This window comes from Vibrio penaeicida, from assembly GCF_002933855.1.
GTDB classification, from domain to species: domain Bacteria; phylum Pseudomonadota; class Gammaproteobacteria; order Enterobacterales; family Vibrionaceae; genus Vibrio; species Vibrio penaeicida_A.
This window is the reverse complement of record NZ_BFAQ01000053.1, coordinates 24,332-76,857: the sequence shown is the minus strand read 5'-3', so window position 1 is coordinate 76,857 and position 52,526 is coordinate 24,332. Positions and strand designations below refer to the sequence as shown.

Here is a 52,526-nt window from a genome sequence, read left to right as displayed (position 1 = left end):
CCTTAGTAAACAAATTTGCCTTACCAATTACGCTAATAAATTTTCCAATCTCGCGCAACAACTAATTAACAAATAAATCACAAAATCAAAATATAACCTTTAATTACAGCATTATATCTTCATTCTCATTATTGAAATTGATAGTAAATGTCATTCTAGTAGATAATAAAACCCTCAAAGTTGCCTTACCAAAGAGGATTTATGATTGAACTACGTGAATACAAAATCATTGAGGGTAATAAAGAAAAATGGTTGAAATTTATGAACGACGTGGTGTTACCACACCAAATAAAGTGCGGAATGAAGATCTTATTCCAAAGCATTCATGAAGACGAAGATAAGAACCTTTGGTTTGTTTGGGCTCGGCAATACGATTCTGAAAAACACAAAATCAAGGCGAATGAAGCGACTTATAATGAGTGGTGGATAACCGAAGTGAGACCTAAAGTTTTTACTATGATCGATAAAGACGCAGTGCGCGTCCGTTGGTTGGAAGAATTAGGTTAGCGCTAAAATACCTAAGTAAATCAGTAAAGTTACTCTTACAAGCAGGGGGCATTTTCAAGACACCAGTGCCATAAGGTTCTTCAACATGACGACGAATATCTCGCTAGCAAATAACTAGCGAGAACTGGTGGTTAATCTCATCAGTCAGTTTTATTGGATGATTGCCCCAAGTCGCCAGCATTTTCCAGCGAAGCTAATCTGTTCAATACAGTAAGCTTATGTGTAGGCTGTTGTGTATACCCACCCAGTCGACTTGTCTTTAATCCCATTTTTACAATGCTTTCGCACATTGACACTGCACAGGAAACACCATCTAACACAGGTAAACCAAACTTCTTAGACAATTCTGCTGCTAGGTCTGTCATTCCTGCACACCCTAGAACGATAGCTTCAGCTTTATCTTCAGAAATGGCTCGCTCGATTTCATTCCCCAGAATCTTAACCGGTTTTACACTATCATTTTCCAGTTCCAGAACTGGGATTTCAGAAGCGCGTACTCTCACACAACGCCTTTCCATTCCATACCGCAAAATATTGTACTCCAATGCAGGCACAGACCGCGCCAACGTAGTAACAACACTAAACTTATTGGATAGGACTGACGCAATGTGATACCCCGCTTCACCAATACCTATTACAGGTTTATCCGTAAGACATCTCGCTGCATCCAACCCGGTATCGTCAAAACAGGCGATAATCACTGCATCAAAATCATCTGCTGCCTGTATGGTTGCCAGCATTCCAGGTATTGCCATTGCTTCATCAAAAAAACCTTCAATGGATGCTGGCCCCTCAAGTGAAGATACTGCAGTTATTTCGGTATCGAGAGAGGCCGCTTTCCGTGCGGAGACACGAATTTTTTCTGTCATGCTCGCGGTAGTATTGGGGTTTACAATCAGGATTTTCATGTTGAATTATAAATCCCCGCCTAAGTATGCTGCCTTGATACGGTCATCATGGATCAGGCTCTTTGAAGGGCCTTCTAAGACGATAGAGCCTGTAGACAAAGCATAAGTCCGGTCGGATATTGACATTGCCATGCGGCTATTCTGCTCAACCAGCAACACACTGACATTCTGATCTTTTGAGATCGACACTATTGAGCGAGCAATGTCTTGCACTAGTTTCGGTGCAATCCCAAGACTGGGCTCATCAAGAAGGAGTAGATCAGGTTTTGCCATTAACGCCCGACCTATCACCATCATCTGCTGTTCACCTCCTGACAAGGTCCCTGCGTGTTGGGAAAAACGCTCTCGAAGCCTAGGAAACCGTTCAAGTACATTTTCCAGTGACTCTGCAATTTCCGATTTGTCTGAACGTGTGAATGCTCCCATAAGAAGGTTGTCTTTCACCGACATGTATGGAAAAACTCTTCGTCCCTCGGGAACCATCGCAATCCCCAGCTTTACAATCTCTGCTGCTGGTGTCCCATCTAAACGTTTATTGTTGTAATAAATCGATCCTGATTTGATTTTTGCCAAACCAGTTATGGCTCGTAAGATTGAGGACTTTCCTGCGCCGTTGGCTCCAATTAACGCAACGATCTCGCCTTTATTAAGATCAAGTGAAACACCTTTCAATGCATAAATGTGGTCGTAATAAAGCTCAACATTTTCAAATTTAAGTATTTCAGTCATTGGCTACATTCCCACCGCATCATCTTCCGAGCCCAGATAGGCCTCAATGACTTTTGGGTTGTTTTGAATTTCAAGAGGTGTTCCTTCCGCGATTTTTTCACCAAAGTTAATGACGACAACACGGTCTGAAATTTTCATTACAGCAGGCATATCGTGTTCCACCAGCAATATGGTTACTTCTCGCTCGTCACGAAGGCGCTTAACCAGCGTGACCATCCGCATGGTTTCATCATGATTCATCCCGGCAAAGGGTTCATCCAGAAGAATTATCGACGGATCTGTCGCCAAACCTATCGCCATCCCCAATGTTCTGAGGTGCCCCTGAGGTAAGTTTGATGCCATTTCATCCGCGATGGATTCAATTCCAAGAAACTCTATTAGTTTGTCCGATGATTCTTCGAATCTTGCTTCATCTTTTTTGGCGAGTTTAGTCCCGACAAAGAAACCCAACAGAGAGGACTTTGAACGCAAGTGATGAGCAACGATAATATTTTCCCTCACGGTCATTGAGCGAAAGATTGTGGTCTCCTGAAAGGTTCGTACAACACCTAACTGGGCAACGTTGTGGGGGGCTTGATTACTGATTCTCTGTCCCCGAAAAAAGACCTCTCCACTGCTTGTCTTTAGGAACGAAGAGATAAGTTTAAACAGCGTAGACTTGCCCGCCCCATTTGGTCCGATAACGGACAGAATCTCTCCTTTTCTAACCGAGAAACTCACGTTGTTTACCGCAGTGAGACCACCAAAACGTTTGGTTACCCCTCTTAGTTCTAATAATGGCAACATTAGCGTTCCCCCTTTTTATCTAAAAGGCTTAAGATGCCATTTGGCAAAACCAACATCACAACGATTAAGAGCCCTGAATAAACAAGCATCTGATACTTGCCTATGCTGAACAGCAGATCCCATCCGAAGTACAGCATCAGAGTCCCGAGCATAGGTCCGAACACATATCCAAGCCCGCCGAGAAAGCAATTGAGCATAAAGTTGATACTGTCTGCAATTTGGAAAGAAGAGGGGTAAACAGACTGAGTAATAGCGATAAAACTTGCGCCAGCAATCCCGCCAAAGAAAGACGAAATTGAATAGGTCAATACACGCAGATAAGTCGTATTCACACCAATTGAGGAAGCCAGTTCCTCATTCTGCTGGAGCGAGCGGCATAGGTGCCCAAGACGAGAGTTGACTATTCGCCACAGAACAAAAAAGGCCAAAACCATTAAAGTCACAGCCATCACGTAAAACGCAACCTTGGGTCTCTCGAAGGTATCGAACCCTGGAATCAAGGTAAAGTTAAACACTTTCAACGCTTGAGGCAGCGGAATCGAGGTAATGCCTTTTGCACCTTGCGTGATTGGTAATGCCATTGCGGTTAGTCGCATAACTTCGGTAAGAACCAGGGTCACCATCGCGAAATACACTCCGCGAAGACGCAATATAGGCAACCCTATGAATACTGATAACACGGCGCAAAACACACCTGCCAATGGCAGTGCCAGCCAAAAATTCACCTCCGCCTGAGTCACTAGGATAGCGGCAACGTAGCCACCAGCTAAAGAGTAGGCTCCCTGACCAATATTAATCCGCCCTATGTAAAAGGTTAGCCAGACACCAGCAGATGAAATTGAAAGTAGCGCAACAGACGTCAACGTGTAGTAAAAATCTGTGCGACCTGTTATCTCGATAATGAAGGGAATCACCAGATAGGTAGATACCAGAAAGGCTGCAACCCAACTTATTGTTTTCTTATTCATTTTATTACCCCCATGGTTTTCCCATCAGCCCGTGAGGGCGAATGACCAAAAAGAGCATCAAAGAGGCAAATATAACCAGATACGTGATATCGCCATATTGGGATAAAACAGACAAACCGACACTCTCCATCATACCCAAAATAAAACCGCCGACTATGGCTCCCGGAATGACCCCGGCTCCACCAATCATGATCATAATGAATGCTTTGGTTGAGGTGGGTCCTCCCATACCTAGATTGATGCCAGTTATGGTCACAAGTAGCCCCCCTACAACACCCGCAAGCATCGCTCCTAACGCAAAACCAATCATCTGATAGCGGTCTACATCTACCCCCATCAAAGTTGCAGCTACCTTATCTTGAGCCAGTGCTCTCATTGCTCGTCCAGACTTTGAATGCTGCATAACGAGAATGAAGACTACGATCATTGCGATAGCCAATAATCCGATGAATATACGGTCGTAAGGCATGATGATGCGAAAATCCCAATTGAAAACACCATCGATGATTTTCGGAACACCGCGTTGCTTCTCGCCAAACACCAACAAGATAACGGCATCCAGAAAGAAGCCAATTGCTGCCGCCAATAGCATGGTACTTTCATCTCTTTTGGTTTTTTTGATTACCGGACGAAAAAGAAACCGTTCCACCGCAGCACCCACAACAGCCAAGACGATGGCTGAAACCAGTAGTGCAATAATGAAAGGAAAGCCAAATTGAGAGACGAAAGTGTAGGTAACGAATCCGCCCAACACATACATCTGTCCATGGGCAAAATTAAGAACATTCATCAATGAAAAGATGAGAGTCAGACCCAACGCAATCAGTGCGTATTGCGCGCCAAGGTACAGCCCGTTGGCGATAATTTGTTCCATAAGTAATCCCTAACTAAAGAACAGTGGCCCCATGGCGACACACTTTGTGCGTCGCCATGGGGTGGTGAGTGCGGCTTCTAGTCAACCTTTGCAACGAACAAGGTCTTAAACTCGCTATCCTGATACACATTCACAACCAGTGGCACCGATATTTGACGCTTCTGACCGAAAGATGTTTTACCAACGTAACTAAGCTTAGATTCGCCTTTGATATAAGGATTAGACGCTTCAAACGAATCCATTGTCTGCTTGAACTCGTCCACGTTTGTGATAGCCGAAGGGTTGGACTTCAGCGTCTCTAGGATGTATTCCAATGCGTACACTTTCGTATTTGACTCGTCGTTGTACTCACCGTATTTGCTGGTATAACGCTTAACAAATTCACGCATAGCGTCTGAAGCAAGCTCTGGTGTTGATGCTCCCCCGACAGAAATAAATCCGTTAGCTAATTCGCCAGCCCCTTCCCTAAGTACGCTTGCATCCTGTGCAGTTTCAGTAGATATCAATCCACTGTAGCCCAGCTCACGAGCAGAACGAATTAGCTGAGGTGCGCTAGCCGGGGATACCCCTGATAAAACAAGCAGATCAGGTTTAGACTTAATAACCGGAAGTAGAACAGGAGTGAAGTCCGTGGTATCTACCTGATAAGTAACATTACCCGATACCACCTTCAGACCAAGTGCTTCAGCCGCAACGATACCGCTGTCTCTTTGGCTCAAAGGATCCGACTCGTTAGCCGCAACAAAAGCAACATTTTTAATACCTTTGTTTTCGATGAGATACTTGTAGATAGCAGGACCAGATTGGTAGTTTGCAACCATTCCCAATACCGCATTAGAAGCTGGAGCTTGATAGAGGCTCTTCGGGAACGCATAAGGGAAATACATGATACCTTTTTGCTCAGCCACTGGTCTTACTGCAGCAGCACCGTCGTCTACATTAGGACCTACCACATAATGAATGCCCTCTTGCGCCATCTTTTCCATACCAGCGACAGCGCGCTTAGGGTCTTTTCGGTCGTCAAAAGCAACAATTTCAATGTCGTATGTTATGTCTCCGATGGTGTAACCACCAGTTTCGTTGATCCACTCTGCACGCGTTTCCATTGATCGTTGATTAGAGATACCCCAAGCGGCTGCAGGGCCAGAAGTCACACCTACAAAACCGATTTTCAGCACTGGGTTTGCAGCATAAGTCGCTGTCGATATCACAGCACTCATTGCACTAGCAATTATGCCGGCTTTAAGAAAACCACATGTTTTCATTTCAATTACTCCTTTTCTTTTATGTGCAACTGAATTTGGTCTCCAACCAAAAATTAACAATCTGTACCAGTGCACGATTATTGTTAACAATGAAAAGTCACATTGTTAACAATCCTGTTATCAATAAAGCAAATTAAGTACCACTTTTTCACCTCATAAAAAGCCCAACCAATACAATAAGATAAAAAAGAAACCTATATTTTTTATTCTGTTGCATATAAATTGATTGGTCTAAATGTGTGCAAAAACCATTGAAAACTGCACTTGTTTGGACATACTGTTTAGAAATTGAGTGGGACTTTTAAACGGAGTAACTTCTTTAATATGAAAGCGACAACCGCTAAAGATATGGCTGAAGAAGAAGCAATCGTCGATCAGATATATGAAGCAATCATTGACCAACGCTTAACCCCAGGAACCAAACTCTCTGAGTCTGAATTGGGTAAAGCATTTAAAGTAAGTCGGATGCGTGCCAGACGCGCAATTTTTATGTTGGCTGACAGAGGTCTTATCAACCGCCAGCCCAATAAAGGCGCCTTTGTTGCTAGTCCGTCCGAAAAACAAGCTCGTGATATCTTTGACATGAGGCTCCTGATAGAGCCGTCTATTGCACGACTCGCCTCGGAAAGAGCGAAGCCCAAAGATTTACGGCTACTGGAAAAACATTTAAAAAAGGAATCCGCCGCACGTGCGGCTGATAACCGTCGTGATTCGATAAAACTTTCAGGGCAATTCCATACCCTTTTAGCTCAAGTTGTCGACAACGAAGTGATGTTACAGGTTGTCAGAGACCTGATTACACAATCATCTTTAATTATCGGTATCTTTGATTCGGTTGGGGCAAGCGCGTGCAGAGAGGAAGAGCATGCAGAGTTGGTAGAGGCGATACGCACAAAGAATGGCGAGCTTGCTCATAACCTGATGTTAGAACACATCCATCACATAAGGGACAATATTGATTTCGATAGTAAAGCAAAACAAAGTACAGATATCGTGAGCTTGTTTTCTTAGTTAGCCGGAACAAATTCCCGATAAAGTGTTCCGGCTATTTGATTTGCTTAAATTAGTAGTACTCACCGTGGCGGAAGTCCCACGATTGGAAGCTGTCTGACAAATTAATCAGAATTTGTTCCGTATCCAAGCCTTTTCGAATCAGTATTGGTGCAGGCGTAATGGATCTTTCGTCGCCTTGCTCAGGGATCAGGATGCCGTCGCTGTCGACCATAGCAACCATCACGCCCTGCTCGTAACGGGTTTCGACAGTCTTATCTGATTGAATAGAATTGACATAATCATTGGCTTCAATGATCAAATCGGCAGCTTCTTCGATGCGTTCACCTATGTATTCAACTTGACCACGGTTCCCTTTACCAGACGGATTTGCTGAACTTGCAAAGGTTAGAATGCGTTTTTCCCAGTTGTGGGCAACGATCTGCTCGGAAGGTGTGCCAAACTTCACGACGAAACAACTTGTATTTCGGTGGTCTGTTACCAGTTTTCTGACTTCTGGATCGAGTTTCTCAATCGCTTCCTTTTTCCATGGAACAATACAGCCCATCAAAACATCTTGATCCCAGTGAAGTTGATAGAAAGACTCGACTTCTTTGTTAAGCTCCGCTAATTCCTTTAGTTGCTCCATCGAACCACAAAGTACAACAGCGGGTTTGTTTAATTTGCGTTGCTTAGCGTCGAATTTTCTTTTCAGCCCCTCTTCATTTGCAGCCATAATGATGTAACCAACTTTTGTTGGGCTAACTATCATCTTACCTTCTTCTAAAGACTTAGCCGCACCTTCAATAAGGCTTCCATCCCATTTCACTCTTTCAGTCATAGTTTCATCCAATAACAATATCCATATAAACTTAAATGATAATAATTATCATTACCAATACGTCACAAACTAATGGAATGCATTGACTAAATCAACACTTGTTTTCTTTATGTTCAAAAAGAACAAAACGCCAACCCTGTACAGAGTTGGCGCTTCTTTGATAGCGCTACTTATCATCGGTGTTGTTCATTTGGTGTAAACCGAAGAACTTCCTTAAATTTAGGAAGAGATTACTGGGCGTTTACCCAAGACCGAATCTTGAGCCTGCAGTATCGAGTAAAACCACCTGTTATTGAGCTGAACTCAATTCATATTTATTGGCTTTTACTACCAGAAAGCATCGCCACCCCCAACCAAGAAAACCACACTATTTGAGTGATGCCGAAAATGGCTGTGAGCACTTCAGCGGGATAAATCGTCAGAATACCAACAATGCCAACGAAAAAGCCCAAGTAGTTAAAAGCTTTAGAAAATTCATTGCATCTATAGGCAGCGATGCTTAACAATAAAACCCATAAGCCTCCAACAACCTCGTTTCCACCACCGATACCTTCAACTATGGTGGAGATAATAGACCAAACTAAAATCGCTTGTTCTGAATTCGTTGTTGATAACTCAAGGGCAGCAGCTAAACCTATATTTGAAATCATTCCGCTGGCAATGACCAAACCCACCCATATCACCCCATAAATGGAAGCCACTTTCGATAGATTTGGAGCATTGATTTTCAAACGCTCGTGAACTGCCAGTACGAGCACAGCCAAAAGAATACCAAACAGCACATACATAACGAGGTTTACAACGGAAAAAACGGTTTGATTTTCAGAGAGAAAAGCCAATTTTCTCATTGAGTTGGCATCTACAGGAAAATCCCAATAAACGCCAAAAAATACGAAGGCTGATACATAAATAACAGCCTCAGATAATGCCGCAATTCCACCTATCTTTTGTAAGTGACTCATTATTTTATCCTTTATCGGGATCAGTGTGATTAGGATAAAATAGTAGCTGATAGTCGATTAATTACACGCTAAAAGGGAATGAATGACATTAGTTCAATACCCAGAGGCGGTGCATACGTGAGATAAAGAAAGCGCCAAATATTAACTATTAACGCCATATTCGTTTGTTACGCACTTTTACATGCCGCCCACGAACCATACAGACCAGACCTAAAAGGCATAAGAATTTTTTCGAAACCTGCATGTTGGATAAACCCAGTAATCACTTCTTCATTGCGCAGGCATATTTCTGTTTTAATTTTTAAAAGCATACCATCAGCCATTTCTGAATCGATACCTGACATGACTAAGTTGTTGTACCATAAGTCCATTAATGCATCTCGATCCTGCCCTGTTCCAATATGGAGATCTGCACTATAGAGCAAGCCTCCAGGTTTAAGGAAAGCTGCAATATCCTGAAAAAACCTCTGCACTTTAAAGTCTAGGCTAAGGTGTTGAGACACTAAGATAGCTGTTGCGGCATCAAACTTGAGTGGCGACGAAAATTCGTCAAGCGTTGAATTGTATAGTTTAATGCGTCCAGACAACCCTTCGTCTACTAACCGCTTCCTACAAAGTTCGAGCATTGGCTCAGCGGGGTCAATTGCCACAAACGAAGCCAAAGGCAAAGCTTTCGCTAATGTAATCAACTCTTCACCGGTACCACAACCGATGACAAGTATTTTTGCGCCGTTAGTCAGATTTCTAAAGTACGCGGTACACAAGCGATAAAGCCCTTCGCGTCCAGCGATTGAAATTGTTGCTAACCGATTGTAATTTTCAGCCCATTGTTCGTCGTAAATTTCCATAAAACCCCTATCGCTGTTTAACGCTTCACTAAATGGCGTTGAAGACCAACTTTACCAAACGAGCACTATTCCAAACCAAAAGTCCCGAAGAGTGATATTCAATCGAATCGTACATAAAGACAGTATTAATACCCCCTAAAAGACCAAAATATCTGCACAATAAAAAACAAAAAAACGCCAACCTTTTAAAAGGTTGGCGTTTCCTAATTAATCCGCTTTTTTACGCGAATTGATTCATGGTGTTGTTTTCACCAGAGGCTTTCAGCGCTTGCTCTCCAGAGAAGTACTCTTTGTGATCGTCCCCGATGTTAGAACCCGACATGTCTTGGTGTTTAACCGATGCCAACCCTTGACGGATTTCTTTACGCTGTACTTCTTTCACGTAAGCCAACATCCCTTTCTCACCAAAGTAGTCCTTCGCTAGGTTGTCGGTAGACAATGCCGCTGTGTGGTAAGTCGGCAACGTAATCAAGTGGTGGAAAATACCCGCTTCTCTTGCAGCGTCTCGTTGGAAGCTTTGGATTTTTTCATCCGCAGATACTGCGAGTTCTGAGTCGTCGTATACACTGCTCATCAATTTTTCACGTTCGTAGCTAGACACGTCTTTACCTTCTGCTGCCCACGCATCAAATACTTGCTGGCGGAAGTTCAATGTCCAGTTGAATGATGGGCTGTTGTTGTATACCAACTTCGCATTTGGAATCACTTCACGGATGCGATTTACCATACCCGCAATTTGCTGAACGTGTGGTTTCTCGGTTTCAATCCAAAGCAGGTCAGCACCATTTTGAAGAGAGGTAATGCAATCCAATACCACACGGTCTTCACCCGTATTGGGTTTGAAACGAACCAAACCATTTGGTAGACGAGTCGGCTTAATGTACTTATCGCCCTGCTTCAATACCATGTCGCCACTGTCTAAATCAGTGAGTGAGCTGATTTCTTCCCCATCGATGAACTCATTGTATTGGTCCGCCAAATCGCCCGTGGTTTGCGATACTGGGATTTTCTGAGTAAGACCAGCACCTAATGAATCCGTACGCGCCACAATCACGCCGTCGTCGACACCCAGCTCCAAGAATGCGTAGCGAACAGCATTGATCTTCGCTAGGAAGTCTTCATGCGGAACCGTTACTTTGCCATCTTGGTGACCACACTGCTTCGCATCCGATACTTGGTTTTCAATTTGGATACAGCACGCACCTGCCTCAATCATTTTTTTCGCCAGTAAGTACGTTGCTTCTTCGTTACCAAAGCCGGCATCGATGTCAGCTACGATTGGTACGATGTGGGTTTCAAAATTATCGATTTGATTTTGAACCGCTTGCGCTTTCACTGTATCACCGGAGTTACGCGTACCATCTAATTCTTTGTATAGGTGGTTAAGCTCGCGAGCATCCGCTTGTTTTAAGAAGGTGTACAGCTCTTCAATTAGCATCGGGACTGTGGTTTTTTCGTGCATCGACTGATCGGGTAGAGGTCCGAACTCAGAACGAAGCGCTGCGACCATCCAGCCAGAAAGGTATAGGTAACGACCACGAGTGGTTTCAAAATGCTTTTTAATGGAAATCATTTTCTGCTGGCCGACAAACCCGTGCCAACAACCGAGAGACTGCGTGTAATTCTCGCTATTGTTATCATACGCTTCCATATCTTCACGCATGATTTTTGCTGTATAGCGAGCAATGTCTAAACCGGATTGAAATCGGTTTTGAAGACGCATACGTGCCACATATTCAGGGTTAATTGCCGCCCAAGTTTGTCCTTGCTGCTGGATAAGTTCGTCTGCCTTTTGGGTTTCCGTTCTGTAATTTTCCATGGTATCTCTCTTTTAATATTTTATTGTGTTCACGTTATTGGATGTTTCTAATCATTTTCTTGAATATACAACTGCTTAATTCATTGGTACTTTGCTTGCTTTCGGTATTCATGAAGTAGCGGTTCTGTGTAGCCACTCGGCTGCGCTGCTCCTTTAAATATCAATGCTCTGGCAGCTTGATACGCGGTGCTCGATTCAATGTCTGGCGTCATTGGTTTGTAGCCACTTTCGCCCACGTTTTGGTCGTCCACCACTTTTGCCATTCGCGCTAAGATGCTCTCAACCTGTTCTTTTTTGCACACTTTATGTGCTAGCCAGTTCGCAATGTGTTGGCTGGAAATACGTAGTGTTGCTCTGTCTTCCATCAAGCCTACATTGTTGATGTCTGGCACTTTCGAACACCCCACTCCCATTTCTACCCAACGAACCACGTAACCAAGGATCCCTTGAATGTTGTTTTCCAACTCTTGTTCAATATCCTTTGCAGTTAGGTTGGTTTCTTGCGGCATTAAGGCAATTTTCAGCATGTTGTTTTTGAGTGAACCTGCGTCTATTTCTAATGCTTTTTGGCATTCAAAAACGTTCACTCGGTGATAATGCAATGCATGCAAAGTGGCCGCTGTTGGTGACGGCACCCAAGCTGTGGTTGCCCCTGATAATGGGTGGGCCACTTTTTGTTTCATCATCTCTGCCATTTCATCTGGCATTGCCCACATTCCCTTACCAATTTGAGCTTTTCCAGAGAAACCGCAGGCAAGACCAACCGCGACATTGTTTTGCTCATAAGCAGCAATCCATGGCTGATTTTTGATCTCACCTTTTGGAAGAAAGGGACCGGCTTCCATACTGGTATGAATTTCGTCACCAGTTCGGTCCAAAAATCCCGTGTTGATGAACACCACTCTGTTTTTCGCTTGGCGAATGCACTCTTTAAGGTTTAATGAAGTGCGGCGTTCTTCGTCCATAATCCCGATTTTTAAAGTATTGGGAGCGAGACCTAACATGGACTCAACACGGCTAAACAGTTCACAGGAAAACGCAACCTCTTCAGGTCCGTGCATCTTGGGCTTCACTATGTAGATACTTCCTGTTCTGCTGTTCGAGACGCGACATGCGCTTGAATTCTTGATGGCAATACTGCCAATGAGAGACGTCACGATGGCATCCATGATGCCTTCCGGCACCTCGTTTCCTTCTTGGTCTGTCATTAAGTCGATACCCATAAGGTGACCAACGTTTCGAATCATAAGAAGCGAACGACCATGTAGGGTGTAGTCGTCGCCATTTCGTCCGGTGTACACTTTATCGTCACTTAACTTACGCGTTAGAGTTTTGCCATTTTTGGTAAACTCAGACTTAAGTGACCCCGTAACCAAGCCTAACCAATTGGTGTAAGCTTCTACTTTGTCGTCGCCGTCGACAGCGGCTATGGAATCTTCAAAGTCCATAATGGTCGACATTGCCGATTCAATTTGAATGTCATCAATGCCTGCTAAGTCTTGGCTACCGATGGTTCCGCAGCTGTTGATGATCATTTCGATATAGAGGCCGTTGTTTCTTAAAATGATTGATGTGGGTTCTCGATCGAGATCGCTTGCTGCGACAAATTGACCTGGGTGCTTCAAACCTGCCTGAGTACCATCAGGGAAAAAGGCCAGCAGGTTTTTGAAGTAAACGGTGTAACTTTCGACGTCGTGGTGCGAACCTTCGTTAAGAGGGAAAACTTCGTCCAAAAAGTCTTTCGCAAACGCAATCACTTTTTTGCCACGTGCTTGATTGTATTTTTTACCTACGTTCATACCCGCACCGTTTTGGCTAATCACATCGGTGCCATAAAGCGCATCGTACAAACTTCCCCATCTCGCGTTAGCAGCATTCAAAGCAAATCGAGCGTTACGAATCGGAACAACCAGTTGTGGTCCTGCAATTGAAGCGATTTCTTCATCTACATTTCGTGTTTCAATTTGAAAGTCCGGTCCCTCTTCCTCTAAGTAGCCAATTTCTTCTAAAAACGATTGATATTGGTTTTGAGAGAAGGAGCGATTTTCACGGTGAAATTGGTCAATCTGAGTTTGCAATTTATGTCTCTTCGCCAGTAAAGCTTGATTACGAGGCGTAAGATCGCTGACTAAACGTGCCACGTTTTCCCAAAACTCGTTGGGTTCCAAATCGGTTAATGGCAGTACTTCCTGATTGATGAACTCATAGAAGCCTTGATGAAAATGACATTCCTTTGTTTTCGGTAGACTCATCGCTTCATTCCTCGTGAAATTCTTGGTCTGTATATTCATTTATTCCCTTAGGGAAAGTGTTGATTAAGTGAGCAGCTTCTCCTTTTGAATCATTTCTGCTCGCTTATTGTTCGCTACACATTCACTTTAACTAAATATTTACTAAAATTTCACAAAGAAAATTTCACAATGTAAATTTTACAACTATGAAAAATACAAAAAGTCTATTTAGACAATCCCATTTTTTGGGCACAAAAATCCGTAACCTACGGAAAAGAAACAATTTAACGCTGGAAGATCTGTCGTCACGCTGTGTAAAACTGGACCCTGAATCCGCCCCTTCTGTCTCGTATTTGTCGATGATAGAGCGAGGAAAACGGGTGCCGAGTGAAGATATGCTGGAAGTAATTGCGTCAGTTTTTCAGAAAAATGTGCAATGGTTTCTGGATGATGCGCACGATCAGAAAGAGATCGTGCCAGAGAAAGGAAGCCGTGGTGGTATTCGGGGAATGGCGCTGGAGCCCAGTTTTCTTTTCTCGAATGAGATTCTACAAATCGCTATTCCTGAAATGCTCTCTCAGACCGGAACAACAGGTCGGCAGTTTGCGCATCTGCTCATACGTGCTCACCAAGAGCATCACCAAAACCACTTCCCTGATCTGGAACGTGCAGCAGAAGAAATCGGTAAAAAGCGAATGCCACTGAGTGTGGAAGATTTGCTCGAAATCTGTGAAAACGTCGGTTTGAAGATCAAATGGTTTGAAAAATCCACGCAAAGCAGTGTGAGCTCTAATGGCATAGAAGTTCATCGTGTTCTTCGCTCTTACTTTGAAGCGCCAGCTACCTTACATTTGAATAAGTCTTTGAAAAAAGATTCTATTCGCCTTAAATACGATTTAGCGGTCAACATAGGGCATATGGTTCTGCATGATGGAGATGGTGAGAAAAGTATGGTCGTTGCCGACAGCAACCCAAGCTATGAGGTTCGTGATGAATCTAAGTCTGGCGGATCGGTTGAGTTGGATTCCACCAAGATCCTCCATGCTTGGCGAGATTTCGAGTGCTCTTTCTTTGCTGGTGCTCTACTCTGCCCACGGGTTCCTTTCCGTCAGTTACTCGATAGAAACGGCTATGAGATCGACGTTTGTAAACAAGCTGGCGTGTCTGAGTCAATAGCAATGCGGCGTATGACAGCGGTTTCTCCCTACCCACACTGGCATTACTTCGATGCGTATAATCCCGGTAAACTCAAAGCGGTCTATCGCGGGAATGGCATTCCCCTGCCATGGGGAAATATGCGGATGGTGGAAGATCCCTGTCAGCACTGGTCGGTATTTCGAATGGTGTCGAATGATGACAAGCTGAATGACAATAAAACCGTTGCGCAAATTTCCATTCTTTACCAGAACGACGTCCCACACATTTACTGCTGTGAGTCGAAGAAAGTCATGGATTTAGCGGGGAATCCACACGTTTTGTGTACGGGTGTGGATCTCAACCCTGCAATTGATGCACAAGGGCATGATTCTGTTGCCGTCGCTAACCTCTTAAAAGACGCATGCGTTCAAAATGGTGGTACGGCGATCATTCCGCTTAAAGTTCGAAAATTGCTAATGACTGTGGCAAGGATCCTTAACATCAACTGGGTAGAACGTGGAATAGATAATCGAGCTCGCTTGATTTGTTCACGCGGTGCTGTATGCCCACGTGTTCCAAAGTGCTATTCCGATTTGGAGCCAGTTTCAGGAGCCTAAGCTAATCATTTCAAAAGGCTCAATGTTTCAGAAGCTCTATGTTTCATGAAGCTAGAAACGAAAAAAAGCGCCATTCAACTTGGCGCTTTTCTTTTATCTCAAAGACCAAATACAGTCTTATAAACTTTTATGTTTGTTGGGCTCTGACAACCGCAAGCTTTGTAAATACTAGGCTTTGTTAACGCTAGGCTTAGGCTTGCGTCTGCGCTGAGGTTTTCTTGCTGGCTTCTCAGATGTGCCTTTGTTCTCATTCGAATTGCGATTACTTCTTCCTTGCCTAGGCTTTTGTTCGTCAGAATTAAAACGTCTTTTCTGATTACCTTGCTTCTGGTTCTTGTTGGAAGAATTAGAGTTGGATTTACCTTCTTCATTCTGCCCACCAAAGCTTTTGTTTTTCTTTGGCTTCTTCGGCTTGATCGGGCGAGTATCCAGTTTAGAAGCAGGAAGTGGATGAACAGGTACATAGCCTTCTAGCGTTTCTCGCGGGATCAGCTTTTGGATTAAGCGTTCAATGGCAAACAGCTCTTTGGCTTCATCGGCACAAACCAGTGAATACGCTTTACCCGACTCACCTGCACGACCAGTACGGCCAATTCGGTGTACGTAATCTTCAGGAACATGAGGTAAATCGAAATTTACAACTTGTGGCAGTTGAGGAATATCCAAGCCACGTGCAGCAATATCCGTTGCGACAAGTACTTTTATCTGACCTGTTTTGAAATGCTCCAAAGCTTTGATACGAGCACCTTGGCTTTTATTACCATGAATAGCCGAGGAAGAGATTTTCTCTGCTTCTAGAAAACGACTGAGCCTATTCGCACCGTGTTTTGTTTTCGAAAACACAAGTACCTGCTTCCAATCGTTATCTTTAATCAACTGAGCAAGAACTGATGGCTTCTTCTTTTTGTCTACGGAGTACAGGTACTGTTCTACCGTCTTGGCTGTCGCATTAGGAGGGCTGACAGAAATTTGTTCAGGGTTCTTGACTAAACCTTTTGCTAACTGACGAATGTCGTCAGAAAACGTCGCCGAAAACAGTAAGTTCTGGCGCTGAGTAGGCAGGAAGGACAAGATTTTTTTGATGTCTCGAATAAAGCCCATATCCAGCATACGGTCGGCTTCATCTAAAACCAACACTTCCAACTGAGAGAACTTAACCGCATTTTGTTGATAAAGATCCAACAACCTTCCCGGTGTTGCCACCAAAACATCGGAACCTTTACGCAACTTCATCATTTGAGGATTAATTTTCACACCACCAAAAACAACATTGGAGGTTAAAGGCAGGTATTTACCGTATTTTACGACGCTACCATTTACCTGCGCAGCCAACTCACGAGTCGGAGTCAACACAAGTGCACGTACATTGTTTGCTTTAACTTTAGGTCCTTTTGCAAGGCGCTCTAGGATTGGAAGTGTGAAACCAGCAGTTTTTCCCGTTCCCGTTTGGGCAGCAGCCATAACATCTTTTCCTTTGATGACTGCTGGTATCGCTTTAGCTTGAATTGGTGAGGGAGTTTCGTACCCCTGCTCTTCAATCGCTTTCATGATTTCAGCAGATAAACCCAAAGAGGAAAAACTCATATTAAACATCTCATTTTATGAAGTAGCGCACAGGCGCTAAAAAGGGCGCCATTCTCCTTGTTTTCAACGGGTAAAGCAACTAACGATTGTATGAATCATACATTCATCTTCTATTCATAGACCTTTCCTTAATATGAACTTACTCATTAAAGAAGATAAGGAACACCATGAAACGAATTTTACTATCAATCACATCAGTTATTGTTGGGCTTGTTACGTTGTTTACTGGTCTTTTCATGGCGGTATTCATCGGCATTGCAGCATTAATTATGGGAAAAAGATTAGAGCGTAAAATGAACAAAGAAGGCTTTCATACATACGATTCAGGTACTCGCCGCAGCGCCACTATAGAAGGAGATTACGATGACATTACAAGTAAGTAAAAGAGAGCGCATTAAGCAAGCTTTAAGAAAGCGTAGCGTGTTTGCTTTTTATTTGGCAGCGTTTGCGACAGCTTTGGTATTAACTTACCCTGAAGCAGATCACAAAAAACAAGATCCTAATATGGCAACACAGCAACAAATCCAGCTTCAACCCGTAAATTTTGAGTTCGACGAATTCATTGCCCGCAATGAAGGTCAGATTTTCTCCATCTAAGGCGGCAAGGCGTAATTGCCGCTAATTAGATCACACTTTTCTATGTAATTAACACCAAAATATCTCACCTTCCGTGATGCCAAACGTTTACGTCGCGAATTAAGCGAATCATAAGTAAACAAATTGTTTCAAAATCCACTCATAGCATTTGTCTTTTTAGGTGTTTTAAACCATTAAGTATCAATTATAACGTGCTTAGCACCACCATTAATTTTACTAGCAGAATAAGCATCTCAACTTTACAATCCTCACGCATAAATATAACAAACACCCTACATAAAAATATTATCCCTAACCCAGCTTATGATTGAGCCGTGAGGCTGTATCTAAGCTATAAAACGTGAAAAGGTCTAAAGTAAAGATGAGTCCAGAAAAACACCTTCTAGACTGGCAAACAAGCCAAACCAATGCTGAATCCATATTCCCTATTCTTGGTCAGCTTTACCGACAAAAAGGCGTAGAAGTTTTGCTTTTTGGTCGTCCTCTCGTTAACGCATCGACTATTGATATTGTTAAAGCACACCGACTCGCTCGACGTTACGTCGGTAACGACCTTTCTCCATCGCAAACTCTACCTGTTTTGCAGCGTCTAAACGAAATGTCACTATCACCTTGCCGTATTGACGTTGGGCAACTTGCCCATGGTTACTGGCAAAACAATGAAGATGAAACGAATCTACGTGATTACTTATCTACAGCTCTCGTCGAGCCATTAAATGGCGAACCAATGACTGAGCCTCGCGATGTCGTACTTTATGGCTTTGGTCGTATTGGTCGACTACTTACGCGACTTCTGGTTGAGAAAAGTGGTCCTGGATACCCTTTGCGGCTTCGTGCTGTTGTTGTACGTGGTGGTAAAAAAGGTGATCTTGAGAAGCGTGCTAGCTTGCTTCGCCGTGATTCAGTTCACGGTCAGTTTAATGGCAGCATCATTATTGATGAAGAGCGCAAAGCCATCATCGCCAATGGTAATTATATCCAGTTCATCTATGCAAACAGCCCCGCAGAAGTAGATTACAGTAAATATGGCATTCAAGATTCTTTGGTTGTTGATAACACTGGCGTTTGGCGTGATACCGAAGGGCTTGGTCAACACGCGTCATGCAACGGTGCATCAAAAGTACTGCTGACTGCGCCTGGTAAAGGCGATATTAAGAACATCGTGTTTGGTGTTAACGAAAACATGATCTTGCCAGAAGACACCATTGTTTCTGCGGCAAGTTGCACGACTAACGCCATTACACCAGTTTTAAAAGCCATTAACGACAAATATGGTGTCCACTCTGGTCATATTGAAACTGTCCATTCTTATACGAATGATCAAAACCTCATTGATAATTTCCACAACGGTGAACGTCGCGGTCGAAGTGCTTCACTGAATATGGTTCTTACGTCAACTGGCGCTGCAAGTGCTGTGGCAAAAGCACTCCCTGAGCTAGCCGGGAAACTTTCAGGTAACTCTATTCGAGTCCCAACGCCAAACGTTTCAATGGCCGTTGCTAATTTGAACTTGGAATCGGAAGTCGACAAAGAATCGCTGAACCAATACCTCCGTGATATGGCACTGAATTCCGCTCTGGCTGGACAGATTGATTACACGGAGTCAACCGAAGTGGTGTCTACCGATATTGTAGGGTCGCGTCACCCAAGTGTTGTTGATGGTGCAGCAACGATCGCTCAAGATAACCGCTGCGTACTTTACATTTGGTACGACAACGAATTTGGCTATAGTTGCCAAGTTGTTCACTGTATGGAACAAATGATGGGTGTGCATTACAAAACCTACCCGAGTATTTCGTAACTTTTGGAATCTGCCTGCATAGCGCTGGTCTGTATAGAGTAGCGCTTTGATTATAGAGTTGCGCTGTGTTTGGCTAATCATATTATTTCAATAATAGTAGTCCCATTTTTCCGCCCACGCTCCACTGGGCGGTTTTTTGGCTCCAAATCACTGGCTTCAAGATCATGCTCAAACTCACCGGAAAATTAGGTGTGGCTCCCCTTCTAATTCGACTCGTCTAATCTTCGTTTTGTACACTTTTTCCAGCAGTTCAGGATTCATGATTTCCTGCACATCTCCGAACCCTTTAGACGTGCCATTTTCAAGCAACAGCACTTTATCTGCATATTGCAGGGTTCTATTCAAATCATGATTTGCCATTACAACCGTAATGCCGAGCTTTGAAATTTGTTCGATCAATTCATACAGCAGAGACTCTTGCCCTATATCTAATGGAGCTGCGGGCTCATCTAGAATCAATAACTTTCCGTAAGGGTTCCATTGAGGCATCACTTGAATACACATTGCTGCTAATCTCACGCGCTGCCATTCCCCTCCGGATAAAGTAGTGGTATCTCGCACCAGTTTGTCGTTAATCTGTAGCTGAGAGCACAGTGATTCCAGTGGCTCACCCAAATCGGCTAGCGTGTGACTATTGGGCACGGAAAGAGACAAGAATTGAAGCACTGTCATGGTAAAGGCTGGACGTTCTTGTTGCACAAGGTATGCTCGAACGGTGGCTAGTTCTTCAAGTGAAAGCTGCTCAATGTTTCGGTCACCATAATAAATCTCGCCTTTATACCCAAGTAAACCTGATAAGGCAGAAAGCAATGTGCTTTTCCCGCTACCATTCGGACCAATCACATGAAGCACTTCCCCTTTTTCCACTTTAAATGAAAGAGGCAGAAGTCGATTTCCTACAGACAAAGCATCAACGCAAATCATGGTTTCTTAATAGCATCCAAATGAAAAAAGGCGCACCAATCGTTGTGGTGACAACACCAAGGGGTAATTCTGCTGAATCGAGAGAAATTCGAGCCAGAATGTCTGCAAAAACCAGCAGACCAGCACCAGCGATGGTCGACATAGGTAAAAGGTATTTGTTTTCTGTTCCAAAGGCTAAACGCAGTAAATGTGGAATCACTAAACCAACGAAACTGATGATTCCTCCCAAAGCAACGGACATTCCGACCAACAACGATACGGCGAGAATCAAGCGCCAGCGCAATTGATCTACATCGACTCCAAGCTGTTTAGCGTGTGTTTCGCCCACCATGAGTTTGTCGAGTTTTCTGCCTTGTAAACACAACCACACGACAACGGGAACCATAAGCAATGTGAGTGTATGTTGATGCCAGCTGGTGCCACCAATACTGCCCATCAACCAATACATGAGTACGCGCATACTCATATCGTCACTGAAATAGAATGCCCAAGTCACCACTGCACCCGATAAAATACCGAGCGCAACACCGACCAATAATAACCTTGGTGTGCTTAACTTTAGGCTTCTTGCCATACCTACAATTAAAAGCGTAAAGAGTAATGATCCGGTAATTGCGGCAAGCATCGACACTTCAGGGCTTGGCATCACTGGGAGAAGAAACAATACGGCAACCATTGCTAAACTTGCACCACCAGAAATGCCAAGCACGCCTGGCTCTGCAAGCGAGTTACCTAATAGCACCTGAAGGCTTGCGCCTGAAATCGCCAATGCCGACCCTATCGCTAAAGCCGCAAGCAACCTAGGCAGTCTTAGCTCCATAAGCAGCATTTGATTGAGTGGTTCGGAATAGTTAAAGGGTGAAATAAACACTTCACCAATAGAAAGGTAGCTAAAACAGAGAACGAGCAGCAAGATCGAACTTGCAATGAAGCAATTTTTCCATCTGCGCTGCTTGTTTTGAATAAGTTGGTTAAAGTTCATATCGGTATGGTTCGTCAGCATCTCACTACCATACCGATAAAAAACCATATTAAGCAAGTATCAATCGATACTAACCGTTACTAACTGGTCGTTTTCAAAGCAAGTTTCAGATTCAACGACCATCACAACGGCCCGTTGACCCAACGCTACTTTTGGGTTTGGAAACACGATAGCTTCACCTTGTTTCTCAGCGTAGAGTAATGTATCGCCATCGAACCCCAAGAGCTCCCCTTTATCAAAACGCGTAAAGTTTGCTACGTCGTTAGAAAACGTAAAACTAAAATCTAGGTGATTCTTAATGATAGTGCGGCTTACGGCGTACACTTTTAAAGCGTCTTTCTTTGCAGGCATCGAATCGTTTGAAAGTAATGCGCGAAGTGAAAGGTCAAATGCAGAAATTAAACTCAGGTCATTACTGCCAAGCTTTGAAACTCTACCAAGCTCCATTGTTAATGCTTGAGCACCATAAAAGTGTGCTGAGTGCCAACTAAAGGTACTGGTCGGGGAATTCGAAAGCAACAGCGCCTCTATTTGCCCGGCCTCTAGAAACTCAACGACGTCTTTAGAACGAACAGGTTGATCGACGTGAGGGCTGACCGCAAAGGTAAAGTGCTCTGATGCACGGATCGCGCAATGCAAATCTAGATGCCAGCGAGTAGCTTGCTCGGTACCTTCAAAAAACGATTTGACGTGTGCTTTTAGCTTTCCCGCTATTTCTGTTTCGATGGTTTCTGGTCGTTCGCTTTCATCAAACAATCGATTTAAGTTTTCGGTCACAAACCGCGTGTGTTGGTTTGTTGCTTGAGGGTGCCCAAAAATGAGTAAACACCTTGAAGTAGGTTCAAAGCTGCCATCCACGATATCGTTCACCAATTGGTCAACTAACTCCATTGGCGCGGTTTCGTCGCCATGGATACCAGCAGAAACGATGACATTCTTACTGTCTTGAGAAAGTTGCTTGGGCTCCCAAAGAAGGACACCACGATCAACCCAATTTAGAAGACCTGACGTTAATGAAAAGGATTGAGGGGAAAAGCCTCCATCAAGATCCAATGTATCGTAAAGAAAAGACTGTTTGAAAAGTGAACCCTGCATTGTACAACTCCCTGTCCGGCTCAACATCTGTTGCAACAATGTTACATCTGAGTAAAGTGGAAGTACATACGATATAGAATATATTTAGACTTAATAACCAAGTAATTAAAATGAAAGCGTCATAAGCTCTAGCAATATTTAAAATACCAAAATGACTTACTATTCATACTGAAGGAATATTTATTTTTTGAAATATACAACCTGAGAGTAATATTTGACACAATGAGAGTTTAACTAAAAAAACCGAAGCGCATTATTCAATGGCACTTCAGTAATTTAGCAATCAATTTCTGTGATGTAAAAAGGCGAACTAGGTTTGAATCAGTCGGATATTTTATTCTCTACTTTTACAATCGAGTCTGCGGTTAGCTCGTAGTAATAAGCATCTTTGTCGATGTCGTGCCCAATTCCCTTTTCATCAAGCCAGTAATGAGGACCAGTAAAACTAATTTTTACTCTTTCACCCAAGTCTGTGAACTGGATAATATCCACTACGTCTGTTGAGTCGTACGTATAATCGTCGCCTGGATATATGTCGAGTGTGCCTAGATACTGGACATTCCCATTATTCAGATTATATATGCGTACGCCCCATGGTAAATCAGCGCCAATCTCAGCAACCAGCAAGTCGTAATTGCGCGTCTTAACGAAGTACGGATAGTAGAAATCAGCATCCCCAAAACGTGACTCTGCTAATAACACTTTTCCATTACGCTCAAACGTAGTAGTCATTCCCCAGCCAGCACAAACAGAAAGCTTAATTGCCGAACCAGGAGGGATGTACATGCTTTTACATTTTGGCTTTTCAGATGACCAGGGTCCCTTCTGTTCTAGTACGTTTTGAAGGGAGACTATTGGAACCAAGTCTTTAGATTTAGAATACCCGGTAAAGCTAAGGCAAATAAAGACCAAACATATTATGTATTTCATACTAAATTAACTACCGTCAAAAATTTTGCTGAAGTTTACATTCGCATCCACTTTGCATTGAGGAAGCGCAGAAGACTGAATATGGGGAGCTCTTAAAGGGCATTTTTTGTATACGTTAAATGGGGATATTCGCCCTGCTAAGCCTCGACCACTATAGGCTGATGTTCTAATCTCAAAATGTAGGTGCTCATCTCTAACATCGTCACACTTAGCATTGCCACTATCACCTGTATAACCAATATGTTGGCCGGCGAAGACTATGTCACCTTTAAATACGTTAGCACTCTTAAGATGGGCATAAAATGCATAATGAATCTTCTCGTTAAAAGAAAAGGATACACACAGTTGCTTTCCATATAACCCATGATCGCGAAAATACTCAACTTTACCCGTTGCTATGGAATAGATTGGTGTACCTACCCTAGCCTCAAAATCCCAACCTTGGTGTGCTCGAACACTCCCGTCATCATTCCGTCTTACATTTCCAAAAGTATGGTTGACCAATCCTCTTCTAATTTTATTTTTCTTTAGTGGCCATATGATTGAGAAAGGGACTACTTTAATTGAAGGGAGGCTTGAGCTTATGCTTTTGGTTTTATCAAGGGCCTTTGATAGCGTTTTGTGCGAACGTCCGTTTACATCAATTCGCCCATCAGGATTCGACAACCCAACTAAAACCGATTGAAAAGACTTTATCGCTCCAACTGTTTTTGATTTAGCTGGATTTGAACCTAAAGTACCGTCCTCTGCCAGAGGTTCTTTAAGATTGATTAAACTCGACAGTTTATTAAGAGAAATTTGTACTCGCTTTATATCCGTGTATACGTTTTTCCCTTTAAGACCAACCGAGCCACTTAATGTAATTCTTGTCATTTTTATCCCTAACCAACCTATGCAACTTATTACTTCGACAAACTAATTGAATCGATGTAACAAACCAATACCATATTGCATACTTAGGGGTACGTGAATAATTTTTTGCGAAGGACATCGCACTAGGATGGAGATAACCCCAAAGTGTTTTCTTTGGGGTTAACAAGGAGTTAACTATTAATCTTCGCCAACAATGCTTCAAATTCAGAGATTTTCTGCTCGACTTGATCAATGCTCTGTTGCCAGAACGCTTTTTCTTCTAAGTTCATACCGAGGTGTTTTTCTACGACTTCTTCTGCTTTCATTCGGCCTGTATCACGAAGCAACTCTACATAATCTGGGTAGAAGCTTTCACCTTTAGACTCACGTTGCGCATAGACGCCTTTACTGAATAGGTAGCCAAACAGGTATGGGTAGTTGTAAAAATTGACTTCAGGAATACTGAAATGAAGCTTGCTTGCCCAGTAGTATGTATCTGATTCTGGCATAACGCTGCCATACCATTCTTTCCAAGTGCTATCCATCAACGTGCACAATTCTTCTGACGACAGCTCCGCGTTTTTACGTTTTTCGTAAAACTCACGTTCAAACTCGAAACGCACTGGAATGTTGAGCATAAAAGCAACGCAAGCAAACAATTCTTCCCACAGCATTTCCAGTTTATCTAGATCGCTTTCTGCTTGCTCTAACAAGGCATCACGAACAATATTCTCAGCAAAGACAGATGCCGTTTCAGCAAGCGTCATTGGGTACGATGTTTCCGCGAGAGGCATATCCGTCATCACCCAATTGTGGAATGCGTGGCCAAGTTCGTGAGCGAGGGTAATCAAGTCTTTTTGACTGCCGCTCCACGTCATAAAGACAAGTGGAGTACGTGTACTTGCAAGCTTAGTACAGTAAGCACCTTGCCTCTTATTAGGCTGAGGTGCAGCATCGATCCAGCCATTTTCCACCATAAGATCGACAAAATCGGCCATTTCCTGAGAAACGGAAGCAAACGCGTTCTTAATGATCTCAATCGCTTCATCAAATTCGTAAACCTTGGTTACCCCGTCAGTTAACGACGGCATTGCCGCGTGCATATTCCAAGGCGTAAGGGACTCAGACCCTCTTACAATCGCCATTAAACGCGCCGCCTTTCGTGAAATGTCTTTATTGTCTCGTGCACTGCCAATCAATGCTTCTAACGTTTTTTCTGATATGCGGCTGTCGTACAAACTAGGCTCTAGGAAATTGGAAATTCCCCGCTTCTGCGCTTCCGTGTGTCTCCAACCTGCTAGCGCGTTGACGATGGCTGCGAAGGTTTCTTGGTGCGTTCCCATGGCTGCTTGAATGCCGCGCCATGTAGGTTCATGCTTATCAACGTTACCGCTAAATAGCTCACTCGCGGCTTGTGACAAAGCCATTGTTTCTGATGAGCCATCTTTATAGGAAACATCAACTTTCAGTGTGCCTGTTAGGTTGTCGTACAACCGCCCCCAAGCCGTTTTTCCATCCACTTGCAGTGCGGATAATAATTGCTCTTGCTCAACAGATAATCGTTGAGACGCTTTTTCTCGGAGGCAGCGAATAGCAAAACGCTGCGCTTTAACGTCATCGCACTCATGGTTGAGTACTTTTTCAACAATACTTTCTTCTACCGTTGCTAGCTTATCTTGATATGGGCTGTATGCTTGTTGAAGGTTAGCACCTAGTTTGGTCGTCCGACCCACCAATTGTTTGGCTTTACTCAGAGTTGAATCCACCGAGGCGTAGCAATTGGCGAAATTGGAAATGGTGCGAAGGGTTTTTAACACATTTGAGTAGGTAACAATGCCTTTTTGAATCTGAGCAATGAGTTGTTCACCCTCGGAAAAGCCTTGTTTTACGTGGTAGTTGAGCTGGTCGATACCTTGCTCAATGGTGTGGATGTCCTTTTCTATTCTGGTGTCATTTAGATTTTGATATGCGACACTGAGATCCCAGCTAGGAGCTGTCATTTTTATTTCCTTATAGTAACGCCAACGCTCCTCACTTTTATGAAAACCTGCTCTGCTTTGCAAAGCTCAATATGCGTAACAGAGGCATTAGCGATTGATAATGTAGAGTAAAGTGCAGGGTTGCGCCAATCTAAACCCAAAACGCTGGCTAGTATAATTCTGATTACACCGCCATGTGTTACAACAAGCGTATCTCGCTGACATGTTTGAGTTAGGGATCGCCATTCAGTTTCAACTCGATTATGAAACTCTTCTAATGTTTCTGCATTGGGTAGAGGGTGACCTGCGGGATCACGCCAAAAATCATCGAGAAGATGCCAATGAGATTCTATTGTGTTGAATGGTTTACCATCCAAGTCGCCAAACAACATTTCTTTGAAGGCATCTGAAACTTCAACACTCTTAGATGATTGGGCACTATCTGTGGCAGTCGAGTCTTTCCCTGACGATATAAGTTTAGCTAAATTCAAACAACGAGATAATGGTGATGAAATGATAGAATCAAAAGTACCGATTTCCGATACCAAATCTTGAGCAATTTGAGACTGTGTTGTTTCCGGTACTTTTGCGTCTGTCCAACCATTTAGAGCAGGTTCACCGGTCACTTTTCCGTGTCTCACTAAATAGATGTTGTAATTGGCGGGGGTTTTCATTTCTTATCAGCCTTTAAGATTTCAAAGGCAAGGGCAAACCGGCAGCAACAAACGTTACATTACTGCATACAGTTGCGATCTTCTGGTTCATCCAACCAGCATGGTCAACAAACAAACGGCTCACTTTACCAAGCGGGACAATCCCCATTCCAACTTCGTTAGACACGACAACAAGACGACATCGCGAAGTCGCAATGGCACGAACAAGTTCTTCCACTTTTTCGTGTACTTGACTATCCACCGCATCGTCCCCTAACTCAAATAAAACATTATTGAGCCACAACGTTAGGCAATCGAGTAAGACGACACAGCCTTCATCTAATGATTGGATGACTTCGGCAAGATTTAGTGGTTCTTCAATGAGATTCCAGCTCTCCCCTCTTCTTTGCTGATGTATATCGATCCGCTGTGACATTTCTCCGTCAAAAGATATCGCGGTCGCGATGTAGATTTTCTTTAAGGTGGAGCTACTTGCTATTTCTTGTACACACCCTTCAGCGTAAGTCGATTTCCCACTTCGTGCGCCACCTAAAATCAAATGATGATTTTTCACATGCTTACTCCCACAGCCCCTAATACAACCAAATAGAAAAGGATCTCGACAAGTTGTTGAGCAGCACCTAAGCAATCACCAGTAAAACCCCCAAGCCGAGCCATCAACCAACGCTTAAATGTCATGCGAAAGATCATACCCATTACAACGACTATAACGGCGGTGATAAAAGGCATCCAAAATATTGAAGCCATACCACACACTAGTATAAAAAGAAGTTCAGAAAGAGATTGTTTTTGTGCAAGAGGCTTACTTTTACTGGTATCAGAGTCCGATACGTAGGGGGTATCGAAGATAAAGCTGGCTGCAATTGCGCGGCTAAACGTATACCCCGCAACCCAAATGAGAAAGATATTTTCATGGTTTGCTAATTCTGAAAGCAATAAGAATTTTCCCAATATCGCCATGATTAGTGCACTGGCACCGTAGGTTCCTATCCGGCTATCTTTCATAATCGACAGCCGACGCTCTCGAGTCATTCCACCGCCCATCCCATCAGCCATGTCGGTAAGACCGTCTTCATGGAAAGCGCCCGTCAACATAAGGCTAAATACCATGGCGATAAAGACTGAAATCTGTGGTGAGAATATGAGATTTGACGCCTCGTAAACCGAGGCGCTTAGCAGACCGAATAATGCGCCTACAAAAGCAAAATACCGACCAGCCCTATTCATACGTTCGTCTGAATAGGGAGTAGAAGCCGGTACTGGAATTCTAGAGAAGAAACTCAGCGCAAGGTAGAACAATTCTAGCTGAGTTTTCAGCCAACTCACACAGTCACTCCTGCGCTATCAAAGCTTGCCATGTCGTTGTAAAAAGCAGCGGCGGCTAGTACAAGTGGATACGCTAATGCAGCGCCTGTTCCTTCGCCGAGCCTTAATCCAAGATCGATCATGGGTTTTGCTCTTAAGGCTTCGAGAACAAGCCTATGAGCATGTTCTTCTGAACAATGGGCGAACAACATGTAGTCACGCACTTCCGGTTGAATTCGCGTAGCAACAAATCCAGCGACAGATACAATGAACCCATCAACCAACACCGGAATTCTCTTGTCACAAGCCTCTAAGAAGGCTCCGACCATCTGAACGATTTCATAACCACCAACTTCGCTCAGCATCACCAAAGGATCTAACCCCAAATGTGATTTATTGCTGCGTTCTATTGCTTGCTGAACAAGCTCTACTTTGCGAGAAAGCTGTTCTTGATTAATTCCAGTTCCAGCACCAACTGACTCTTCAGCTTCAATGCCAAGCGCCAGGCTTAATAAAGCCGACGCACTGCTTGTGTTCCCGATGCCCATTTCGCCAAACATAAGAATATCGGCACCTTGCTGGCTAAGATCTGAAATCAAAGTTCGCCCAAGCGATATACCTTGATTGACTTGATCTAAAGACATAGCCGAGCTTTTGGCAAAATTTTTCGTTCCGGTGCCAAGACGCTGCACAAAATAGTTACTCTGACTCGACTCCACTGGCTGCAAGATGCCAGCATCTACGATCGACAAATCAATGTTATTGAGTGTACAAAAACAGTTTATTGCTGCCCCACCAGCAAGAAAGTTTTGAACCATTTGTTGAGTGACCGCACTCGGCGCAATACTCACGCCCTCTTCAGCAATTCCGTGATCGCCAGCAAATACGATCATCTTAGGCTTATTCAATATGATTTTGTTGATAGCATTTGATTTGTTTTGGCTTTGAATCAAAGCCAGTTGATGTGCAGTATCTTCCAACAAACCTAGTGCACCTAGTGGCTTAGTTTTTTGATTGATGACATCTTGAATGTAACTGGAATGTGTTTGGTCTAGCATTTTTCTTCTTATTTTTACTACTTATGAAATTCAGTCTACCTGCTCAAGCCACCGCAGGCTATGCTGAATATCAAAATATTCGCACACCTCATACCAGAGCATTTAGTGAACACATCGCTCACGATAGTTAATTAATTCACTCAGTTAGCGACACATTCGCGTTATTTACTGAATTATCGGTAAAAGACTTATTTAAAGCACTGAATTAATTATAGTGTTGGCAGTCACAAAATTTATGAACACTCAATTGTGGCGCTTTATACCTATGTTAGTTCAGAAGGTTGGTTACCAAGCGAGGTATCATTTGGTGGTAAATTTCTGATTCATGAATTGTGAATCAGTTTGAACGTATGCCTGTGCAACAATCATTCAGATCATTACTCTTCTTGAAGCCCATATTTAACCAATATTGCCCAATAAGTGCCGTTTTTCTTGATTTCTCTTAATCCAACATTGAAATCATGGATCAGTTGGCTTGCGTTAGGATGGTTCTTACTCGTTGTAATGTGTAGCGCATTTACTGAAAGTGAGTTTTCTGAAACCTCAAATAAATCAGGATCCAATCCGTTTTCGGTCATTAGAAATGATGCAACAATGGGTTCTTCTAGCGTTAGATCGATTCTGCCTGCCTTGAGCTTTTTGAGGTTGCTCAATGTATCTGATACTGGGTCACGCTGGAATAGAAAGGAGCTCGAAAATTCATCTCCGTATCCATAACTTCTTACTATACCTACATTGAGTCCTCGTAAACTTTCCATTCCAAAATATTCAAATGGATCGTCTTTGAGCTTAATGAATTTCACTTTATTGTAGAAATACGGGTCGCTGTACTCTAGGTATGTTGCCCTTTCTTCGGTATACCAAGTAGCAACCAACACATCCACGCGGCTTTTCTTAACTTCGTGTACCGCTCTTGCAAACGGCATAAGTTTAAAATTAAGGTCATAGCCTTGAGCTTTAAAAGCTGCTGTCACAATATCGACGGCAATGCCTTTTTCTTCACCCTGCATAGAAAACGGTGCCCAGCTGTCTTGTACACCTGTGATGTCCTCTGCAGACAAAGCCCTTGCATTGATAAGGTTAACAGCCATTACAACAAGGAAGAGAACAAGCGCTTTGCAAACCATAGTCCACCTCAAGTTATGATGACATCATCCAATTTAAGGTGCATTTTCCAGCTCTGCACCTGCTCAAAAATCACTCACACCTATACATTAGTAACACGTTAATCACGTATCAACATACCAACAATACAACTTCGGTAATTATCACTTCTAAGACATTGCTTCAGTCCTATTAGCTCGGTTTGAGAGCCTACAACACAGCTAACTGTCTCAATTTTCAAATAATCTCATTTTGAGAATTCGCACAAGTGCAACCTGTATCCTATTGTCAATTTGAAAGAAGCTACGCATTTCAAATTGCGAAACCTTCATTAAATATCATTAAGTTATTGTAATTTAAAAAATTATTTGTTGGCACATATTGTGCTAATTCTATAAGCGTAACGTTTCCAACAACAGGAGATACTTATGGAAATGCAAAGATCAGAACAAAGCCCTCAACTACTTACTTTGTCCGTTTTAGGCGATATGGATGCAATGGGATGTAAGTCGCTGCAACCTCAAATTGATAAAGTCATTTTTGAAGATACACATAAAGAAGTCGAAATCGACTTATCTCAAGTTTCATTTTTAGATTCCTCTGGCGTTGGTGCCATTGTTTATCTCTACAAACGCTTAATCGAGAAAAAACGAGTAATGCGAATTGAAAATGCGCATGGGCAACCTCTTGAACTTATTACTTTGCTCAGAATTAGTAATGCCATTCCTGTTAACAATAACAGTCATTAGTGACTTCATTTTAAGTCGAAATCTTTAACGTGGATTTTAAGTTAGAAATGTTCGGAGGTTGGGTATGAGATTCATCTTTTTACTGTCATTGTTTGCTTCAATATCTGGCTGCACCAGCTTTGCACCTGAAGGCAATGGCGGGCTTGCAGAGCATTATCCTCAAGCAAGTTTCTCAGCCGTAATGCCTGACGAGCCTCTCGGCCCTGAGCACGGGCTTAGATTCGAATGGGAACTGGCTGCTAGGCACTTAGATGTGCTGATTTTGGAACAAGCTGAATGGTGTTTCCCTGCTACCGTTTATCATGCAAAAAATAATGAAGCAAGAATCGCACGCGAGCTTGAGGGCGGTTTACAGTACGACGCAGCTAACGACTTAATCATCCAAAGAAAGCTTCTCAGAAGGCTTGAAAACCAGTTGGATTATGTCCTCTCAAAAGAAGATTGTGTGCCCCCAGGAAGTAATCAGAAAAGCAAAAAAGAAGTGGGGTTAGCCACACGCCTATACGACTTGCTTAATGCAGATAACCAATTCGCTTTTAATAGCTATGAACTGAACCCTAAATATGTCGGACGTCTTGCGGAAGCCTCTCAGCTATTGAAACAAAACCCCGAATTCAAACTACTCGTTACTGGGCATGCTGATTCTGTCGGTAAAGAGAGTTACAACACCGACTTGGCGATGGAGCGAGCTAAACAGGTGAAAAGATACTTGAGCATTTTTGGTTTAGACCCTCAGCGTATTCATGTCGATTCGGTGGGAGCGGCAGACCCACTATTTGAAGGCAACGAACCGCATGTTCGGCTAACAAATCGTCGTGTCACCATTGAATTGCTTCAAGCAGAACAAATATTGCCAGCGGAGATGAGCAATGAATAGATTCTATCGTGTCATACTTTGCCTTGTGGTGGGTTTACTGCCTTTAAATGCAAATGCCAAACAAGAAACGGTTAACGTAGGCGATTTAGTCAGTGTTATGTTGCCGGGGGAAACAACGTTAAATAAGGATTTCCAAGTAGACAAACGTGGCAGGCTCATTCTTCCGGAAGTTGGCCCAATTCATGTTGCAGGTAAAACGGAAGATCAAATGATCGCAACGATTACGATCAGTTTGAAAACCGTGCTTCAAGATCTCTCCAACCTAAAAGTTTTCATCAGTAAAAAACAGTTACTCATTAGTATCCAAGGTTATGTTGAAAACCCAGGCGAGTACACTCTTCAAAAAGGCGATAGTGTTCAATTAGCTCTCCATGCGGCGGGTGGATTGCGCTCTGGGGCACAGCTTGACCAAATACAGCTTCGTCGTGGAGATGATGTCCAAACGTTCAATTACAAAGCGTTTTTAGATACAGGCAACAAGAACCTACTGCCCGATATGAAATCTTTAGACACGTTGTTCATTCCTGCTTCCCCTATGGTTGGCAATATCGAGCAAGAATTCGACCCAGCCAAATTGGCGGATGCAGGTGATGCCGCCGATGGACGAAACGCCATCAAAGTGTTTGGGGAAGTCAACGCTCCGGGAACCTTTTCTTTCAAGCAAGACAATACGCTTGTCGATCTTTTAATGCGTGCGGGTGGCGTGACTCGCTACGCAGCAGTAGACCAGATCCGTGTCATTGCACACAACGAACCTACCCTTTTCAGCCTTAAGAAATATCTCGATACAGGCAATAGCAACCTTTTACCTGAACTTGTCGCTGGCGCAACCATATTCGTCCCGAAACAAGAAGACGAAATCAAATCCGGTTCCAACACGGTGTATGTCATGGGTGAAGTGGCTAAACCGGGAGCATTTGAAGGGAAAGAAGGCGCAACCTTCATGGACATTCTCGCGAACGCAGGCGGTCCTACTCGCTTTGCTGAATCTCGCCAAATTCGCGTCATCAAAAGTAATGGTCGAGTCATCAATTTTGACTTGTCGGGTTATACAGAAGGCACGCAACGCATGACACCGCCAGAAATCAGTCCCGGCGACGCCATCTTTGTCCCTGAAAAGACCGATATGAATGAGAAGTCATGGTTAAAAATCGCGCCTAGCCGAGCGGTACGTGTAATTGGAGAAGTAAAACGACCAGGGCGTATTGAATGGTCTGACGAAATGAATTTGATGGATTTGTTGGCTCATGTCGGAGGCCCCATTGGCAGAGCAGATACAAGCCGAATTGAGGTCGTCACTCCCACTGAGCAAGGAATTCCAGAAATGACCGTGTTCGATTTGGATAGCTTTATAAAGAACGGGACGAGCGATGCCGAACTGCCGTTAATTCGAGCAGGTAGCACCGTTAGGGTACACGACCTACCTCAAGATCCTTCCGACAACAAAGCACAGTGGGTTCGCCAAGCTTCCGACGTTTCCATCTATGTATTTGGTCAACTTTCTGCCCCCGGAAGATATCGATTTACCGAAGACATGCATTTCCTCGACATTCTAGCTGCTGCTGATGGTCCTACCCAAAGTGCTGATATCCATAATATTCGCGTCACTCACCGCAATGGGAAATATGCCCGAGTCAGCAAGCTTAACTTGTCGCTTTATTTCGAAACAGGTGATGAATCGTTACTTCCTAAGGTAAAACCTGGCGACACCATATACATCCCAGAGAAAGACAAAAATTGGTTAGATGAAAGCAAAGAATCAACGATTCGCGTATTAGGAGCAGTCAACAACCCCGGCAGATATCGATTCAACGATACCATGACAATTTTGGATCTTTTGGCAGAAGCAGGCGGCCCCAGTAACAATGCGTACCTAGAAAAAATTAGTGTTGTGAACATGTCTTGCTGTAGCGGTCAAGCTCGCACATTTGACCTTATTGAGTTCAGCCGTACCGCCAACTTTAGAATCCTTCCAGTACTTAGAGCAGGTGACACTGTTTATGTTCCAAGAATGGATGAAAGCATGTTGGAAAAAGTTCGAACGGGTTTGGACGATGTGTTTCGTGTCTTGGCTACCGTCGCATTGATAGGAGCACTGTAATGTCTATTCCTGCTTGTAACATGGAAATTGAACAAATTTTTCTTCAGCTAGAAAAACACCACTGCCGTTCATTTTGTATTACCTCGACAAATTGCGGCGAAGGCAGCAGTTCCATTGCATTGGCTCTTACCGAACGGCACCTGCTTGCTGGGTACAGAACTTTGTTTGTCGACTTAAACTTAAAGCACCCAAGCCTAAAGTCGATTGATTTACCCAGTATGCTACCCGAAGCGTCAGAATCCACTGATTTCACGGGTGATATACGCACAACTAATGACATAGACGTTATTGAAGATATAGAAGCCATTGAGAACATCGAGACATTTGAAAACACAGAAGCATTTGAACAAAGAGAAAAAATTGGCGAAAAAGCCACGATAGTCAGCAACCAATATAAGCCCAAGCCCGAACCATCTGGCTGCCAGCACCTCGCGATAGTAGAAGGGACACACGAAGTAATCTCTGGTGTTAACGCACCATCTGAAAAAGCTGAAATTATGGGCTTTCGCCAACCTCACATGCTCAAACAAAAGATCGAACTTTGGCTCAGGGACTACGACAGAGTCATCATAGATACCAGCCCAATCTCGCAGTTAAACGCCAACAATATTCCGGCAGAAACGATAGCAGGATGCTGCGATGGTACCGTTCTTATGCTGATGGCAGGGAAAACAAATCACGCTGAGTTATCGTCTGCCATGCATCATTTGAGCGACAATAATGCCAACCTACTGGGTACCGTAATCAACGATTTACATCACCCTAGCCTTTCAGATGAACTGTGCCGCCAACTCAACCGCCTAACATTTCTTCCTAAATCTTTAGTGTCTAAGCTGTCAATGTCGATTCGACGAGCAAGGTTTCTTCAGGTGACCATATGATTGGAGATCAAGTGAGTCATCATCACAGCACGCTATTATTTGCACATCGTCGCAAAGCCAATTTAGAGTCGGTAACAATGCTGCGTCAGTGCTTATCCAAAGCGCTGGATACCACCATTAAAATTACCGCTCAGAAAAACAACGTCTTGCTGTGCTTTTCCGAATGGGCAACCAATCTTATTCAACATGCTTCACCGATGACCGAAGAAATTGATATATCGATTGAGAAGCAAGCTGACATTCTCATTCTAAAAGTCATGGACACAGGACAAAGCTGGAACCCGACATTAGCTGATGAAAAATCCATTATTGCTCGGTTTAGTGATTCGGAAGAAGGACGAGGTATCGCGCTAATACAAACGTACTGCAATGATTTACATTATGAAACGGTCGATGGCGTCAATCACCTCACGATGCGCTGGAAAATCGTTAAAACAGCCAGTAAATCTCGAGTACTCATTGTCGATGATGACCCACTACTGCTTAAAGTGTATGACGCGTATCTAAATAAAGATCTAGATATTACCTGCGCGCAAAACGGCGACCAGGCTTTGGAGCTTATCGGCAATAACAAATTCGACCTGATCATTTCAGATATTCAAATGCCAAATATGGGTGGAATGGAGCTTCGAAAAGCCATCCAAGAGGCGCATGATGGTCGAAGCATTCCATTCATATTTCTTACTGCTCTATCGGAAGAAAATGTTCAAGCAAACGCCAATCACTTAGGGATAGATGACTACCTTATTAAACCCGTCGATAAGAAATCATTACTGTTTTCTGCTCAGCGCGTGTTAGCTAGATCAAATCAGGTATACAACCAACTGTCTCACCGGCTCGATGAAAAAATCACGAATAGCTTACTCCCCAAAATTAGTAAACCTAAGTCGGGCTGGAATATTGAGATTCGGCAAAGGACGACAGGATGTGGCGGCGGGGATTTCTTACTTTCAAAATGTTTTGAAAAAGAAAATTTATATGTACTAGCAGATGTTATGGGACACGATGTTAGCGCCAAATTCTTCGCTTACGCCTACGCTGGCTATTTACGAGGGCTGTTACATTCCACAACAACAGCAAGCCCAATAGATACGTTAAACAACTTATCTGACAGCGCGTTTGAAGATCAGCTTTTATCACAAATCACGTTAACCAGCTGCGCTTTTTCATTGCTCGATGATTGCCAAATAGAGATGGCATCAGCGGGTCACCCCTGCCCATTATTGATAACAGATAAAGGGATAGAAAGCGTGCCTGTACAAGGGATGCTGCCCGGATTACTTCATCACAGTAACTACTCTTCTACCCACATTCAATTAGGTAAAGGAAAACGCATTGCTGTATTTACGGATGGATTATTTGAATCTGGTGACAGTGTCACCGAGAGAGAGCAACTGACGATAGAAATTGAGAAAACACTCGTAGAAACATTACACAAGCCAATCGGCGTTGCTATTGACGAAGTCATGCGCGCATTTGATGTTCTAGCAGGAACACCAGCTAAAGACGATACCTTATTGATTCTTATTGAGTCCAAATGTGGGTAGGAGAAGGAAATGAATCTTAGATTAAAAACCATTTTAGGCATTGCAGGGATTGAAATTGTGATGCTGATGACACTTGTTTTAAGTTCAGTAAAATTCTTATCCGACTCCAATGAGCAGCAGCTACTGCAACGTGCCGACACCATGCTATCCATGTTCGCTGGCGCAACAAAAGAAGCCGTTATCTCTTCAGATTTACAAACGCTTAATGTATTAGTGAAAGATATCTTAGAAGTAAAAGACCTTTGCTACGTTCGGATATATAACGCTCAAGGTCGATTACTTGTAGAGGGAGGAGAAGAAAATTTGTTGGGGCATTTTGCTGCAATGGATACAGGATTATCTTCCTCAAAAGATGGGGTCTTTGATCGGGCCACATCAATTACCACTGGGTCAATGCGTCATGGCCACATCGAAATGGGGTTCGCAACAAAAGACATTAATGGCATGCTTTCGAAAGCCAAACGATGGATACTGAGTATCGCGACAATTGAAGTTGCTTTAGTCACATTGTTTTCCCTTATTTTAGGCTCTTACCTCACTCGTAATCTGTACAAAATAAAACAAGCCGCCCTTTTAGTAACGCAAGAAGGTCCGGGAGTTCAAGTTGCCATCGCAGAGGGAGACGAAATAGGCGACTTAGCGAAAGCCTTTAACTCCATGTCGCAAAAACTGGCTGATAAACAAAAAGAGCTAGAGGTTGCACGTAAGCAAGCCGAAACCGCGAGTGAAGCAAAAAGTCGCTTTCTTGCTTCAATGAGCCATGAAATTCGCACACCAATGAATGGGGTTTTAGGCTTACTAGGAATATTGGAGCAAACCCCTTTGCAAAACGATCAAAAGGAGCTGGTTCATACGGCTTCCGATTCTGGTCAACTCTTGCTTTCCATTATCAACGATATCCTCGATTTTTCTAAAATGGAAACCAGTACGCTTCTACTTGAACCTGTTGCGTTCAACTTAAATGAGAGCCTCCATCAATCGATAGATTTCTTTAAACCTCAAGCCCACAAAAAGGGCATCTACTTAGAGATGTCGGTTAGCCCCAATGTCCCCGACTTCGTATACGGAGATGTATATCGGTTTAAACAAGTTCTGTTGAATCTTATTGGAAACGCCGTCAAATTTACTGAGCATGGCGGAGTTGACGTACAGGTTTACTCAGAGAGGCACGAAGGAAGAATCGAGCTTAAATGCTCAGTCAAGGACAGCGGAATAGGCATTCCTGACCAGCACATACCTCATCTTTTTGATGAGTTTACGATGGTTGACCAAACCTTTGCCCGCCACTATGAAGGTTCAGGACTTGGATTAGCGATAACCCAACGACTGTTGCATTTAATGGAGGGAAAAATTGAAGTGCACAGCGTTGATGGAATCGGGAGCGAATTTCGGTTCAATGCTTGGTTTGACCAATCAAATCAAAGCGAAGTAGAACAACACTTTCACCAGCAGCCAGACACTGACGCCGACCTTTCCAATGCACGATTACTAGTGGTTGAAGACAACAGCGCCAATCAGATGGTGATTAAGAATACATTGCAATACGCTGGCATTACACCAGACATTGCGAATAACGGACGTGAAGCTATAGAGGCAGTAAAACAGGCGCACTATGATCTAATCTTGATGGACATTTCAATGCCAGAGATGGATGGAATGACAGCGACAAAACACATCCGTTCTCTCTCTGAAGAATATTCCAACATTCCTATCATTGCCCTAACGGCTCATGCCCTGTCAGGCGATAGAGAGCGATTTATTGAATCTGGGATGTCGGACCATCTTCCGAAACCTTTTAATCGCTCAACTTTATTATCTTGTCTAAGCTTACATTTAAGTAAAAAAATGTCAGAGGGCGCTATGGAAAACGGCTCACAAGAAAGAAAACAAGATATCGAGCAGATTACCGCATTTGAACATAACAATGACAACGTCGATTTAGTCGATGAATCGGTCATTCAGCAGATAATCTACGATACTGATGCCAGTGTGTTACCAGAACTCATCGAGTTCTATTTACAAGAATCTAAAGAACGAGTAGCAAATCTAATGGATGCGGCTAACTCGAAAGATCAGGAGGCGCTGGAGTTCGAATCCCACACCCTTGGGAGCAGTTCCGTCACTTTAGGCAATCTCAGGCTTTCAAAACACGCACGAAAAATCGAAATTCTGTGTGTGCAAAACAAACTTGAAGAAGCATTGGAATGCGCTGCAGCACTACCAAATGTAGCTGAGCTTTCATTTGCGGCATTACGAGAAAGGAATTCTCGAGGCTTTGATTAGAATATTGGTCTGTCGAACTTATTGAAAATTATAGGATTCACTTTGCAGAATCATGTATTGTCTGCTTAACTCAATACTAAACAAATATAATATCATTCAATTGCTTACTTGGATTTGTTAACTCAAGTATTCGACGTCCTTGGAATTAGAACCATGTGACACACATGGGAGATGTAAGACTATGAATCAACCAAACGTTCTTTTAGTCGAAGATTCAACTTCATTAGCCATCCTTTACAAACAGTACGTAAAGAACGAGCCCTATGACTTCTTTCACGTCGCAACAGGGGCAGAGGCAAAAGAGTTTATTGAGAAGAACCCTCCTCAATTAGTGATTTTGGACCTTAAACTGCCAGATATGACGGGGCAAGATGTACTGGCGTGGATTCGTGAAAACCAAATATCCACCTCAGTCATCATTGCCACAGCTCATGGTTCAGTCAATGTGGCCGTAGATCTGATGAGAATTGGCGCAGATGATTTTTTGGAAAAACCCATTAACGCTGATCGCCTTAAAGCCTCAATTAAAAACCATTTAAAACGTAATAAGCTCGAAAACTTGGTGGAAGATTTGCAATCCACTCTCGATAGAAAACGCTATCAAGGCTTTATTGGTTCATCATTGCCAATGCAAGCGGTGTATAAAATCATTGATTCTGTTGCCCCTACCACAGCAAGTGTATTTGTTTGTGGAGAGAGTGGCACTGGTAAAGAAGTATGCGCAGAGGCGATTCATAATCAGAGCAATCGAAAAGACAAACCATTCATTGCGCTGAATTGCGGTGCCATACCTCGCGATTTGGTTGAAAGCGAAATTTTCGGGCATATGAAAGGGGCATTTACAGGAGCAGCAACAGATCGTAAAGGAGCAGCTTCTCTCGCAAGCGGTGGTACATTGTTCCTTGATGAACTTTGTGAAATGGAATTGGACATGCAGAAAAAACTGCTACGATTCCTGCAAACGGGCCGCTTCACTCCCCTTGGAGGAACCAAAGAACTCCAAGTCGATGTACGCATAATCTGCGCAACCAATCGCGATCCGTTGAAAGAAGTATACGAAGGTCGGTTTAGGGAAGATTTGTATTATCGAGTAAACGTTGTACCAATCAATTTACCTCCTCTCAGAGATCGAGATACTGACATCATCGATATTGCAAAATTCTTTTTGCGCAAGTATGCAAGGCAAGACAAGAAAAAATTCACAAGCTTTAAACGGGATACGGAACTCACACTATGCAATTACGACTGGCCAGGTAACGTTAGGCAGCTTCAAAATATTATTCGTAATATTGTGGTTCTTAACGACGATGTACAAGTTTCGATGGATCATCTCCCACCGCCGTTGAATTCATCGCCGTCAGGTCTTGGCAGAGCTCAGAGCATCAATATGTCGGCAACCATGCCGAAAAAGCCAATGCCTGTTACGCCAGATCCTATTTACACCCCAACTGCAGCAAACGCATCACATTCACAGCCCGAACCTAATGACAATGAGATTGCAGCGCTTAGCTCGCCTTCTCATCAAGCCATAGAAAAAGACAATATGAAAATACGTCCAATGGCAGAAATCGAGCGCGAGGTTATCCAAAATGCTATCGAATACTGTGATGGCAATGTGTTAAATGCGGCAGTATTACTTGAGCTAAGCCCATCAACCTTATACCGAAAAAAACAAGCATGGGAAGCCCATGAAGAAGAGGAATGATGCACTTCGTGTGTGGCTTGTTTTAGATTCACAGAGTTTTGGTGGCATTGAATCTCATATTGTTCAATTGTCACTTGGGCTTATCTCTTTGGGATGTAAGGCTGAAGTTGTATTCGTAAAACAATACAACTCAGCTCACCCAATGCTTCCTAAACTGAAAGCGCTCTGTATCCCTTACCGCTTTTTGTCCGGAAGCCCAATAGATTTGTACAAACAGGTTAAATTTGATCAGCCTGATGCCATTCATACACACGGCTACAAAGCATCTCTCTATGCTCGGTTAGTTCGTCCCTTTATTTCACCTCCGATTATTAGCACAATGCACGCTGGCGAAATAGGCTCTGGAAAACTTAAGTTCTATTTGTGGTTAGAACGCAATACCCACCAGTTAAGCCATCATTGTTTTGCCGTTAGTTCAAAAATAGCCGATCGAGTGAAGACCCCGATTCCCATCATCAAAAACTTCATCAACATAGAACAATCCAAATTCAGCAACGGCGAACAAATCGCTTTTGTTGGAAGGTTGAGTGAAGAAAAAGCACCGGATAGATTCCTAGAAATGGCATCAAATGACCTCAATCATCAGTATCACGTATATGGTGACGGTCCTATGATGCAAACGCTTAATGCAACTGCCACAGAAAATGTGATCTTTCATGGCCAGCAAACAGACATGTCTGGTGTGTGGCAAAATATTGGCTTATTAGTCATTCCTTCGCACTACGAAGGTTTACCAATGGTTGCTCTAGAAGCGATGTCTCGAAGCATCCCTGTTGTGTCAACGCCTGTTGGAGATCTTCCCAAGCTTATCCAAAACGGTGTGAATGGGTGGGTTAACGAATATTCGCTATTGCCAGCGGCAATCGCACAATGGCAATCCATGCCACAGGTCAAAAAAATGGCGCTCAAAAAAATGGCGCGGCGAGCCATAGAAAATAGCTATTCAGCTCAGGCAGTTATCCCCTCATTGTTGCAAGTTTATCAACGGTGCATTCGGGATTAGCATTTTGAGAATCAATTTTCAAAATGCTAATGCACCTTTGCAATAATAGGAAACAAAGAGCACATCAACTTTTCACTGCCATATAAATCAATCAGATAGATCACAACCTCAAATTGGCACATCTATTGCTCTTACTCATTACAAGCCATTTAAGAAATGGATCGTAGGGAGGCAATATGATGGCAACAACAAATATTTTGCTCGTTCAGCATGACAATGAAAATCCAAATGAGGTCGCTAACCGTCTTAGAGTGATATTTTCTGGTCTGAATACGAAAGCATTTACCATCACATTGTGGCATCGCCTACACGCAGATATAGAAAATGCATTACAGAGCAGTTTTCCAGAAGTTAAGTTTTACGCTTCTACGACGCGCAGCTCTGAATCTTTGGCTGGTTGGTATCAAAAATACCAGGTTGGAAAAAGAATTGTACGCAGTGAAGAAATATCGTTAATTCACTGCCTAGATATTCAATGCTGTCAGTGGATGAACTGGGTATCTAATCACTGTGATGTTCCAATAATAGCGGACATTGGTTTTGAGTTCGCAGAAGCGCACTCGTTACCGTTGGGCATTAGATTGATGCCCAAACTTATTGCACCTAGCAATAACGTTTCCAATGCACTCAAAGCATTTGGGTATCCGAGCGAGCAGTTGGAAGTTATCCCAAATCCAGTGGCGCTTACGGATGTTAAATCAAGCACGGCAAGAGTACTTAATTTAAAAGAACACTTTAACATCGCTGAAGATGATTACATTTTAATCAACTCAGAGCCGCTAGAGCTTTCCAGCGGAATTGATTCACTGATACAAGCCCTCTCTATCGTCCGCGTAGACCAACCCAATATTCACTTAGTTTTGTTGGGACAAGGAGAGGACCGGTGCGAATTAGAACAACAAGCCATGCTTTTGGACATTAAAGAGTTTGTTCATTTTGTTTATAGCCCGGATGACCATAGCCCCTATTTACAGCAAGCCGATGTCTACATTAGCGGAGCGCGAAAAGAAGGAGCAAGAACTCATATCCTTGTTGCTGGTCAAAACCGATTGCCGACGATTGCTCCTATGATAGGCAGCAACCCAGAGTTGATTCGCCAAGGCATGACGGGCTTTCTGGCACTCGCGCATTCTCATGTTTCTATCAGTGAAGCCATCGAAATGATCACGGCTGATTCAGACCGCTTATCCTGCTTTTCAGAACAAGCTCACTTTTTAGCACAACGGTTGTCCGATCCAAAACGCTACTGCGCGTCCCTTGCCTCGGTATACGTGCAAGAAATCGAAACACACTACGAAACCAATAATTCTGCCCATTTATCTCCTCTTCTAAATAATTTGGGCTATTTAACTAAGTTGCTAACGGGTGGTAAAGCAACGGGAGGTTCACTATGAACAATACATCTCACATACTGGTTGTCTCTCCTAACGAGCAAGGTCAAAGTGCAAAAAATCTTACCCAAGATGTACTTGGTCAGCTAAAAGGGGACGATACAAAAATCACAGTGATGGCACCCGACCATTCCAAGATCGAAGGCTACAATACGGTCTCTATGGGTAAAGAAAGCATGTCTGCTAATGTTCATGCGATTTCTCGTTGGTACCGTGCCTTTATGTTTTGTTGTTATGTGCTTTACGCGAGAATAAAATTTGGTGAGATCTCTAGCGTTTTACTCACAGCTCAACCAAGCCATAGCTCCCCTGTTTATTGGCTTCGTAACTTGCTTAAATACCAAGTCGTTCAGATAGTGTGTCAACCAGTCAGCTGGACGCCTAAAAACGGTGCCAGTCTCGTCAAAGCAGACCGAGTGTTTTATTTACAAAGCATGCGAGAATCCATGTTCGAGGCCATTGCATGTCAATGGCGACACTGCCCAAATACAACTGCCCACCAGCAAGCGCAGGACGTTATTCAGAGTGAAAGATTTACTCCCTTCAAACTTGGATACGTTCATGTCGATCAAACGGTAGAAAGCGACTCAGAGCACTCTCAAGTGTATTGCGAAACGCAGACTAAAAATTTATCTCATTTACTTGATGCATTAGCGCACACCGAGCAAAGCGCTCGCCCGACTATCCAACTCAAACAGTCCGGTGCGAATGAAAACCGAAATACCGACCTAAAACATCAATCCGATCATTTGGGTTGCTATAAAATCGATGGTTCAATCCCTTGGTCACCAGGGCACGTTTATCTCGCATTGCCTGAAAACCCTGATAACGAAAGGCAGATTCTAAAAGCATTAAGTTCTGGAATGTGCGTAATTTTACCAGCAGACGGGTCGTTTTGGGACTTGGCGTTATCTAACCAAGTCAACTGCTTAAAATACAAACCTTACGACACATCATCTTTAAAAGAAAAGCTAGAACTGATTGTGAACGCACCGTCGTCTTTGCTTCAAATATCCAAAGCTGGCGCGCATATCGCAAATGGGTACCGCGCAGACCAATGCTATAACAGCATCATTTCTGCTCTAACTAACCGCTCTATTACTGAACAACACGACTAACGTCTCATCTGTTTAAGCAACATACTCAATAAAAAAGCCCTATCGGACACAACTGGTAGGGCTTTTTTCTTTCAACGAACATGGCGAAAATTTGATGAACTCATACTGTGCTTAGGCTCCATTTCATCACAGCTTTAATAGCGAACTGCAACAAGGTAATGGAGCATGAAATTTTATCTCAAAAGGCATGGTCTATACTTATGAACAAAGTGTATACAAAATAGATTGTATTAGTACACAAGCGAACAGGCTTTTAACTCTAGGCATGTTATATGCAGAGATAACTAAATTGTCTCTTCGTTATCTTATATTGAGAAAATAGACACACCGAAGGGGTGAATTGTTAGGCAAGTTGAACATTGAAGGCATCTTCTTTCTCAATTTGCATAAAGCCAAGATTTAGGAGGCGTTATGTTACCTAATCAACAACCGAAAAAACCGACAAAACAGAAACCCACAACAAGAAAAGACTCATCTAAAACGCGTGTCAAATTGAGAATCCCAATGTCACTGACATAAATACAAACCTAAACCACTGTATTTTAAATAAAATAATTCTGGCACAATCATTGAAAGAGCATAGTCATCGTTTCTGCATAATACAGGACAGACTATGCTCTCATTAAAACTACAGACTCTAAAAAATTGGCTAAAGCATAGCAACTCACCTTCAGCGCGTTTTCTATTTCGTGTCATTAAACGAGTTATACACTTCGAACTTGTCTTTCCGAAAGTGGTAAACAATGGGCTCTATTTCTCCTATCAATTACTATCCTCAGCACTCTCTACTATCACCCGAGTCGCTTTTCATACACCTGCGTTCAAAGGCCGCTTAAGCCAATGTGGTAAACATCTATATTTGTACGGCGGTATCCCATTTGTGTCAGGTCCCATCTCAATTACTATCGGCGACAATACAAGAGTATCGGGACATACCACCTTTTCAGGACGCACTCTGAGTGGAAACCCAACGTTGCTTATTGGCAATAATGTAGACGTTGGTTGGCAAACCACAATCGCCGTGGGCACGACTATAATATTAGGAAATAATGTTCGAATTGCAGGGCGCGCATTTCTATGTGGCTATCCGGGTCACCCAATAGAAGCGAACGCAAGAGCCCAAGGGCTCCCCTGCCTTGATGAACAATGTGGCGATATTATCTTAGAAGACGATGTTTGGTTGGCGACCGGAGTATCCATAATGAAAGGTGTCACAATAGGGAAAAGAACCATTGTTGCAGCCAATAGTGTTGTGACCCATGACTTACCAGCGGATGTGTTAGCGGCAGGCAACCCAGCGAAAATCGTTAGACGCTTAACCCCTGAATGCATACAGGAGGTGCGAAATGCCTCGTGATTTAATTGTATTCGGTGAAGATTGGGGCGGACTCCCGTCCAGCACTCAACACCTAGTTAATCGCCTTAGCAAAAATCGTAAAGTGCTTTGGATTAACTCTATTGGGCTACGTAAACCTCGTCTTACTATGCACGACGTTAAGCGAGCTTGGGATAAGGTTTGCGCTTCAAGCTATAACCGCCCTGCACAACTTCAAAACCAAGCGGAGTTTCCAGTGATAACATTGAAAACCCTACCCGCGCCTAGCTCTCGTCTTGGTCGACACCTTGCGCAAAAGTGGATGCGTTCACAATTACTTCCCATTCTCGACCATTACGGAATGAAAGATCCGATTCTTTGGACTTCCTTACCTACCGCTGCGGACCTTTGCGGCACTCTGGGTGAGTCTTCCGTTGTTTACTACTGCGGCGATGATTTCGGTGCCCTATCAGGCGTCGACCACGAATGTATTTTGCAACATGAGTCTAAGCTGGTTGAGAAAGCCGACCTCATATTGACGGTTAGTCACCACTTAATGCACAAGTTTCCCCATGAAAAAACGCAATATTTGCCACACGGTGTCGATTTCACCTTGTTTTCGAATCACGCAGAACGGGCAGCAGATCTTCCTAAAGATGGCAAACCCATTGCTGGCTTTTATGGCAGCCTTTCAAAATGGCTGGATTACGACATGCTAAGTCAAACCATGCGCTCACTACCAGAATGGAACTTTGTGTTCATTGGTCAGTTAGAGTTATCAACCAACCCATTACCTAACCTGCCCAATGTTCATTGGCTCGGTCCAAGACCTCACCATACCTTGCCTTCATACAGTCAACATTGGCAAACGAGCCTTCTGCCTTTTATTGATAACGAGCAGATTCGAGCATGTAATCCACTAAAGTTGCTGGAATACATTGCCGCTGGGACACCAATCGTCACAACAGACTTTCCGGCGTTAGAACCCTTTAAGCAATTTGTTCAATGCGTAAGTAATGCCCATGAACTCAGCTCTGCGATTGAAAACAGCCAATTTGCGGTGAATGCGTCTCAAGTTCAAGCCGCAGCAAGGCATTCCTGGGATAGCCGAGCAAAAGACTTAGAAAGCTGGCTGGAGGCCTTATGATGACAATTGGTCAGCGCGTATTGATTATATTGATGGGCGCGTGGCGCAGGCGCTACGTGATTGCCATTCCTATCGTACTTTTCCCCATTATTGGTTTTGTCATCGGTAAAACTACACCAAGGTATTATGATTCGCACACCAGTATGTTGATTCAAGAAACCGCCAAAATGAATCCATTCTTGGAAGATCTCGCGGTCTCTACCATGCTAAAAGACCGGCTGGATGCGCTAAAAACACTTCTGCACAGCCGCCACATTCTTGCATCTGTCGCGAAAGAGCGAGGTCTACTTCCTGAAAACCCGACCCCAGCCGAATTGGACTATGTTATTGGTGAACTATCATCGAGCTTGAAGGTAACCAAGCTAGGGCGTGATTTACTAAGAATTGAATACCGCTCCTCTACTGCTGAAGGTATGGCAGAAACGTTAGAGGCTGTTAGCTTGCACTTTGTAGAGCAACTATTGGCACCAGAGCGTTCATCTATGGTCGACTCGCAAAATTTTTTGGCGACCAATATAAAATACCGACAGGAAGAATTGGACAAAGCCGAAGCCAACCTCGCGGATTTCAAAAGCAAAAACGGATCGTTACTACCAGAAATGCAGCTAGAAGCGTTAGGTAGGCTCGCGAAACTCAAGCAAAGGTTATTTGAGAGACAAGCAGAATACGCTGGTGCAAAGAAAACACTGGGCAGCTTGGATGTTCAATTATCCAAAACCAATCCTGTAGTGGGAAAAATTGAAGAACAGATCATCCGTATTAGAAGTGACCTGACTTTGCTACGGGCCAAATACACCGATTCTCACAGTAAAGTTCAAGCAAAGATCCGTAACCTGAGACGATTGGAAGCTGAGCGAAACATCCTTTTAGATCAAACTCAACCGACCTTAGACAGCACACAACTTTGGGATATCGCGAGCTCTTCATCACTAGAGAATTATGGTGAGAGCCAGCCTGTCTTAATTTCCCAGCTTGAAGATTTACAAAAAGCGCGTTCCAACGTAGACAGCTTAAGTGAAGAAATCAAAACGCTTCAGATCATGATTACGGACCTAGAGTCATTAACTTCAAGCTTCGGAGAAAATGAAAAGCAACTTTTGAACTTGCAACGCGATCTTGCACTGAAAAGACAACTCTACGAAAACCTTTTAGAACGATTTGAAATGGCACGCCTTACCAGTTCGCTTGGTGTTTTCGAACAAGAAAAGCGTGTAAAAGTCATCGATAGACCTTACACCCCAAGTGCTCCATCCAACTTATCACCGATTGTGTTTCTTATTGCCGGAATTATCGGTGGCTTTGGCATGGGTGCGGGTATTGCGCTGATGCTAGAACTTACAGATACAGCCATTCGGCGCCGAGATGAAGTCGAAAAAATCACAGGAAAACCCGTGTTAACTAGAGTGCCTAAAATGAAAAACACAAATGACGAAGTGCTAAATTTGGGCTCTGAAATTCAAGAAGTACCGTTCATTGATATTAAACCGGCAAGGTAATCCATCGTACCCCGAAAACCAATCTACATCTAAGCGACTCTAAACCAAACGCAAACCAAAGTAAGCCCGTTTCGAGACGGGCTTTTTTTCTTCCGCACCTCCCCTCTCATATGTCCATATGCAAGTTTGATAGTACGCCTCTCAAACCGACTATCAAAATGAGAAACCTAAATGGCGTAGGAAGCAATATCACATATCACATTGTATTTTAAAGGTTTTAATCTTGGCACGAGTTTCGCTATGTAGTGAATAAGATACTTGAATTTGAGAGTGGATAGATGAAAACAATCGTACACGTTGTTCAGCATTTAAGACCGGGGGGAATCGAAGTCATGGTTCTTGATATGCTGCGATTCGCTGATAAAGCCAACAAGGTGTTTGTCGTTAGCCTTGAGGGCTCAAAAGAAACATCGCTCCAAGCTTGGCCTCGGTTAAAAGATCACGAAAATCAGCTCTTTTTCCTCAATAAACACCCTGGCTTGAAGCCAAAATTACTCATGACCATGAGGAATTTACTCTCCACACTCAAAGCAGATGTTGTGCATAGCCACCACATTGGCCCCCTACTTTACGGTAATGTCGCAGCACGAATAGCTAATGTGCCAGTTCGAATTCATACCGAGCATGATGCTTGGCACTTAGACAATGACGTCGATGTCCGCCTAGAAAAGCTGGCGTGTTATTTGTCTAAGCCCAAGCTGGTTGCAGATGCGGACTTTGTGAAAGAAAAACTTGCTAATGTGCTTGAAGATATTCCGGTAGAAACAATACACAACGGAATAGATTGCGAGCGCTTCAAACCTGGCGATACCAACATTGCACGAAAGCACTTAAATTTACCAATGAACAAAAAAATCGTTGGCTGCTCGGGTCGCATGGAGTGGGTAAAGGGTCAGGACACGTTACTTTACGCCCTGAAAAGACTGCCATCTAGTGTAGTGTTGGTTATTGCTGGGCATGGTACACAGCGTTCTTCACTTGAGGAATTGACGAAAAAGCTAAACCTACAGAAACGGGTATTTTTCCTCGGTTTCACAGACGACATGGTGAGCTTCTATCAAGCCCTTGATTTGTATTGCTTACCATCACGTAATGAAGGGTTTCCACTTTCCACTCTAGAGGCTCAAGCTTGTAACATACCGTGTGTTGCAACCGATGTAGGTGGCGTTAAAGAAGCCATATGCCTTGAGTCCGGTCAATTAGTCGCAGCGGACAACCCTTCCTTAATGTACGAAGCATTGAGCAGCATGCTCAATTGTACGAATGCACTTACACCTCGAAACTACATCGTAAAGAACTACGACATCAGAAACATGACTTCCGCCTACGAAAAGCTTTGTAATAAAGGAGAAATGTAATGGAGTTATTCCTAATCTCTACCACGGTTATTTGCATATTTTTGGTGGTCTATCATCATGTAGGATATCCACTATTTTTAAGCATGATTGCCAAGCGAGTAAAACCGACAAAGTTTATCCCCCAGCAACGTTGTTTTCGCGCTGAACATACGGACATAAACCTCCCAACCGTTACTCTGATTATTCCTGCTTACAACGAACAAGATTGGATTGCCGAAAAAATTAGAAATGTGTGCTGTTTGGACTATCCACCAAGCCAACTAAAAGTTTGGATTGCGTGCGATGGCTGCACAGACCAAACCGCCGAAATCGCATTCAATACAATCCAAGAAGCAATATGCGAAGAAGTTCACATCGAAATCTTTGATTTTCAAGTGAACCAGGGAAAAGTCGCCATGGTGAATAAAATGGTGGATAAAGCAGACAGTGACATTGTTGCCCTAAGCGACGTATCCAGCCTGATATCATGCGACGCCCTACTGATTGCTGCCAAACATTTCGAGTCTCCATCTGTTGGCGTAGTGAACCCCAAGTATCAAATTATTTCTGGTGATCACGCTGAACAACAATATTGGCAATATCAAGGGGCGATTAAGCAGAGCGAATGTTTGTTAGGCTCGGTCCTTGGTGCACACGGTGCCTTTTATATGTTTAGGAGAGCGTTATTCGAAGAGCTTGAGTTCGATACCATCAATGATGATTTCATCATACCTATGCGCATTGTTAAGCGAGGTTATAAAGGTGTTTACGAGCCTCAGATGATGGCTTTGGAACTCGAACAAGTTTCTATGCAGCAAGATTTTAAACGCCGCTTAAGAATTTCTGCAGGCAACTTACAGCAAGCTCTTCGTTTGTTTGCCATGTTAAACCCGAAGCACAAGGGCGTTGCTTTCGCCTTCTTTTCAGGAAAAGGGCTGCGCGTCACCATGCCCTATTTGATGATGTTTGCTTTAGCCGGTTCAATTTTATTGAGTGAGCACCCCTTATTTATGACCGCTGCTGTTTTACAGGCAGCTGGTTACACAATCGCTCTTTTTGCTTACCTGCTACCGAGAGTGTTCTGCTATAAACATTTCAAAACCCTTGCCTACGTCATTTCAGGGCACGTCGCCAGTTTCATTGGTGGTATGCGCTACCTGCTTGGGTTAGAAAAAGGCCAATGGGATAGAGTTTAGGAGACGGATGATGGATATTATGACTTTTAGTTCAACACCTTCAAATACAACGACAAAACGTATATTACTTGCAAAGCGTTTATTTGATTTGGCATGTGCATTGTTAGGCGCATGTGCGACCTTACCTTTGTATCCTATTATCGCTATCGCAATAAAATTGGACTCAAAAGGACCAATATTTTACGGGCAAGAGCGTGTCGGAAAGATTACACATTCTGGCGTCTCCAAATTTATGATGATCAAGTTTCGCACCATGTACTCAGATGCAGAATCCAAAACCGGCGCGACTTGGGCAAAAGACAACGATCCGAGAATCACTCGAGTTGGTATGTTTTTAAGGAAAACACGTTTGGACGAAATCCCGCAATTTTGGAATGTATTAAAGGGTGAAATGTCTTTGATTGGTCCTCGCCCAGAACGCCCATATTTCTATGGTAAATTGGAATCTCAAATCCCGTTTTTCTCTGATCGAACTTATGGTGTTCTACCTGGAATTACTGGGCTTGCGCAAGTTAACCAAGGTTACGATACCTGTATAGAAGATGTTCGCTCAAAGGTAGGGTACGATCATAGTTATGCTCTCGCATTAGCCTCGTTTTCGAGCTGGATAAAAATGGATTGGGAAATCATCAAGAAAACCATTTTGGTTGTGGTGTGTGCACGCGGACGATAACACTGGGAACTGTGATTAGAGCTGCTGAACCCTATAAAAGCTCAATTTACCCATGGTAAGTTGAGCTTTTTATTCAGTGACCTTACGTATTGGATTAACTTGTTACAGTGAAGTGTTGCTCTGACGCTTGAGCCGACACTTCTTCATCAGAAAAATAATGCTCTAACTCTTCAACATTGATCGCGCGCGAGAAATAATACCCTTGTAAAACATCGACATTACAACTTCGTACAAAATCCAGCTCTTCATCTGTTTCAATGCCTTCTGACACAACCGTAAAACCCAGACGCTTTAAGGTAGAGACGACAGATCGGTACAGTTCTTTCCCTTTAATATTATTGGCTTGTTTTAAAAATATGCGATCCAGCTTAATCACATCAGCATCTAACGCTCCAAGCATTGATAGGCTTGAATATCCGGTTCCAAAATCATCAATCGCAACCATAAACCCGGCCTCACGCAACATTCCGACACTTTCACTGACTAATTCCACGTGTTGGGAATAAATGGATTCTGTTATTTCAAATAGAACAGGGTAGCCAGACAGCTGCTTAATTGCTTCAGAGATAAATTTCTTATCACTTAGAGAATCTACATTGAGGTTCAAACTGATCTTTAAGCCGAAGTTTTTAAACACAGACTGGTTCTTTACGTCATTTTCGACCGCATCTACTACCCACTTATCAATGTACTCTCCAATTTTTGCATTTTCGAAATGCTGAATAAAATCAGGAGAATTAGGTCTGTGTTCGCTTTCTAATCGAAGTAAGGATTCCACGCCAACCATCTTGAGTGTTTTGGAGTCAAACTGGGGTTGATAATACATTTTCAGTTCACCCGCCAAGATTTCTTTTAAACTCTGATTCAACTTATCTTGTTGGGCCACCAACTCATCATGCATCCCCATAAATGTGACTTCTTTTTGAACCGGAACGGCGTAACTGAATCGTAGCTTTCGAATCAGTGTATTAAGTAAACTATCGTTACTGGTATTGGTGTATTTTCTCACAAATGGCATATAGATAAGTACGCCCATACCGACAGTGACGAGCTGTAACACTATCGCCTTTACGCTACCACCTGTGACCAGATAAGAATCGAGCAATGATGGCGTTACCCATTCAATACTGTCTCGGACGACCGTTATATCCAACACCGATATCCACATTTGAGCAAACAGATGGTTGGCAAGTGGTACTAATACAAATGGTATGGCTAAAATTGGGTTGAAAATAATCGGCAAACCGAAAACCAATAATTCGTTCACATTGATTATCGCAAAAGGAATGGAAAGCTTGGCGAGCGTCCTTGCGTATTTCATATTAGAAAATAACAATATA

General features: G+C 43.2%; 46 protein-coding genes. 22 read left to right on the top strand and 24 right to left on the bottom strand.

The window, feature by feature from the left end:
* The first annotated feature begins 201 nt into the window (after positions 1-201).
* Complete coding sequence (locus tag VPNCDNU1_RS25965) at positions 202-507, top strand: hypothetical protein (protein ID WP_104403060.1); 306 nt, start codon at positions 202-204, stop codon at positions 505-507.
* A gap of 140 nt (positions 508-647) precedes the next feature.
* Here VPNCDNU1_RS25965 and VPNCDNU1_RS25960 read toward each other — a convergent pair whose 3' ends face one another.
* The 6 genes from VPNCDNU1_RS25960 to VPNCDNU1_RS25935 form a co-directional block, all read right to left on the bottom strand.
* Positions 648-1,415: an aspartate/glutamate racemase family protein gene (locus VPNCDNU1_RS25960; RefSeq protein ID WP_104403059.1), complete on the bottom strand. Its 768-nt coding sequence runs from the start codon at positions 1,413-1,415 to the stop codon at positions 648-650.
* A 6-nt stretch (positions 1,416-1,421) separates the two neighbouring features.
* The gene (locus tag VPNCDNU1_RS25955; RefSeq protein WP_104403058.1) at positions 1,422-2,144 is read right to left on the bottom strand and encodes an ABC transporter ATP-binding protein; all 723 of its coding nucleotides are present in this window, start codon (positions 2,142-2,144) and stop codon (positions 1,422-1,424) included.
* Between the two features lie 3 nt (positions 2,145-2,147).
* Positions 2,148-2,930: an ABC transporter ATP-binding protein gene (locus tag VPNCDNU1_RS25950; protein WP_104403057.1), complete on the bottom strand. Its 783-nt coding sequence runs from the start codon at positions 2,928-2,930 to the stop codon at positions 2,148-2,150.
* The gene (locus tag VPNCDNU1_RS25945) at positions 2,930-3,898 is read right to left on the bottom strand and encodes a branched-chain amino acid ABC transporter permease (protein ID WP_104403056.1); all 969 of its coding nucleotides are present in this window, start codon (positions 3,896-3,898) and stop codon (positions 2,930-2,932) included. Before VPNCDNU1_RS25945 ends, VPNCDNU1_RS25950 begins: the two co-directional genes overlap by 1 nt.
* A 4-nt stretch (positions 3,899-3,902) precedes the next feature.
* Positions 3,903-4,772 carry a branched-chain amino acid ABC transporter permease gene (locus tag VPNCDNU1_RS25940; protein ID WP_104403055.1) on the bottom strand — a complete coding sequence of 290 codons (870 nt, stop codon included), beginning with the start codon at positions 4,770-4,772 and terminating at the stop codon, positions 3,903-3,905.
* A 77-nt stretch (positions 4,773-4,849) separates the two neighbouring features.
* A complete protein-coding gene (locus VPNCDNU1_RS25935) occupies positions 4,850-6,037 on the bottom strand; it encodes an ABC transporter substrate-binding protein (RefSeq protein ID WP_104403054.1) in 1,188 nt (395 codons plus the stop codon).
* A gap of 324 nt (positions 6,038-6,361) precedes the next feature.
* Between VPNCDNU1_RS25935 and VPNCDNU1_RS25930 the strand changes: the two genes are divergently transcribed.
* Entirely contained in the window at positions 6,362-7,048 is a 687-nt protein-coding gene (locus VPNCDNU1_RS25930) for a GntR family transcriptional regulator (RefSeq protein WP_104403053.1), read from the top strand.
* A 52-nt stretch (positions 7,049-7,100) separates the two neighbouring features.
* Here VPNCDNU1_RS25930 and VPNCDNU1_RS25925 read toward each other — a convergent pair whose 3' ends face one another.
* The 5 genes from VPNCDNU1_RS25925 to VPNCDNU1_RS25905 form a co-directional block, all read right to left on the bottom strand.
* Complete coding sequence (locus VPNCDNU1_RS25925; protein WP_104403052.1) at positions 7,101-7,868, bottom strand: L-threonylcarbamoyladenylate synthase; 768 nt, start codon at positions 7,866-7,868, stop codon at positions 7,101-7,103.
* Positions 7,869-8,182: 314 nt separating this feature from the next.
* A complete protein-coding gene (locus VPNCDNU1_RS25920) occupies positions 8,183-8,830 on the bottom strand; it encodes a hypothetical protein (protein ID WP_104403051.1) in 648 nt (215 codons plus the stop codon).
* Between the two features lie 167 nt (positions 8,831-8,997).
* Positions 8,998-9,678, bottom strand: coding sequence for a class I SAM-dependent methyltransferase (locus VPNCDNU1_RS25915; protein ID WP_104403050.1), 681 nt, complete (start codon positions 9,676-9,678; stop codon positions 8,998-9,000).
* 220 nt (positions 9,679-9,898) lie between these two features.
* The gene (locus VPNCDNU1_RS25910; protein WP_104403049.1) at positions 9,899-11,497 is read right to left on the bottom strand and encodes an isocitrate lyase; all 1,599 of its coding nucleotides are present in this window, start codon (positions 11,495-11,497) and stop codon (positions 9,899-9,901) included.
* An 80-nt stretch (positions 11,498-11,577) separates the two neighbouring features.
* Positions 11,578-13,749: a malate synthase G gene (locus tag VPNCDNU1_RS25905; protein WP_104403048.1), complete on the bottom strand. Its 2,172-nt coding sequence runs from the start codon at positions 13,747-13,749 to the stop codon at positions 11,578-11,580.
* A 185-nt stretch (positions 13,750-13,934) separates the two neighbouring features.
* Between VPNCDNU1_RS25905 and VPNCDNU1_RS25900 the strand changes: the two genes are divergently transcribed.
* Positions 13,935-15,482 (top strand): DUF3612 domain-containing protein, encoded by a 1,548-nt coding sequence (locus VPNCDNU1_RS25900; RefSeq protein ID WP_104403047.1) that lies wholly within the window; start codon positions 13,935-13,937, stop codon positions 15,480-15,482.
* A gap of 168 nt (positions 15,483-15,650) precedes the next feature.
* Here the strand turns inward: VPNCDNU1_RS25900 and VPNCDNU1_RS25895 are convergent, their stop codons facing one another.
* Positions 15,651-17,066, bottom strand: a complete 1,416-nt coding sequence (locus VPNCDNU1_RS25895; protein WP_104403046.1) for a DEAD/DEAH box helicase — start codon at positions 17,064-17,066, stop codon at positions 15,651-15,653.
* A 167-nt stretch (positions 17,067-17,233) separates the two neighbouring features.
* On the opposite strand from VPNCDNU1_RS25895, the gene VPNCDNU1_RS25890 reads away from it, so the two are divergent.
* The 3 genes from VPNCDNU1_RS25890 to VPNCDNU1_RS25880 all read left to right on the top strand — a co-directional run bounded on the left by VPNCDNU1_RS25890 (position 17,234) and on the right by VPNCDNU1_RS25880 (position 19,464).
* The gene (locus VPNCDNU1_RS25890; protein ID WP_104403045.1) at positions 17,234-17,449 is read left to right on the top strand and encodes a hypothetical protein; all 216 of its coding nucleotides are present in this window, start codon (positions 17,234-17,236) and stop codon (positions 17,447-17,449) included.
* Positions 17,430-17,663, top strand: coding sequence for a hypothetical protein (locus tag VPNCDNU1_RS25885; protein WP_101114798.1), 234 nt, complete (start codon positions 17,430-17,432; stop codon positions 17,661-17,663). The genes VPNCDNU1_RS25890 and VPNCDNU1_RS25885 overlap by 20 nt, the downstream gene beginning before the upstream one ends.
* Before the next feature lie 361 nt (positions 17,664-18,024).
* Positions 18,025-19,464, top strand: a complete 1,440-nt coding sequence (locus tag VPNCDNU1_RS25880; protein WP_104403044.1) for a glyceraldehyde-3-phosphate dehydrogenase — start codon at positions 18,025-18,027, stop codon at positions 19,462-19,464.
* Between the two features lie 174 nt (positions 19,465-19,638).
* Here VPNCDNU1_RS25880 and btuD read toward each other — a convergent pair whose 3' ends face one another.
* From btuD to VPNCDNU1_RS25825, 11 genes are all read right to left on the bottom strand, one after another.
* Positions 19,639-20,388 carry a vitamin B12 ABC transporter ATP-binding protein BtuD gene (gene btuD, locus VPNCDNU1_RS25875; protein ID WP_104403043.1) on the bottom strand — a complete coding sequence of 250 codons (750 nt, stop codon included), beginning with the start codon at positions 20,386-20,388 and terminating at the stop codon, positions 19,639-19,641.
* Positions 20,375-21,370: a vitamin B12 ABC transporter permease BtuC gene (btuC, locus tag VPNCDNU1_RS25870; RefSeq protein ID WP_104403062.1), complete on the bottom strand. Its 996-nt coding sequence runs from the start codon at positions 21,368-21,370 to the stop codon at positions 20,375-20,377. Before btuC ends, btuD begins: the two co-directional genes overlap by 14 nt.
* Positions 21,371-21,430: 60 nt before the next feature.
* Complete coding sequence (locus VPNCDNU1_RS25865) at positions 21,431-22,465, bottom strand: succinylglutamate desuccinylase (protein ID WP_104403042.1); 1,035 nt, start codon at positions 22,463-22,465, stop codon at positions 21,431-21,433.
* Positions 22,466-22,786: 321 nt separating this feature from the next.
* Entirely contained in the window at positions 22,787-23,251 is a 465-nt protein-coding gene (locus VPNCDNU1_RS25860) for a hypothetical protein (protein ID WP_145959493.1), read from the bottom strand.
* Between the two features lie 150 nt (positions 23,252-23,401).
* A complete protein-coding gene (locus VPNCDNU1_RS25855; protein ID WP_104403040.1) occupies positions 23,402-24,268 on the bottom strand; it encodes a M23 family metallopeptidase in 867 nt (288 codons plus the stop codon).
* Between the two features lie 170 nt (positions 24,269-24,438).
* Positions 24,439-26,247 (bottom strand): M3 family oligoendopeptidase, encoded by a 1,809-nt coding sequence (locus tag VPNCDNU1_RS25850; RefSeq protein WP_104403039.1) that lies wholly within the window; start codon positions 26,245-26,247, stop codon positions 24,439-24,441.
* A gap of 2 nt (positions 26,248-26,249) precedes the next feature.
* Complete coding sequence (locus tag VPNCDNU1_RS25845; RefSeq protein ID WP_104403038.1) at positions 26,250-26,900, bottom strand: histidine phosphatase family protein; 651 nt, start codon at positions 26,898-26,900, stop codon at positions 26,250-26,252.
* A 13-nt stretch (positions 26,901-26,913) separates the two neighbouring features.
* Positions 26,914-27,453, bottom strand: a complete 540-nt coding sequence (gene cobU / locus VPNCDNU1_RS25840) for a bifunctional adenosylcobinamide kinase/adenosylcobinamide-phosphate guanylyltransferase (RefSeq protein WP_104403037.1) — start codon at positions 27,451-27,453, stop codon at positions 26,914-26,916.
* Entirely contained in the window at positions 27,450-28,226 is a 777-nt protein-coding gene (locus tag VPNCDNU1_RS25835) for an adenosylcobinamide-GDP ribazoletransferase (RefSeq protein WP_104403036.1), read from the bottom strand. The genes cobU and VPNCDNU1_RS25835 overlap by 4 nt, the downstream gene beginning before the upstream one ends.
* Positions 28,223-29,263: a nicotinate-nucleotide--dimethylbenzimidazole phosphoribosyltransferase gene (gene cobT / locus VPNCDNU1_RS25830; protein WP_104403035.1), complete on the bottom strand. Its 1,041-nt coding sequence runs from the start codon at positions 29,261-29,263 to the stop codon at positions 28,223-28,225. The genes VPNCDNU1_RS25835 and cobT overlap by 4 nt, the downstream gene beginning before the upstream one ends.
* Before the next feature lie 377 nt (positions 29,264-29,640).
* Complete coding sequence (locus VPNCDNU1_RS25825) at positions 29,641-30,390, bottom strand: substrate-binding periplasmic protein (RefSeq protein ID WP_104403034.1); 750 nt, start codon at positions 30,388-30,390, stop codon at positions 29,641-29,643.
* 405 nt (positions 30,391-30,795) lie between these two features.
* On the opposite strand from VPNCDNU1_RS25825, the gene VPNCDNU1_RS25820 reads away from it, so the two are divergent.
* From VPNCDNU1_RS25820 to VPNCDNU1_RS25745, 16 genes are all read left to right on the top strand, one after another.
* On the top strand, positions 30,796-31,116 hold the full coding sequence (locus VPNCDNU1_RS25820; protein WP_101114785.1) for an STAS domain-containing protein: 321 nt from the start codon (positions 30,796-30,798) through the stop codon (positions 31,114-31,116).
* A gap of 64 nt (positions 31,117-31,180) precedes the next feature.
* Complete coding sequence (locus VPNCDNU1_RS25815; RefSeq protein ID WP_104403033.1) at positions 31,181-31,993, top strand: OmpA family protein; 813 nt, start codon at positions 31,181-31,183, stop codon at positions 31,991-31,993.
* Complete coding sequence (locus tag VPNCDNU1_RS25810) at positions 31,986-34,094, top strand: SLBB domain-containing protein (RefSeq protein WP_104403032.1); 2,109 nt, start codon at positions 31,986-31,988, stop codon at positions 34,092-34,094. Before VPNCDNU1_RS25815 ends, VPNCDNU1_RS25810 begins: the two co-directional genes overlap by 8 nt.
* Positions 34,094-34,975, top strand: coding sequence for a chromosome partitioning protein ParA (locus tag VPNCDNU1_RS25805; RefSeq protein ID WP_104403031.1), 882 nt, complete (start codon positions 34,094-34,096; stop codon positions 34,973-34,975). Before VPNCDNU1_RS25810 ends, VPNCDNU1_RS25805 begins: the two co-directional genes overlap by 1 nt.
* Positions 34,972-36,522 carry a response regulator gene (locus tag VPNCDNU1_RS25800; RefSeq protein WP_104403030.1) on the top strand — a complete coding sequence of 517 codons (1,551 nt, stop codon included), beginning with the start codon at positions 34,972-34,974 and terminating at the stop codon, positions 36,520-36,522. The genes VPNCDNU1_RS25805 and VPNCDNU1_RS25800 overlap by 4 nt, the downstream gene beginning before the upstream one ends.
* 9 nt (positions 36,523-36,531) lie before the next feature.
* Positions 36,532-38,805 carry a hybrid sensor histidine kinase/response regulator gene (locus VPNCDNU1_RS25795; protein ID WP_104403029.1) on the top strand — a complete coding sequence of 758 codons (2,274 nt, stop codon included), beginning with the start codon at positions 36,532-36,534 and terminating at the stop codon, positions 38,803-38,805.
* A gap of 181 nt (positions 38,806-38,986) precedes the next feature.
* Positions 38,987-40,510: a sigma-54-dependent transcriptional regulator gene (locus VPNCDNU1_RS25790; protein ID WP_104403028.1), complete on the top strand. Its 1,524-nt coding sequence runs from the start codon at positions 38,987-38,989 to the stop codon at positions 40,508-40,510.
* Complete coding sequence (locus VPNCDNU1_RS25785; protein ID WP_104403027.1) at positions 40,494-41,513, top strand: glycosyltransferase family 4 protein; 1,020 nt, start codon at positions 40,494-40,496, stop codon at positions 41,511-41,513. Before VPNCDNU1_RS25790 ends, VPNCDNU1_RS25785 begins: the two co-directional genes overlap by 17 nt.
* A 176-nt stretch (positions 41,514-41,689) precedes the next feature.
* Positions 41,690-42,907 (top strand): glycosyltransferase family 4 protein, encoded by a 1,218-nt coding sequence (locus tag VPNCDNU1_RS25780; protein ID WP_104403026.1) that lies wholly within the window; start codon positions 41,690-41,692, stop codon positions 42,905-42,907.
* Positions 42,904-44,022 (top strand): hypothetical protein, encoded by a 1,119-nt coding sequence (locus VPNCDNU1_RS25775; RefSeq protein WP_104403025.1) that lies wholly within the window; start codon positions 42,904-42,906, stop codon positions 44,020-44,022. Before VPNCDNU1_RS25780 ends, VPNCDNU1_RS25775 begins: the two co-directional genes overlap by 4 nt.
* A 613-nt stretch (positions 44,023-44,635) precedes the next feature.
* Positions 44,636-45,379: an acyltransferase gene (locus VPNCDNU1_RS25770; protein ID WP_104403024.1), complete on the top strand. Its 744-nt coding sequence runs from the start codon at positions 44,636-44,638 to the stop codon at positions 45,377-45,379.
* On the top strand, positions 45,369-46,484 hold the full coding sequence (locus tag VPNCDNU1_RS25765) for a glycosyltransferase (RefSeq protein ID WP_104403023.1): 1,116 nt from the start codon (positions 45,369-45,371) through the stop codon (positions 46,482-46,484). The genes VPNCDNU1_RS25770 and VPNCDNU1_RS25765 overlap by 11 nt, the downstream gene beginning before the upstream one ends.
* On the top strand, positions 46,481-47,980 hold the full coding sequence (locus tag VPNCDNU1_RS25760) for a GumC family protein (RefSeq protein WP_110962038.1): 1,500 nt from the start codon (positions 46,481-46,483) through the stop codon (positions 47,978-47,980). Before VPNCDNU1_RS25765 ends, VPNCDNU1_RS25760 begins: the two co-directional genes overlap by 4 nt.
* A gap of 278 nt (positions 47,981-48,258) precedes the next feature.
* On the top strand, positions 48,259-49,338 hold the full coding sequence (locus VPNCDNU1_RS25755; RefSeq protein WP_104403022.1) for a glycosyltransferase: 1,080 nt from the start codon (positions 48,259-48,261) through the stop codon (positions 49,336-49,338).
* On the top strand, positions 49,338-50,513 hold the full coding sequence (locus VPNCDNU1_RS25750; RefSeq protein WP_104403021.1) for a glycosyltransferase family 2 protein: 1,176 nt from the start codon (positions 49,338-49,340) through the stop codon (positions 50,511-50,513). The genes VPNCDNU1_RS25755 and VPNCDNU1_RS25750 overlap by 1 nt, the downstream gene beginning before the upstream one ends.
* A 7-nt stretch (positions 50,514-50,520) precedes the next feature.
* Positions 50,521-51,186, top strand: coding sequence for a sugar transferase (locus VPNCDNU1_RS25745; protein ID WP_371410817.1), 666 nt, complete (start codon positions 50,521-50,523; stop codon positions 51,184-51,186).
* 94 nt (positions 51,187-51,280) lie between these two features.
* Here the strand turns inward: VPNCDNU1_RS25745 and VPNCDNU1_RS25740 are convergent.
* On the bottom strand, positions 51,281-52,526 hold a 1,246-nt coding region (locus VPNCDNU1_RS25740; protein WP_237324221.1), incomplete at its 5' end, for an EAL domain-containing protein.

What these genes read in the sequence shown, in the direction of transcription:
- VPNCDNU1_RS25965 (WP_104403060.1), top strand. Translation starts at nt 202, where the DNA reads ATGATTGAACTACGTGAATACAAAATCATTGAGGGTAATAAAGAAAAA.
- VPNCDNU1_RS25960 (WP_104403059.1), bottom strand. Translation starts at nt 1,415, where the DNA reads ATGAAAATCCTGATTGTAAACCCCAATACTACCGCGAGCATGACAGAA.
- VPNCDNU1_RS25955 (WP_104403058.1), bottom strand. Translation starts at nt 2,144, where the DNA reads ATGACTGAAATACTTAAATTTGAAAATGTTGAGCTTTATTACGACCAC.
- VPNCDNU1_RS25950 (WP_104403057.1), bottom strand. Translation starts at nt 2,930, where the DNA reads ATGTTGCCATTATTAGAACTAAGAGGGGTAACCAAACGTTTTGGTGGT.
- VPNCDNU1_RS25945 (WP_104403056.1), bottom strand. Translation starts at nt 3,898, where the DNA reads ATGAATAAGAAAACAATAAGTTGGGTTGCAGCCTTTCTGGTATCTACC.
- VPNCDNU1_RS25940 (WP_104403055.1), bottom strand. Translation starts at nt 4,772, where the DNA reads ATGGAACAAATTATCGCCAACGGGCTGTACCTTGGCGCGCAATACGCA.
- VPNCDNU1_RS25935 (WP_104403054.1), bottom strand. Translation starts at nt 6,037, where the DNA reads ATGAAAACATGTGGTTTTCTTAAAGCCGGCATAATTGCTAGTGCAATG.
- VPNCDNU1_RS25930 (WP_104403053.1), top strand. Translation starts at nt 6,362, where the DNA reads ATGAAAGCGACAACCGCTAAAGATATGGCTGAAGAAGAAGCAATCGTC.
- VPNCDNU1_RS25925 (WP_104403052.1), bottom strand. Translation starts at nt 7,868, where the DNA reads ATGACTGAAAGAGTGAAATGGGATGGAAGCCTTATTGAAGGTGCGGCT.
- VPNCDNU1_RS25920 (WP_104403051.1), bottom strand. Translation starts at nt 8,830, where the DNA reads ATGAGTCACTTACAAAAGATAGGTGGAATTGCGGCATTATCTGAGGCT.
- VPNCDNU1_RS25915 (WP_104403050.1), bottom strand. Translation starts at nt 9,678, where the DNA reads ATGGAAATTTACGACGAACAATGGGCTGAAAATTACAATCGGTTAGCA.
- VPNCDNU1_RS25910 (WP_104403049.1), bottom strand. Translation starts at nt 11,497, where the DNA reads ATGGAAAATTACAGAACGGAAACCCAAAAGGCAGACGAACTTATCCAG.
- VPNCDNU1_RS25905 (WP_104403048.1), bottom strand. Translation starts at nt 13,749, where the DNA reads ATGAGTCTACCGAAAACAAAGGAATGTCATTTTCATCAAGGCTTCTAT.
- VPNCDNU1_RS25900 (WP_104403047.1), top strand. Translation starts at nt 13,935, where the DNA reads ATGAAAAATACAAAAAGTCTATTTAGACAATCCCATTTTTTGGGCACA.
- VPNCDNU1_RS25895 (WP_104403046.1), bottom strand. Translation starts at nt 17,066, where the DNA reads ATGAGTTTTTCCTCTTTGGGTTTATCTGCTGAAATCATGAAAGCGATT.
- VPNCDNU1_RS25890 (WP_104403045.1), top strand. Translation starts at nt 17,234, where the DNA reads ATGAAACGAATTTTACTATCAATCACATCAGTTATTGTTGGGCTTGTT.
- VPNCDNU1_RS25885 (WP_101114798.1), top strand. Translation starts at nt 17,430, where the DNA reads ATGACATTACAAGTAAGTAAAAGAGAGCGCATTAAGCAAGCTTTAAGA.
- VPNCDNU1_RS25880 (WP_104403044.1), top strand. Translation starts at nt 18,025, where the DNA reads ATGAGTCCAGAAAAACACCTTCTAGACTGGCAAACAAGCCAAACCAAT.
- btuD (WP_104403043.1), bottom strand. Translation starts at nt 20,388, where the DNA reads ATGATTTGCGTTGATGCTTTGTCTGTAGGAAATCGACTTCTGCCTCTT.
- btuC (WP_104403062.1), bottom strand. Translation starts at nt 21,370, where the DNA reads ATGAACTTTAACCAACTTATTCAAAACAAGCAGCGCAGATGGAAAAAT.
- VPNCDNU1_RS25865 (WP_104403042.1), bottom strand. Translation starts at nt 22,465, where the DNA reads ATGCAGGGTTCACTTTTCAAACAGTCTTTTCTTTACGATACATTGGAT.
- VPNCDNU1_RS25860 (WP_145959493.1), bottom strand. Translation starts at nt 23,251, where the DNA reads ATGTACATCCCTCCTGGTTCGGCAATTAAGCTTTCTGTTTGTGCTGGC.
- VPNCDNU1_RS25855 (WP_104403040.1), bottom strand. Translation starts at nt 24,268, where the DNA reads ATGACAAGAATTACATTAAGTGGCTCGGTTGGTCTTAAAGGGAAAAAC.
- VPNCDNU1_RS25850 (WP_104403039.1), bottom strand. Translation starts at nt 26,247, where the DNA reads ATGACAGCTCCTAGCTGGGATCTCAGTGTCGCATATCAAAATCTAAAT.
- VPNCDNU1_RS25845 (WP_104403038.1), bottom strand. Translation starts at nt 26,900, where the DNA reads ATGAAAACCCCCGCCAATTACAACATCTATTTAGTGAGACACGGAAAA.
- cobT (WP_104403035.1), bottom strand. Translation starts at nt 29,263, where the DNA reads ATGCTAGACCAAACACATTCCAGTTACATTCAAGATGTCATCAATCAA.
- VPNCDNU1_RS25825 (WP_104403034.1), bottom strand. Translation starts at nt 30,390, where the DNA reads ATGGTTTGCAAAGCGCTTGTTCTCTTCCTTGTTGTAATGGCTGTTAAC.
- VPNCDNU1_RS25820 (WP_101114785.1), top strand. Translation starts at nt 30,796, where the DNA reads ATGGAAATGCAAAGATCAGAACAAAGCCCTCAACTACTTACTTTGTCC.
- VPNCDNU1_RS25815 (WP_104403033.1), top strand. Translation starts at nt 31,181, where the DNA reads ATGAGATTCATCTTTTTACTGTCATTGTTTGCTTCAATATCTGGCTGC.
- VPNCDNU1_RS25810 (WP_104403032.1), top strand. Translation starts at nt 31,986, where the DNA reads ATGAATAGATTCTATCGTGTCATACTTTGCCTTGTGGTGGGTTTACTG.
- VPNCDNU1_RS25805 (WP_104403031.1), top strand. Translation starts at nt 34,094, where the DNA reads ATGTCTATTCCTGCTTGTAACATGGAAATTGAACAAATTTTTCTTCAG.
- VPNCDNU1_RS25800 (WP_104403030.1), top strand. Translation starts at nt 34,972, where the DNA reads ATGATTGGAGATCAAGTGAGTCATCATCACAGCACGCTATTATTTGCA.
- VPNCDNU1_RS25795 (WP_104403029.1), top strand. Translation starts at nt 36,532, where the DNA reads ATGAATCTTAGATTAAAAACCATTTTAGGCATTGCAGGGATTGAAATT.
- VPNCDNU1_RS25790 (WP_104403028.1), top strand. Translation starts at nt 38,987, where the DNA reads ATGAATCAACCAAACGTTCTTTTAGTCGAAGATTCAACTTCATTAGCC.
- VPNCDNU1_RS25785 (WP_104403027.1), top strand. Translation starts at nt 40,494, where the DNA reads ATGAAGAAGAGGAATGATGCACTTCGTGTGTGGCTTGTTTTAGATTCA.
- VPNCDNU1_RS25780 (WP_104403026.1), top strand. Translation starts at nt 41,690, where the DNA reads ATGATGGCAACAACAAATATTTTGCTCGTTCAGCATGACAATGAAAAT.
- VPNCDNU1_RS25775 (WP_104403025.1), top strand. Translation starts at nt 42,904, where the DNA reads ATGAACAATACATCTCACATACTGGTTGTCTCTCCTAACGAGCAAGGT.
- VPNCDNU1_RS25770 (WP_104403024.1), top strand. Translation starts at nt 44,636, where the DNA reads ATGCTCTCATTAAAACTACAGACTCTAAAAAATTGGCTAAAGCATAGC.
- VPNCDNU1_RS25765 (WP_104403023.1), top strand. Translation starts at nt 45,369, where the DNA reads ATGCCTCGTGATTTAATTGTATTCGGTGAAGATTGGGGCGGACTCCCG.
- VPNCDNU1_RS25760 (WP_110962038.1), top strand. Translation starts at nt 46,481, where the DNA reads ATGATGACAATTGGTCAGCGCGTATTGATTATATTGATGGGCGCGTGG.
- VPNCDNU1_RS25755 (WP_104403022.1), top strand. Translation starts at nt 48,259, where the DNA reads ATGAAAACAATCGTACACGTTGTTCAGCATTTAAGACCGGGGGGAATC.
- VPNCDNU1_RS25750 (WP_104403021.1), top strand. Translation starts at nt 49,338, where the DNA reads ATGGAGTTATTCCTAATCTCTACCACGGTTATTTGCATATTTTTGGTG.
- VPNCDNU1_RS25745 (WP_371410817.1), top strand. Translation starts at nt 50,521, where the DNA reads ATGATGGATATTATGACTTTTAGTTCAACACCTTCAAATACAACGACA.